We start from the raw sequence: 57,671 nt of genomic DNA on the forward strand, positions 1-57,671 counted from the left end.
GTCGATGACGACCAGACGGGCCTCGCGACCCGGCGGCAATCGTGCAACACTTGTTGCCAGATGTGAACGGGGTCACTCAACACGGGAGCGCCATGCGCGAGGACAAGGTCACCTACTGCCGGATCTGTGAGCCACTGTGCGGGATGATCGCGACTGTCGAGGACGATCGCCTGATCGCCCTGCGGCCGGACAAGGATCACCCGCTGTCGAAGGGGTTCGCCTGTCCGAAGGGCGTCGCGTTCACCGAGATCGTCAACGATCCGGATCGTGTGCTGTACCCGCTGCGCAGAAGCCGCGACGGAGAGTTCGAGCAGGTGTCGTGGGATACCGCGATGACGGAGATCGGCACGAAGCTGCGGGATGTCCAACGCCGCCATGGGAACTCGGGTATCGGGTGGTATCTCGGCAACCCGGCGACCTTCTCGACCGGCCACACCCTCTGGTCCGGTGCATTCATGAGCCTGCTCGGTACCCCGCACTCGTATTCGGCCGGGTCGCAGGACGTGAACAACAGATTCGTCGCCAGTCACTTCCTGTACGGCAATCCCACCGCGGTGCCCATCCCCGACATCAACCGCGTCGAGCTCCTGGTCATCGTCGGCGCCAATCCGGTTGTCTCCCATGGCAGTGTGATGAGCTCGCCGCGCATCCGCGAGGGGTTGAACGCGATCACCGATCGGGGTGGTCGCGTCGTCGTGGTGGACCCGCGACGCACCGAGACCGCGCGCGAGTTCGAATGGCTGCCCATCGTCCCGGACACCGATGCCCTGCTCCTGCTGGCGTTGCTGCATGTGATGTTCGATGAGGGTCTGGCCGATGCGGAACGCCTGGCGCGGCAGGCATCGGGCATGGACACCCTGCGGGGAGTCGTCGCGGAGTTCTCGCCCGAGGTGGTCGCGCGTCGCACCGATGTGGCGCCCGAGGTCATCCGGGAACTGGCGCGCGCGCTGGCCGGCACCGAGCGGGCGGCGGTCTACGGCCGGGTCGGCACGTCGCTGGGGCGGACCGGAACCCTCACCACCGCGCTCCTCGACATCGTCAATCTCGTGGCGGGCAACCTCGACGTCGTCGGCGGATCGATGTTCGGCGACCTCGGCGTCCCCGGGCAGAGGCTGGGAATGACCGCACTGCAGCATGTCTCGACGTTCACCTGGGCCGGCCGGCGGAGTCGGGTGGGCAATCTTCCGCAGGTGCTGGGTACGGCACCGGCGTCGGTGATGGCCAAGGAGATGCTCACGCCCGGGCCAGGGCAATTGCGCGCGTTGTTCGTGAGTGCGGGCAACCCCGTGTTGTCGGTACCCAACGGTGACGAACTGAGTGCTGCGCTCGACGGCCTCGATCTGCTGGTGTCACTCGACATCTATCGCAACGAGACCAATGCGCACGCCCACTACATCCTCCCCGCGACCACGATGTACGAACGTGGCGACTTCCTCCTCCCGTTCCAGATGCTGTTCACCACACCGTTCAAGCAGGCCACCGATCCGGTCATCACGCCTCGTGGCGAGGCGCGTGAGGAGTGGACGGTCATCAACGAACTGGTCGGTGTGCTCGCACGTCGTGCGCCGATGCTCGCCGCGCTGCATGCGATCAACACCGTGTCGTCGGTGCTCGGCCGGGTGCCGAGCCCGCGGATGTTGTCCGACCTCGTGGTGCGGATCGGCCAGGGTGGCAACCACTTCGGCTTCAGTCGAGGTGGCCTCACCTACCGGAAACTGGTCGAGGAGAAGCCACACGGAGTCGTCGTCGCCGACCACCTGACCCCGGGAGCGCTGCGGAAGGTGGTGACGCACCGGGGCCGGAAGGTCCGCGTCGACGACCCTGATCTGCTGGCCGAGATCGATCGGCTGCCCACCGACGATGATCCCCCGCTTCCCCTACGCCTCATCGGCATGCGGGAGATCCGCTCGGAGAACAGCTGGCAGCACAACGCGCCGATGTTGCTCCGCGGCGGTCGTCGGCACACGGCGCGGATGCATTCCGACGATGCCCGGGCGCGCGGGATCGGCGAAGGGGATCTGGTGGAGGTGCGCTCGATGCACGGCCGGATTCGGTTGGCGGTCAGTGTCATCGACGACATCAAGCCCGGCGTCGTGGCGATCCCGCACGGTTGGGGGCACAACGGCTCCGGCGGCTGGACGCGCGCGAACGCCGCCGCGGCCAACGATCTGGGCACCGGCGGCGCCAACGTGAACGCGCTGATCTCGTCGAATCCTGACGATCTGGAGCGACTGGCGGGTATGGCGAACATGACCGGGGTGCCCATCGAGGTGTCGCCGCTCGAGTCCGCCGCGCCGGACATTCCGGTGCGCGATGCGTCGACGAGTGCGAACGCCTCGATGAGCTGACCGGATCAGCTCCAGTCGATCTCCGGGCCGTCGTAGAGCGCGGCCATCGTCGTCTGGCCGTCGAGCGCCTCGCGGATGATGTCGGCGTGGCCGGCATGGTGGGCGGTCTCACGAAGCTTGTGCAGCATCATCTTCCGGATCGTCCACCACTCCCGCTCCGGCTGCCACGGCGCGGTCATCTGCGGGATGAGCTCATCGAGACTGTCGACGTTCGCGACGTACTCGTCGAGGGCGGCCGCGGTCTGGTCATATTCGGTGATCCAGTCGGCGAGCGTCTCGTCGTCGCGGAGGTTGTAGGCGTCCGCGACACCGCTGATGTCGAACTCGGCGTTCTCGTCCCGCTCGACCAGTTCCTCGAGCGTGGCCTTCTCGCCCTGGGCGAGGTGCTTCACCAGACCGCCCAGGGTCAGCTCGCTGACCGTGGTGCGTTGCCGGGCCTGCTCCTCGGTGATGCCCTTGAGGGTGACCCGGAACATCGCCCGCTGATCGGCGAGAAGCGTCAGCAGATCCTCCTTCTCGCCGCTGACGGTGAACGGTAGTGCGACGGGAGTGTAGGTGCCGGCCATGATGGTTCCCTCTCGTTGTCCTTGATGATCTGGACACAACGCTATTCGGGATTGCGGACAGTTCCGGTCCGCATTGAATCCGGTGGAGAGAATGCCGGTGAACGATCTTCGCCGAGCGGGCGCCTCACTCTTGCTTGCGGAGGATGAATCGCTGGATCTTGCCGCTCGGGGTCTTGGGCAACGAGTCGACGAAATGCACGGTGCGTGGATAGGCGTGGGCGGCGAAACCCGTCTTCACCAGTTGCTGGAGCTCGCGTTCGAGTTCGTCGCTGCCGACCACGCCGTCGGCGAGCACCACGAACGCCTCGAGTACCTCACCCCGCAGTTCGTCGGGGCGTCCGACGACCGCGACATCGACCACGGATGCGTGGGTGATCAGGACGCTCTCCACGTCGAACGGCCCGATGCGGTAGCCGGCCATGATGATCACGTCGTCGTCGCGGGCCGAGAAGAAGTAGCGGCCGTCCTCGTCGACGCGACCGGTGTCACCGGTCAGGTACCACTTCTTGTCATCGGTGAACCGGGCAGCGGTCTTGTCCGGGGCGTCGAGGTAACCGGTGAACCACATCAGCGGACTCTGCTCGACGTCGATGGCGATCTGACCGTCGACGATGCCGGCGGCGAATCCGGGCATCGGCTTGCCCATCGATCCCGGGACGAGCGGCTCGGCGACGTCGGGATGCCAGTGGTTGTTGATGAACATGCCGTGCTCGGTCTGACCGTAGTGATCCCGGACCTCGGTCTGCAGCGCGGACAGTGCCCAATCGATGACGTCGGGGGTCAGCGGCTCGCCCGCCGACGACGCCCGCCGCAGCGAGAAGCCGGTGAACGACGGGTCCTTGGAGAGTGTCCGGTAGACCGTCGGAGCCGCGGCGAAGTTGGTGACGCCGAGTTCCCGGATGATGCGGGCGGTCAGCTCGGCGGAGAAGCCGGCGTGCAGCAACAGGTTTCGACGCCCGAGCGCCAGCGGACCGAGGATGCCGTAGTAGAGGCCGTAGGCCCAGCCGGGGTCGGCGGCATTCCAGAAGACGTCGTCGGCGGAGACGTCGAGCCCGTAGTGCATGTAGCAACAGAACGACGCGAGGCCACGAACCGGGACAGGGACGCCTTTCGGTGCACCGGTCGTGCCACTGGTGAACAACAGGATGAGCGAGCCGTCGCCGCCCACCGAGACGGATTCGGCGACCGGATCGTTGCCGGTGACGAGCGCATCGAACTGATCGCCCGCGACGATGGTGGTGATCCCCCCGATGCCGTCGAGCTTGTCGGCCTGGCTGGGTTCGGTGATCACCACACGCGCGGCGCCAGCGGTCAGTCGCATCTCGATCGCCGGAGGCGCGAACGCGGTGAACAACGGGATGTACACCGCACCGAGGCGCGCGATGGCGAGCAGCGAGACCACGAGCTCGGAACGCTTGCCCATCAGGACTCCGACGGTGTCGCCCCGCCCGACACCGAGGTCGGCGAGAGCCGTGGCGAATCGCTTGGAGGCGTCTGCCAGGGCACCGTAGGTGAGATCGACGGTCGTCAGGCGATCACCGTCGATATCGATGGTGGTGAAGGCGACCGCCGACGGGTCGTGACGGTCGACGAGAAGCTCGGCGGCGTTCGCATCGGTGTCGCCGAAGGTGGTGAGCCAGGCGTCGAGCGTGTCCGCGACGGAGGCGTGGTCGGCGGGGACGGGGGCGGTCTGCGTCATCGTGAACCTCTGGGGATGCCGGGGAATGATTCGATCGGGCCAGGTCGAAACCGGTCCGGGTAAGCTGAGTCACATTCTGCGCGCCTGGCGGCGCCGGGAACACCCCCCGAAGAGGGGTCGGAAACTGGGCGGAGGTGACATGAGCGAGACATCCTTGGTGATGGATGCATTGCGGCGGATACGCCGATCGAGCGGCGTCTCGTTGGCCTTCGCCGGCATGGTCTCCTCCGCGGCGACGCCGAAGCGGCAGAGCCTGCGGCTCGAACACTTCGTCGGGAACACGGCGGGCGCGCTGGCCGGGGTCGCGGTGGATGCCGGTCACGGCCTCGGCGGCAAGGTCATCAGCGTGCAGCGCCCGGTCGCCGTCGACGACTATCTGCGTACGCCGAGCATCACCCATCGGTACAACACGATCATCGCCACCGAGGGGCTTCGTGCGATGGCGGCGGTTCCGGTGATCGTCGACCGTCGACCGGTCGCGGTGCTCTACGGGGCACTGCACACCGACGCCCCGATCGGTGCCCGCACCTTCGACGTCCTCTCCGGCGAGGCGCGCGCGCTGGAACAACAGATCGTCGCATCCCGGGTGATGGGACAGGGTGACGCGGTCACCGAGGCGGACGAGTTGCGTGACCGGCTGACCGAGGCCTACGGCAAGCTGCGCGTACTCGGCCGGTCCGTCGACGATGACGTGCTCGCCGCGGAGCTCCATCGCATCTCCGAGACCCTCGTCGACAGCGGGTCGGTTCCGGGCCCGAGTGTCTCGCTGACCCGGCGCGAAGAGGACGTCCTCGCGCTGGCCGCACTCGGGCACAGCAATGCCCGCATCGCCGAGGACCTCGGCATCGGCGTCCAGACGGCGAAGGGCTACATGAGGGACGCGATGGGCAAGCTCGGTGCGTCGACCCGCATCGAGGCTGTTGTCCTCGCGCGGCGCGCGGGGCTGCTACCCGGCTGAGCGACGCCGACGCTCCACCGCGATCAGTGGTTGCGGAGCTTCTCGATGAGCTCGTCCTTGTTCAGGTCCGAGTAACCCGAGAGATCGAGTTCCTTTGCGCGATCCTTCAGTTCGTCGACCGTCCAGTCCTCATACGACCCGGACTTGCCGCCCTTCTCTCCGACAAAGGATCGGGACTCGTTGTTCGCCGCATTCGCGATACGGGCCGACTTCTCCTTGGAGTTGCCCTCGTCGCGGAGCTTCTCGTACAGCTCGTCGTCCTTGACGGATGGGCCGGGCTCCTTCTGACCTGGCATGATCGCCCTCCTCCTTTGTGTCGCCCCGCGCTACGGGACTGCTCGTACGCCGACGCCGGCGCGATCGGCGAGGCGAGCGTTCCCGTTCGTTGCGGAATCGAAACGGACCAGCGGGTCGGCGCCCGATGTGCCGGATCCGTTCTAAGGTGGCGATAGCCACGACGACGAGGGGATGTCATGACCAAGAAGCGCAAGTTGATCGGTCGCCTCGAGACCGAGGTCGAGCGGTTGAAGCAGGAACTTGCCCGCGTCGACAAGGAAGCGAAGAAGCGGCTCAAGAAGGCCGAGCAGGACGCGTCAGCGTTGCGGACCGAGCTCCTCAAGCTGATCGGTCAGGGCAAGGGTGGCGGGTCGGATGACGAGAAGAGCGCGCCGGCGCCAGCGGTCGCCCCGAAACCTTCCACACCGCCGAAACCTCTGAAGCCGGCCGCTGACGCCGACCCGGCGGCCGCCAAGGTGCCCGGCCTTCCGGACGCGACAGCCACACCCGACCCCGCGCCCAAGCCCACGCCGAAACCGGCAGCCACAGTGAAGCCCCCGGCCGCGAAGGCGCCTGCCAAGAAGGCTCCGGCGTCCAAGGGTCCGACCGTGGCGCAATTGCGAGCCGAGGCAAAAGGCAAGGGCATCAAAGGCTATTCGACGATGACGAAGGCACAGTTGATCGACGCACTGGGCTGACTACTCACAGCCCGGTGATCGAGTATGCGCGGAGTTTGCGGTAGAGCGAGCTTCGCGACATACCCAGTGCGGCTGCGGCATGCATCCGATTGCCGCAGGCCTCCTCGAGAGCCCTGACGATGGCGTCGCGTTCGGTGGTTTCCAGCGGCGTCAGAGTTCGCGTGCCCGATGTCCGGCAGAAACCAGGGAGGTCTTCGGCCTGGATCTCGCCCACCGGCCGACGCTGCAACGACCAGTGCAACGCTTCCCGTAGTTGAGTGATGTTGCGCGGCCAGGAGAATGCGGTCACCACCCGAAGGGCCCTGGGACTGAGTCGAACCTGCCGCTGCGGGGCGAGATCATGCAGTGTTCGTGCGACGAGCGCGGGGACATCCACGGTGCGTAATCGCATTGGGGGAACCGTGACCGACTGTCCCAGCAGCGCGATGACCCGGCCGACGGTGTGTTCTCCAGCATGGGCGCCCCGCAATGTCGCTGCCACCGCGTGTCCGGAACTTTTTGCTAGCTCGATCGCTTCGAGGGCGACCTCTTCGTCGTCGGAGGTCATCATCTCGGCGTGCCGGATGATGAGGAGACCATCGGTCGATTTCCCGATGAAGGCGATATCGGTGGTGTTCAGGGACGCGCCGTCGAGGACGAAGACGGGCGTGTCACCGTGCAATTCGGCAAAGCATTCCGTCACCATGGTCACCTTGCCGGTGCCTGGCTCGCCGATCATCAGGAGCCCGGTCCCGCCGGCGAGAGCAGCAAGGGTGTCGCCCCGCGCGGCCAACCAGCCGGTGCTGCGCATCGGACCGACACCGTACCGGCGATGTGGGACGCTCGGCTCGAATGCCTGGGGGGCCGGACGAGCCGATGGCGTCCCCGCGTTGTTCACCTGCTCATCGAGGAGTGCGACGATCCCCACCACTTCGTCGCGGCAGATGATCTGTTTGCCGCGCAGGCGGATTCGGCGCCCAGAATCGAGGGTGACGATGTGCGCAACCCGATCGTCCATGGTGAGCAGGAACTCGGCGTGCTGTGCGATCATGCTCTGCTCATCCGGTGAGAGCAGTTGTCGGGCATGCTCGTTCACGATCACCGTGTCCCCCGAGGCCATCACCGCCTGGCGCGGTCGCGAATCGGCCCGGAGGTAATTTTCGAACAGTGCCCGTTTCGCCTGGCTGCGGTCGAGGAAGAGGTTGCGACTGATGTCGGCGGCAGCAGACCGTACGAGTGCGTGGATCAAGGAGCTCCAACTGTCGGCGAGCATGCTCACGTCGAGCACGCCGGCCACCCGCCCGGTCATCGGATCGAGGATCGGTGCGCCGGTGCAGGCGAATTGCACCAGTTTCTGGTTGAAATGCTCGGAACCCACCACGCTCACCGCGGCCCCGACCTCGAAGACGGTGCCGACACCGTTGGTCCCGACGCTGCTCTCCTCAAAGGAGAACCCGCGCTGGAAGTCGACGCGATCGAGCACGCGACCGACCGCCGTCGAGCAGTCGCGGCGATCGACGATACGGGCGTGCGCATCGGTGAGGGCGATGGTCAGGGGTACGTCGGCCATGTCGTCGGTGAGTCGTTCGATGACGGGCCGAGCGCAGCGCACCAGACGGGAATCGAAGTCGATGTCCTCGTGGAAGGGGACGGAATACAGGTCCGCGTCGACACCGGCCGACTTGCTGCGTTCCCATGATGCGGCGACGACGTCTGTCACCCCGACCGCGCCCGCCGGACCGTACTCCAGGAAATCGGCACGCGCGGCGGCGGTGCGCAGCAGTTTGTCGTTCTGGTCGATCAGCGTCGTCACCTCCTTCACCTGGACCGACGGTCATGGCTGTGACCGGCAGCACATTGATTATCCCCGGGTCGCCCCGCGGGAGCCACCACCGAAAGGACAGTTCGACTGTCCCAATTTGGGACGGCGGCGAGGTGTGGGACAGATCAAACAATGGCCACCGTAATGATCTGAATCACATGAAAGGTGTGCGACATGGCAGACAAGACTCTCGACGCCCTGGTGATCGGTGCCGGCGTAGCCGGCCTGTATCAGCTCCACATGCTGCGTGAACAAGGCCTCGACGTGCGTGCCTACGATGCCGCATCGGACGTCGGCGGCACCTGGTACTGGAACCGCTACCCGGGTGCGCGGTTCGACTCCGAGGCCTACATCTATCAGTACCTGTTCGACGAGGACCTGTACAAAGGCTGGAGTTGGAGCGAGCGCTTCCCCGGCCAGCCGGAGATAGAGCAGTGGATGCACTACGTCGCGGACTCGCTCGACCTACGCCGCGACATCGTGCTCAACACCCGGATCGAGCGGGCCGTATTCGACGAGGACACCAACCGCTGGACGGTGACCACCGATTCCGGCGAGACCATCGACACTCAGTTCCTGGTCACCTGCTGCGGCATGCTCTCGGCGCCCATGGCCGAACTCTTCCCCGGTCAGGGTGACTTCGCCGGCCAGATCTTCCACACTGCGCGATGGCCCAGGGAGGGTGCGGAACTCGCGGGCAAGCGCGTGGGAGTGATCGGCAACGGCGCGACCGGGATACAGGTGATCCAGACCATCGCCGATCAGGTCGATCAGCTGAAGGTGTTCATCCGGACCCCGCAGTACGCCCTGCCGATGAAGAATCCCGCGTACGGTCCCGACGACGTGGCCGGGTACAAGTCACGTTTCGACGAACTCCGGCAGAACCTGCCGCACACGTTCACCGGCTTCGAATACGACTTCACCGTCGCCTGGGCCGATCTCACCCCGGCGCAGCGGACCGTGCGGCTCGAGGAGATCTACGACAACGGCTCACTCAAGCTGTGGCTGGCGTCGTTTGCCGAGATCTTCTCCGACGAGCAGGTGAGCGAGGAGGTGTCGGAGTTCGTGCGCGCGAAGATGCGTGCCCGGCTGAAGGACCCGGAGCTGTGCGAACTGTTGATCCCGGAGGACTACGGATTCGGCACGCATCGTGTCCCGCTGGAGACCGGCTACCTCGAGATCTATCATCGCGACAACGTCGAACCTGTTGCCGTCAAGAACAATCCGATTGCGCGCATCGTGGAGAACGGCCTCATCCTCACCGACGGCACGCTTTACGAGCTCGACGTCATCGTCATGGCAACCGGCTTCGACGCCGGCACGGGAGCGCTCACCCGCATAGACATCCGTGGCCGCGGCGGTCGCTCGCTGAAGGAGGACTGGGGCCGCGACATCCGCACGACGATGGGCCTGATGGTGCGCGGCTACCCGAACATGCTGACCACCGCGGTGCCGCTTGCTCCGTCCGCGGCGCTGTGCAACATGACGACGTGCCTGCAGCAGCAGACCGAATGGATCAACGAGGCGATCCGGCATATGCGCGCGCACGGCAAGACCGTGATCGAGCCGACCGAGGCCGGCGAGGACGCCTGGGTGGCCCACCACGACGAGTTGGCCGACGCGAACCTCATCTCCAAGACGTCGTCGTGGTACGTGGGATCGAACGTTCCGGGCAAACCTCGGCGCGTCCTGTCCTACGTTGGCGGGGTGGGGGCATACCGGCAGGCGACCCAGGAGGCCGCGGCCGCGGGATACAAGGGCTTCGCACTCGGCTGAGCGCGGGTCTGACGCATCCCAACCACATCGATGAAAGGCAACAAGTCATGACCAGTGCAGTTCACGGACTCGACCGGGCGACCTTCCAACGTTCCGCCGACGGAATCCTGCAGTCAGCGGTCGACGCCGAGCAGCCCGTGCCGGGCGTCGTCGCGATGGTGACCGATCGCAACGGCAATGTCTACGAGGGGGCCGCGGGTGAACGTCGCTTCGGAGCTGATGTCGACATCACCACCGACGATGCGTTCGCCATCTTCTCCACCACGAAAGCGATCACCGCCACCGCGGTGCTGCAGCTCGTCGAGGAAGGCAAACTCGATCTCGACAAGCCGGCGAACGAATACGTGCCCGAACTCGGCACGCTGAAGCTGCTCGAGGGGTTCGACGGCGACGGCGAGCCGATCCTGCGCGATCCGCGTGCGTACCCGACGACACGTCAGTTGCTCACGCACACCGGCGGATTCGGCTACGACTTCTTTGACGAGAGTTACAACCGGCTGGCGCAGGAGAAGGGCCAACCGAGTGTCACCACCGCGACCAGGGCCGCGCTGACGACGCCGTTGCTGTTCGAGCCGGGGGAGCGCTGGCAGTACGGGAGCAACATCGACTGGGCCGGTCAGGTCGTCGAGCAACTCCGCGGCAAACGGCTGGGCGAGGTGTTCGCCGAGCACATCTTCGCGCCGCTCGGCATCGACGACATGACCTTCGCACTCAACGACGAGTTCCGGACGCGGCTGGCCGAGATCCACGCCCGAGGCGCCGACGGCTCGCTGACACCCATGGACTTCGAACTGCCGTCGCCCCCGAGGTGGACTTCGGCGGCCACGGGCTCTACGGGACCGTGGGTGAGTACATGAAGTTCATCCGCATGTGGCTCAATGACGGCCGGGGCGAGCACGGTCAGGTGCTGAAGCCCGCGACCGTCGAGATGGCGGTGCAGAATCACCTCGGCGACCTGCCCGTGACGATGTTGCCGGGAGTGATCCCGGCGCTGTCCAATGACGCGGAGTTCTTTCCCGGGCAGTCGAAGTCGTGGTCGCTGCCGTTCATGATCAACAACGAGGTGGCACCGACGGGTCGGCCCGCTGGTGCTCAGGCCTGGGCGGGGCTGGCCAACCTCTTCTATTGGATCGATCGGGAGAACGGATACGGCGGATTCTGGGCGACCCAGATCCTGCCCTTCGGCGACGCAACCTCCTTCACCAAGTATCTGGAGTTCGAGACGGCGTTCTACAACGCACTGGACTGACCCGCGGATATCGGTGCCCGGCCCGCTGACGTGGCCGGGCACCGACGCGACGGGAGACGCGATCCACAGGTTGGCCGGTCAGAGACAATGGGCACGTGACGACCGAACCGGAAACCTGGCGGCAGCTGCATGCCGTCCTCGACGGACCGCTGCCCGAGATCGCGCAACGATTCTCCAGGTTCCTGGCGTCGGACAGCCCGCACGAGGCGCTCGTCATCTTCACCCGTGAGTGCACCGGGCGTCCGCGGAAGGTTGCGGGCGCATCGGAGATCGTCGACCGAGTGTCCATCGACGAGCTCGACGCCATCAAGGAATCGGTGGCCCGTGGTGTCGTGGTGGACGCCGCAGGCGTGCTCGGCGGGACGTCGCGGAACCTCCGGATCCTCCGCGACGAGTCCGACACGCTGCTGGTCCTCGTGCCCCGGAAGTCATCGCGCGGGGGTCGCGCGGCAGCACCGGACTGTCTGTTGCGTGCGTGGTTCGCGATCGTGGCGACATCGATCCGGCAGCAGGTCGCGCAGGCCAGCCCGGACTATCTCGCCGAGTCGCGGGCGGCGTCGAGCGAACGGGCCCGAACCATCGCGCAGCTCACCGAAACCCACGAGGACACGCTCGGGTCGATCCTCGGCACCCTGCGGTCCCGCGACCTCGACGATCGGACGGCACGCGCGTCGGCCGCCGAGACGGCGTCGTCGGCGCTCATCGCGCTGCGGTCGGTCGGTGACACCGACCGCAAACTGGCGACCGAGGCGGTCGCGACCGCGTTCGCGCGGTTGCAGGCCGAACTCGAACCCGTCCTGCGCCACCTCGAAGCCGACGTCGAGTACGTGCAACCGGCGACGGACGGACGCTCCCTACCGGGCGAGATCGCCCACGCGGCACGCGCGATCGCCCGCGCGGTCGCGGTCGCCCTCGGCGCGCAGCCGGGAGTCACGCGGCTGCGGATCGCCTGGCAGTCTCGCGGCCACGATCTCGTGGTCGACATCCGGGACCAGTGCGCAGGGGGCCTCGACGCGGACGCGTTGGAGCGCCAGCTCTCCGGCCGGCTGCGGACCCTCGACGGGACACTCGAGGTGGAGACGATCGCGGGATGGGGGAATCGGGTGACCGCGACGATCCCGCTCGAGACACCTGCCGCCCGCCCCGACGAGGATCTCCTGTCGTCGCTCAATCCGCGCGAACTCGAGGTGCTCGGTCACCTCGCGCTGGGGCGCCGGAACAAGTCGGTTGCCGCCGCGCTCGGCGTCAGTGAGAGCACGGTGAAGTTCCATGTCACCGCGATCCTGCAGAAACTGCGGGTGTCCAACCGTGGCGAGGCGGGACTGCTCGGGGCCCGCGCCGGTATCGCCGCGGACTGAACAGGCCGTGCCGCAGACGCCCGGGCGGAGGCGCTGTACTTTCGTCTAGGTAGAACCATCCATTCGGATGGCTGCATGTATCGCCCGACCCCGTGAGACTGGGAGTCGTAGCGGACTGCCCCGGCTTCGTTCAGAGTCGGGCAGTCCGGAGTGGTCACCGAAAGGATCGAGAAACCGATATGTCGCAGACGGTCAAGGGAGTCATCTCACGGAGCAAAGGCGCGCCGACGGAGCTTGTCGACGTGGTGCTTCCCGATCCGGGTCCTCGCGATGTGATCGTGAAGATCCAGGCCTGCGGTGTCTGCCACACCGACCTCGCCTACAAACAGGGTGGGATCAACGACGAGTACCCCTTCCTCCTCGGTCACGAGGCGGCAGGCATCGTCGAGACCGTCGGCTCCGACGTCTCCCACGTCGAGGTCGGTGACTTCGTGGTACTGAACTGGCGAGCGGTGTGCGGAGAGTGCCGGGCGTGTAAGCGGGGACGTCCCTGGTACTGCTTCGACACCTTCAACGCCAGCGTGCCGATGTCGCTCACCGACGGCACCGAACTGACCCCCGCCCTGGGCATCGGGGCGTTCATCGAGAAGACGCTCATCCACGAATTGCAGTGCACCAAGGTCAATCCGGAGACCGATCCGGCGGTTGCGGGACTCCTGGGCTGCGGCGTGATGGCCGGTCTGGGTGCCGCGATGAACACCGGCAACGTTGGCCGTGGCGACTCGGTCGCGGTCATCGGGTGCGGTGGCGTCGGTGACGCCGCGATCGCCGGTGCACGACTCGCGGGTGCGACGACGATCATCGCGATCGACCGCGACCCGGCAAAACTGGAGTGGGCCAAGGACCTCGGGGCCACCCACACCATCAACGGTGCCGAGGTCGAGGACGTGATCACCGCGGTGCAGGAGCTGACCGACGGCAACGGCGTCGATGTGATCGTGGACGCGGTGGGCCGTCCGGAAACCTACCAGCAGGCCTTCTACGCGCGGGACCTCGCGGGGACCGTGGTCCTCGTCGGGGTGCCGACGCCGGACATGAAGCTGGAGTTGCCGCTCATCGACTTCTTCTCTCGCGGTGGCGCATTGAAGTCGTCTTGGTACGGCGATTGCCTTCCGGAACGGGACTTCCCGATGCTCATCGACCTCTACGAGCAGGGTCGACTGCCGCTGGACAAGTTCGTCACCGAGCGGGTCGGCCTGACCGACGTTGAGGCCGCCTTCGAGGCGATGGAGGCCGGCAAGGTGCTGCGTTCGGTCGTGGAGCTCAAGGCATGAGCGGCGACCTGCGTATCGACAACGTCGTCACCTCCGGCCAGTTCTCGCTCGACGGAGGCACCTGGGATGTGGACAACAACATCTGGCTCGTCGGCAACGACGACGAGGTGATCATCATCGATGCGGCCCACGCCGCGAAGCCGATCCTCGACGCTGTCGGTGACCGCACGGTCACGGCGATCGTGTTGACCCACGGCCACAACGACCACATCACGGTCGCGCCGGAACTGTCCGAGGCGACGGGCGCACCGATCTGGCTGCACCCGGGCGACGACATGCTGTGGAACGAGACGCATCCGGATGTGTCGCACCAGGATCTCGAGGACGGGCAGCGCATCGACGTCGCCGGGACGTCGTTGACGATCATCAACACCCCGGGCCACTCGCCGGGATCGTCGGTGGTCTACGCCCCCGAGGCCGCAGTGCTGTTCTCCGGCGACACCCTGTTCCAGGGTGGGCCCGGTGCCACCGGCCGCTCGTACTCGAGTTTCCCGACGATCATCGCCTCGATCCAGGAGAAGATCTTCACCCTCGACCCTGCGACGAAGGTGTACACGGGGCACGGCGACGGCACCACGGTCGGCGACGAGTCGCCCCATCTCGAGGAATGGATCAAGCGCGGGAGCTGAGCGTCCCCTGTGTGCGAACGGTCACATGCGTGCCGGTATCGCTGGACCCGAGACGGGCTTACTGCTTGGGTTAGGTAATGCTTACCTTCCTCGAGAGTAAATCGCAGTGGGCCATCGGCGCCTTCCGGATCGTCGTGGGGTTCATGTTCTTCTGTCACGGGGCATCGACGCTGTTGGCGTGGCCCGTCGCACCGCACGGAGGTGCGACCGCGGAGTTGGGCGCGTGGCCGTCCTGGTGGGCCGGGGCCATCCAGTTGATCGGTGGCTTCCTGGTGATGGTCGGCTTCCAGACCCGGTGGGCGGCGCTGATCGGATCGGGATCGATGGCGGTCGCGTACTTCTGGAAGCATCAGGCGGATGGCCTGCTCCCGATCCAGAACGACGGTGAATCGTCGGCGCTCTACTGCTGGGCGCTGTTCCTGATCGTGTTCGTCGGGGCCGGCAGGCTCGCCGTGGACAACGTGGTGTCGCGGCGGACCGCGGACCAGCGGACCGCCGAGGCGCGGGTCGCCGAACCAGAGCGCGTGTAGCCGAACCGGTTCGAGCACAACACAACCACCTGTCAGCGGGCGCTCGCGATGATTGTCGTCGCGGGCGCCCGCTGACCGCGTTTCGGCGGGTAACGTCGACGGCGATGAGGTTCTCCCGTGTCGTCGAGGCGTCGGGTGCGGTCGCCGCCACGCGTTCACGCACCCGCAAGACCGCCGAGCTCGGAGGGCTGCTCGACGACGCCACCGCCGAGGAGATCCCCACCGTGGTCGCGTGGCTGTCCGGTGTGATCCCGCAGGGACGACTCGGCGTGGGGTGGCGTTCACTCACCTCGCTGACCCCGACACCGTCGGAGTCGCCGAGCCTGACCGTGGCCGGCGTCGACGACCTGTTCGTGCGACTGGCCGCGGCCGGTGGGCCCGGTTCTGTGGCGCTCCGCCAGGGTCTGCTGACCGAATTGTTCGGCTCGGCAACCGAATCCGAGCAGGACTTTCTCCGCCGGTTGATGACCGGCGAACTCCGCCAGGGCGCGTTGGCCGGGGTGATGGTCGATGCGATCGCGAAGGCGTCGGGCCAGCCGCTCGACCTGGTGCGCCGCGCCCACATGCTGACCGGCTCGCTCCCGGAGACGGCGTCGCTCGCGGTGCATGGCGGTGCGCAGGCACTGGCCGGGGTCGGGCTGCAGGTCGGTCGGGCGGTGGCGCCGATGCTCGCGACGCCGGCGGACTCGCTCGCCGACGCCGTCGCGGCGCTCGGTCCGGATCTGGTGGTGGACTTCAAACTCGACGGCGCGCGCATCCAGGTGCATCGCCGCGACGACGAGATCGCGGTCTACACCCGGTCGCTGCGTGACATCACCGCAGCGGTGCCCGATCTCGTCGAGGTGGTCCGCGGGCTCCCGTGTCGCACGGTCATCCTCGACGGCGAGACACTCACCCTCGACGCCGACGGACGTCCGCGGCCGTTCCAGGACACGATGAGTCGGTTCGGATCGTCGGGTGAGCTCGCCGACGACCCGAACGGACTGCTGCGGCCGTTCTTCTTCGACTGTCTTCACCTCGACGGCATCGATCTCATCGACCGGCCGCTGTCCGAACGTCTGGCGGCGCTGACGACCGTTGCGCCCGGCATGCGCATCCCTTCGGTCACCAACCCCACGGTGGCGGAGGCCGAACGGCATTTCGACGCCGCTCTCGCCGCCGGCCACGAGGGTGTGATGGTGAAGTCGCTGGCCGGACCGTACGCGGCCGGCCGTCGTGGAAAGGCGTGGCAGAAGGTCAAACCCGTGCACACCATCGACCTCGTCGTGCTGGGTGCGGAATGGGGATCGGGACGTCGCACCGGATTCCTCTCCAACCTGCACCTCGGTGCGCGAGACCCCGACGGCGGCCCGCCGATCATGGTCGGCAAGACCTTCAAGGGACTGACCGACGCGCTGTTGCAGTGGCAGACCGACGAGTTCGGCCGCCACGAGACCCATCGGGATGGCCATACCGTGTACCTACGTCCGGAGATCGTCGTGGAGATCGAACTCGATGGTGTGCAACGTAGTTCGCGCTATCCCGGCGGGGTGGCCCTCCGGTTCGCCCGCGTGGTGCGCTATCGGCCGGACAAGACCGTCGACGAGGCCGACACGATCGACGCGATCCGCGCATTGCTGCCGTGACCCTTGCGGGCGTCTCGGCAGGTCAGCTCAACGGCAACTGCGCGACGAACGGGCCGGTCGGCTGCTGCGAGCCGCCGGGCGGCTCGACGGTGAACGCCAATGTGGTTGCGTCGCCGAGGTTCTTGAGAACCGCCGTCGTCGACGGCGCGACGTCCTTGTCGGTCATGGTGCCTGCCGACGTGTTGCCGTCCGGACCGACCAGCCACATCTGGTAGACGGTGCCCGAAGCGGGCGGCGGGACGTCGTTCATCACCAGCACCCCGGCGTCCGCGGACGGCGAGTAGGTGACGGTGGCGTGCCCGCTCGCGACGTCGCCGGATGACGTCCGGACATCCTTGGCGGCGAAGACCTGTTCGGCCGTCGGCGGTTGGGACGGTTCGGAAGTCGTCGACGAGCCGATCGCCCAGCCGACCGCGCCGATCGCGATCGCGGCGACAGCGGCTGCGGCGAGATACGTCGCCCGTCGCCGTCGTCGACGCAGCGGGGTGACGGTCGCGGGGGCGGGCTCGGGCGTTGCCGGGACCTCGACCACCGGCGGCAGAGCAGTGACCGACTCGGCCCGCGCGGCGCCGAGGATGCGCTCGCGCAAAGTGTCCGGCGGTGCGGTCGCGGTGGCACTGCTCACGTTCGCCATCGCCTCCCGCGTCGCGGCGACCTGCCGATCGAACTCGGCACGGACGGCGGGACCTGCGGCATCGAGCTCTCGATGCAGATCGTCGAGTTCGGCGCCGTGCACCGCATCGAGGCCGACGAGTGGGGCGAGATCCAGGATTTCGTCAGGCATCAGGATCTCCCAGACATTGCCGGAGGCGTTTCAGACCGTCGCGGATACGGGACTTCACCGTCGGTAGGGCCACGGTGAGGCGTTCGGCGACCTCCCGATAGGTGAGCCCGTGGTAGTAGGCGAGGTCGACCGATTGGCGCTGCACGTCGGTCAGCGTCTCCAGGCACCCGACCACCTCACGCGTGGTCTCCTGCGAGGTCACCGTCTCGGTCACCTCGTCGAAGGCCGAGCGGGTGTCCTCGAGACCGTAGGCGATGTCTCGGCGGGTGGACGCGGACTCCGAGCGGACCCGATCGACGGCCCGGCGGTGCGCCAGCGTGATCAGCCAGGACAGCGCCGACCCGGCGTTGCGGTCGAACGAACCGGCCGACCGCCACACCTGGAGGAACACCTCCTGGGTGGCCTCCTCGCTGTACCCGGGATCGCGCAGCACACGCAGCACCATCCCGTAGACGCGGTCGCACGTCAGGTCGTAGAAACGGGCGAACGCCTCGGAGTCGCCGGAGGCGATCCGATCGAGCAGGGCCGGCAGCGCGGCCACGTCGGATGCGGGGTCTGCTGTCACCGCGAACACTCGGTCGTCATCGACGATCAGCTTATCCGGCACTCGACCCGCCCTCAACGACATCAGGCTCCGTGACTCCCGGGACACGATGAGCGTCATGGGACCGACGAGCCGGTGCGGCGCGGCGGTCGCGGGAGAAAGTACGACGTCCGCTGTTGGTACTCGGGATAGCCGGGGCGCTTGCTCATCGACTGCTCGAGCAGCCGCGCTCCGGTGGCGAAGACGAGGAAGTAGGTCATCGCGACCGGCGAGAGCACGGTCAGCACGCCTGGCCAGCTGCTCGCCGCGATCAACCAGAGTCCCCACCACATGCTGGAATCGCCGAAGTAGTTGGGATGCCGGGTCCACGACCACAGGCCGCGGTCCATGATGGCGCCCTTGTTGGCGGGGTCGGCCTTGAACCGGCGCAGCTGGGCGTCGCCGACGGCCTCGAAGCCGAAGCCGAGCACCCACAGTGCGACACCCGCGACCAGCACGACGAACCAGACACCATGTGTCGGCCCGACCACCGCCGACACCTGGATCGGCAACGACACGAACCACTGCGAGATGCCCTGCGTCGCGAAGATCTTCCGGGCCACCAGGGCGAGGTCGTGGCCGCCCGCGGGGTCGCTCTCCCCGTCGCGACCCGCGCCCCGGCTCAACAGTTCCTCGTAGCGGGGGTCCTCACCCTTGCCGGCCGACTTGACGTACATGTGCCAGCTCAGCCGTAGGCCCCACACGGTGATCAGCACCGCGAGGAGCCATCGTCGCAGACCGTCGCCGGGACCGAGGATGAGCGCCAACCACGCGACACCGACGAACCCGAGTCCCCACGCGACGTCGACGACGTTGTAGCGCCCGATGCGATGACCGATCGCCATGGTGACGCCGTGCAGGATCGCGAGGAACAGCAGCGACGCGACGGCGATGATGCCGAACGCCGCCCAGCCGGACTGGCCGCTGATCATCGGTGGTCTCCGTCGGGTCGGGTGAAGACCAACTGGTGGACGTCGAGGTAGCCGGATCGGAAACCGGCCTCCGAGTAGGCGAGATAGAACTCCCACATACGCCGGAAGGTGTGGTCGAAGCCGAGCTCGGCGACCTTGTCGCGCCGGCCGGTGAACCGTTCGCGCCACAGTCGCAGGGTCTCGGCGTAGTGCCGGCCCATCGCGTGCGATTCGGTGAGCCGCAGCCCGGTGTGCCGGCGCGAGACCGCGTCCAGCGCCTTCAACGAGGTGAGCTGGCCGCCGGGGAAGATGTACTTGTGCACCCACGTGTAGGTGTTGCGGGTGGCGACCATCCGGTCATGCGGCATGGTGATGGCCTGGATGGCCGCTCGTCCGCCGGGCGCGAGGAGCCGCTCGATGGTCTCGAAGTAGACGGGCCAGTACTTCTGGCCGACCGCCTCGATCATCTCCACCGAGACCACGGCGTCGTAGACACCGTCGACCTGCCGGTAGTCGCAGAGGTCGATCTGCACCTTGTCGCTGTATCCGGCATCCGCCACCCGGCGTCGCGCGAGTTCCTGCTGCTCCGACGACAAGGTCACCGAGCGGACCGTCGCGCCACGGGCGGCCGCGCGCAGGCACAGTTCGCCCCAGCCGGTCCCGATCTCCAACAGCCGAGTGCCGGGTCCGACACCGGCGAGGTCCAGGAGCCGGTCGATCTTGCGGTGCTGCGCCTCGGCGAGGTCGGACCACGGCGGACGCGTGCCCCGGTCGAGGTCGGCGAACAACGCACTCGAATAGGTCATCGTGTCGTCGAGGAAGAGGGCGAACAGGTCATTCGACAGGTCGTAGTGGCGCGCGATGTTACGACGGGTGTTGGCCGTCGAGTTGTCTTCGGACGACGGCTGTTTCGGCAGGACCGCGGAACGCAACACCTGCAGCGGACGCGGGACGAGCCGGGCCATCCGGGTCGCGAACGGGGTGAGCACGCCGACGAGGTCGTCGGTGGTCCAGTCGCCGGCCATGAACGCCTCGCCGAAACCGATCAGGCCGTCGTTGCCGACGCGTCGTGCGAGCGCGTCGGGCCGGCGGACGATCATCCGGGGCAACACCCGATCGCAGTTGCGACCGGACATCTCGCCGTCGGGGTACTCGACGCGAACGTCGACATGCCGGGAGGCATGCCGGAAGAGCCAGGCCGCCGCACCACTGCGGATCGCGGCGATCGGACCGATGGGCAGCGCGGCGACGTCGGGCCAGCGGGCCGCCTCGTCGGGGGTGAAGTCGCCGGGGAGGTCACGAATCGGGGCGTTCATCGTTCTCCTTCTTCGGATGGGGTCGCGTCTGCGACGGTGATGGTCGAAGTGTGTGCGGGTCGGGTGACGACCGGGAGGCGCTTGAGCCACAGGCGGATTCCGTGCAGGCGAATCCGTGCTGCGACGACCAGCGGGGCGAGCGGGGTGGTGATCTGTGTGGCGAGCACGGTGCGTGTCGTCGCGGGGACGGCCGCCCCGGTGAGGGCGGCGACGAAAGCGCCCTGGCCCACGCGGTCGAGGGTCACCGACACCGCCACCCGGCCGTCGGGGTCGGGCGGTGGCACGTGCAGTCGGTACGTCCCGCTGACGTCGTGGAACGGCGACACATAGAACTCTTTGTCCACCCGCGCATTTCCGTGCTCATCCGGGTCGACGACATAGGTGTGGCGTTCGCCGTAGGTGTTGTGCACCTCGGCGACGACGCAGCCGAGGGAGCTGTCGGGGTGATGGCACCAGAACACGCTGAGTGGGTTGAAGACGTAGCCTGCCACCCGCGGTGAGAGCAGTGCGATGACCTGACCCGCCGGGAGTGCCACACCCGCGGATGCGGCGTGGGTCTCGAGTCGACTGCGCAGGGTGTCATCGGGGCCGGCGGGTTGGGGGAAGTGATCGGCCGGGGTGAATCGCGCGAAGGCCCGCAAGGGGGCGGGAAGCTCTGGCGGACGGTCGATGTCGATCAGCCACGATGCGCTGCGATACGTGAAGGCGTGGTGCACCGGTGATCGGCGGGTGTGGGTGATCCGCGTCCGGACGACGGCGGGTGTGGTCGCGGTCGGCTCGGTCGCCCCGTGGGCGGGCGCGGGATTCCCGTGCGAAGGTGCGGTGTCGCGGCCGGCACGCGCGCGTCGACGATCCTCGATCGCCCGGCCGACGGAGGTCTGTGCACGATCGACGACGACCTCCGCCCGGCGGGCGAGGTTCTTCGCACGATGGGTGAGAACGCGCGTCCGGTCGGTGCGGGAGCGGTCTGTGGTGGGACGAGTCGCGCGGGTCATGTCGTCACCTCGGCGATCTCCGGCCGGCGCTCGAGACGTGCGGCCGCGTGGGCGCCGGACAGCGCACCGTCCTCGTGGAAGCCCCACCCGTGATAGGCGCCGGCGAACACCGTTGTGTCGGTGGCGATGTCGGGGAGGAGAGCCTGCGCGGCAACCGATTCCGTGGTGTACAGGGGGTGCTCGTAGTCCATCTCCGCCAGCACTGTCGCCGGGTCGACCAGGTCGGTGCGACCCATCGTGACCAACATGCGCGGCTGGGTGGTGGGCAGGCGCATCAGTCGCGTCAGGTCGTAGGTCACCGCCACGTCGGAACCGTCGGAACGGATCTGATAGTTCCACGACGCCCACGCCCGCCGGGCTTTCGGCAGGAGTGAGACATCGCTGTGCAGAACAGCATGTTTGGCGGAGTACGGAATTGCCGACAGCACACGTTGTTGCAATGCGGTCGGACGACTGAGCATGCTCAGGGCCTGATGCGGATGGGTGGCGATGACCACCGCATCGAAGTCCAGCGCGCCGGCGCCGTCCGGGACGATTCGGACGCCGCGACCGTCGTCGTCGGGATCGATGGCCGCAACGCGGGTCCCGCGATGGACGTTCCCGCCCGATGCGGTGATGCGTGCGTCGATCTTCTCGACATAGCGGGCCGAACCGCCGACCACTGTCCGCCAGGTCGGGGACCCGAACACCGACAGCATGCCGTGGTGGTCGAGGAAGGTGAACAGGTATCGAGCGGGGTAGTCGGCGGCGACGTCGGCGTCGCAGGACCAGACTGCGGCCACGAGCGGCAACAGGAAGTTGTCGACGAAGTACGGCGAGAATCCCTCACGGGCGACGAACGCGGACAGCGGCTCGTCCGAGTCCGGGCTGTCGAGTACGCGGCGCGCGCTCTGGTGGAAGCGCGTCACCTCTCGCAGCATCAGCAGATACCGGCCACGGGTCAGCGAGCGCAGCGTCGGGAAGAGGCCGCTCAACCCGCGGGCGCCCGCGTACTCCAATCCGTTGATCTCCGACCGGATCGACATCGACATGTCGGTGTCCTGGGTGGCCACCCCGAGATCGTCGAACATCTGCAGCAGGGTCGGGTAGGTGCGGTCGTTGTGCACGATGAAGCCGGTGTCGACCGACAGCACCTCGCCGTCGGGCATGGTCACGGCGTGGGTGTGGGCGTGGCCGCCGAGGCGGTCGTCGGCCTCGAACAGGGTCACCCGATGCTGATCCGACAGCAGGTGCGCTGCGGTCAGACCGGCGACACCGCTACCGACGATCGCGATCGACCGGGACGATGAAACGTTCATGTCGGTTGTTCGGAACCGGGGGGCCCGCGGATGGGTTTCTGCTCAGGTCACAGCACCCGCCGTGGCGTCGATCACGCCGGTCAGTAGGCGGCGCGCTGCGCGGGCGGCGGCCCGCCAGGCATGTACTCGTCGGCGGACACGATCGTCGCCCCGAGCGGCAGGAGTGAGATCGGCACCATCTTGAAGCTGGCGATGCCCAACGGGATGCCGATGATGGTCAGGCACATGGCGATCCCCGTCACCACGTGGCCGATGGCCAACCAGATCCCGGCGACCACGAACCAGATGATGTTGCCGATCAGCGACATCGCGCCCGCAGTCGGCTTGCGCACGACGGTCCGACCGAACGGCCACAGCGCGTAGTTGGCCATGCGGAAGGACGCGATGCCGAACGGGATGGTGATGATCAGGATGAAGCAGACGATGCCTGCGACGGCGTAGCCGATGGCCATCCAGAATCCGCACAACACGAGCCAGATCACGTTCAGAACGGTTCTCATGACGCCATTGTCCGCTACCGTGCCGACGCGCGTCGAGAAAACAGCGCGTGGACGAAACAGTTGGGGCGGCGCCGCGGAGCCGGGTGATGTCGTCGGCTGCCGGTTACCCTGGCGCCATGGCCGATCGGGGACGGGAAGCGGTGCTGGCGGTGATCACCACCGTGGTGCTGGTGGTGCGTTTGCTCGCCACCATCGCCCTGGTGCTGCTGGCCATCGGCTGGGCGGTGGCATCGGTGCGGGGGTCGTTGCTCAACGAGTTCCTGTGGCCCGCGGTGATCACCGCCGCGGTGCTGCTGATCAGCACCTACCTGTACAGCTTCTTGCGCGTACGGCATCCGCGACGCAACGGCTGGATTCCATAGGGCCCGTCCCGGTGACATTTCCCGTCGCTCCGCTCGCCCCGGTGATATTTCCCGTCGCCCCGCTCGCCCCGGTGACACTTCCCGTCGCTCCGCTCGCCCCGGTGATATTTCCCGTCGCTCCGCTCGCCCCGGCTACATTTCCCGCCCGAGCTTGGCGAGTAGTCGGGCCTGACGATCGGCGCCCGCCGGTGCCTCGACACCCGATTTACAGACTCCCTCGCCGTAGAGGGCCGGTCCGAATCCGTCCGCGGCCGTTTCCATCAGGTCGAGTTCGTCGTCGGTGAAGCGCAACTCCTGATCGGTCGCGGCGGCGACATCCCAGCGGTGCGCCACCATGTCGAACCCGTAGAAGCGCAGCAGGGTCTCGCCGACGGTCGTCGGACCGAAATGCCCGTCGAAGGCCTTGGACCCGACGGCCGGATCGTCGAGTCTCTCGGCGACGGCGGTGCGATGGATCTGCCAGGCCGCGGCGGGATCGTCGAGTGACGGCCGGGTACCGAGGTCGATCTCGTGGCCGGAGAAGAAGTCGCGCTGGGTGTCGATGAGGTGGCCGACGACCTCGCGTGCGGTCCAGTCCTCGCAGGGCGACGGTGCCGACCATCGCTGTTCCGGAACTGCGTCGAGAACTGTGCCGAAGCCGTCGGCGAGATGGCGATATCGGCTGCTCAGATCGGTGTCGGCGTCGTGGGTGGATGTGATGTCGGATGAAGTGGTCATGATGGAAAGGTAACGAGACCGACCAGAGTGGGGATTGATGAAATCCGACAGATCAGGTGATCGGGCCGGCACCCGGGTCGATGATGTGGAGCGCGCGCATCTCGTCGACCCCGCCGACACGTCGTTCACCATCGGCCGGTGGGCACCGAGCCCCGATCTGACCGACCTGATCCGACGTTTCTGGGTGCCGACCTGGTCGGTTCCGCCGGGCGGGTCGGCCCCGCAGCGTGTGCTGCAGTATCCGGTGTGCCTGGTGGTGGTGACCGCCGACTATGCGCGGTTCTACGGGGTGAACACGGGATTGTCGGAAACCGAGCTGACCGGCGACGGCTGGGCCATCGGCACGATGCTCGCCCCGGCCGCGGGTGCACTCATCACCGGCGGATCCGTGGCCACCTGGTCGGATCGGTTCGACGACCTGTCCGAGGTGGCCGGTGCGGCCGGCCGCACGCTCACCACCGACATCCGTGCCGTGATGGCCGGTGACCCGCACGATGTCGGACGCCAGCACGAGGCGACCGATCTCGTCGAGGCGTGGATGCGCCCCCTGCTGCCCGCCGACCGGGACGGACTCCTGATCAACGCGATCGTCGAGTTCGTCGAGAACGACTCGTCCGTGACGTCGGTGACCCAGATCTGCGACCGTTTCCATCTCACCGAGCGCACCCTGCAGCGGTTGACGAACAGATTGCTGGGTCTCACCCCGAAATGGCTGATCCAGCGGCGTCGCCTGCACGAGGCGGCCGAGCGACTGCGTGGACCGGAGACCACGCTCGCGATGGTCGCGGCCGAACTCGGGTACGCCGACGAGGCCCACCTGGTCCGCGACTTCCGCACCGTCACAGGTATGACGCCAGGACAGTTCGCCGCCCGGTTCGATGACCGCTGAGACCGCGATCGGCACGACCGGCGTGTGATTCTCCTCGGATGCGGCGATGATGTGCCTGCTCAGCCACCGATCCGCGGCCGACGTGTCGTCTGCCCGGCGGACGCCACGCGCTAGTCTTGCTCTGAGGGATCGTGTTGCTCTCATCACAGGTGGGGCGACGCGATCGGAGCAGACGAGGCGAGTGACGGAGGACGGATGAGCGATTCTGTCTCGGCGTCCTCGCGCGTCCGCCGGGCCTACGAGGACTTCCTCTCCGGCATCACGCCGCAGGCGGACTCCGTCCGGTCGATCGTGCAGGATTCGTGGGCGCGGTCGGTCAAGAAGGGCGTCAACCCTGGCGAGGCCGTCCCGGAATCCGACACGACGTCGATGACGGCGTCCGAGTTCGCCGAGTACCGCGACGCCCACCCGATCACCGCGGTGCGCCCGCTGGTGCAGTCGTTGATGCTCGATGACATCGCCGACTCGGGGGTGGTGGTGGCGTTGACCGACCAGGCCGGCCGCCTGCTGTGGGTCGAGGGTGCGAGCGAGGCGCGCGACAAGGCGGCCCACATCAACTTCGTCGAGGGCTCGCTGTGGAGCGAAGAGGTCGTCGGGACCAACGCCCCCGGACTCGCGCTGGCCGTCGATCGCAGTGTGCAGATCGTCGGCCCCGAACACTTCGCGGGACCCGTGCAGGAGTGGAGTTGTGTCGCCGCACCCGTGCACGATCCGAGCACCGGGCACGTCATCGGCGTCATCGACGTCACCGGCGGCCGCGAGGTCGCCGCACCCTTCGCGATGGCCGCCGTGCGGTCGGTCGTCGCGGCAGTCGAACGCGAACTACAGTCGCGGGCAGTCGATCTCGCCGACCCCGCCACCTTCGCGGCTCCGGGTGGAGCGCGTCTCACCGTGCTCGGCGGCACCTATCGATGGCGACGTGACGGAGATGCGGGCGAACGCACCCTGTCGCGACGACACGCGGAGATCCTCCTGCTGCTGCAGGCCTATCCGGAGGGCCTCAACACCGAGCAACTGGCGATTCTGCTCGCCGAGGACGGCGTCGACCCGGTGACCGTCCGTGCCGAGATCTCCCGACTGCGTAGGGATCTGGGGACCGACGTGGTGGAGTCGCGCCCGTACCGGCTGACCGTCGACCTCGTCTCGGATGTCTCCGAGATCCGCGAGCGTGTGGCCGGCGGGGGTGATCTGAGCGCGGTGATCGACGTGCTGGGCCGTGGTGGACTGTTGGTCGAGTCCTCGGCGCCCGGGTGACCGAGATGTTCGAGGAAATCCGGGAAGACCTGCGGTCCCGCGTGATAGCCGACGGGGACGTCGGGTCCCTCCGGAAGTGGACGACGTCGGCGCACGGTCGCGACGATCTGCCCGCGTGGCGTCGACTCGAACACCGCCTGCCGCCGGGTCATCCCGACCGCGCCGTCGTCGGTGGTCGAATCCGGTTGCTGGACAAGCGGTACGGGATCTAGCCCGACCGTTCGGGTCAGGCGTCGGGCCGCGTGTCCGATCGGTCCTCGACGTCGCCGCCGTCGGCGGGATTGTCGAACGTCACGGCGATGTCCTGGAAGCCCTTGCTGCGCTGGGCCTGTGCCTGCGCCGAGTAGGCCGCCTCGTCCCCCGCGGTGAGGTGGACATTGTCGGTGAACGGCGTCAACAGCGAGCGGGGGAAGAGTTTGTTCACGCGAACCGCGTTGAACTCCAGGCACATCACGATCATGATCGCCGCGATGTAGAGGAAGGCCAACAGGCCCAGCACGACCGCGAACACGCCGTTGGTTGCGCTGGCATTGCCGATCACATGCTGCACGTAGACGCTGCCGAAAGTCTGCAGTACCTGCCACCCGACGGCGGCGGCGAGGGCACCCGGCAGGACCTCTCGGATCGTCACCGCACGCGCCGTCCCGATCCGGAATGCGATCACGAACACTGCCGTGTTCAGGACAACCGAGCCGACCAGGGCCAGCAGGCGGCCGTCGGTGCCGAGGTCGATCGCGGCGGCGAAACCGTTGATGACCGTCAGGCCGATGACCGCGGTGCCGACCGTGGACAGCAGCAGGAGACCACGTCCGCGCGCACGGATCGGGTCCGGGCGTTCGTTGCGCGGGACCGCCCAGACCGTGTTCATCGCGTTCTGCGCGGCAACGGCCACGCCCAGACCGCCGTACAGCGAACCGAGCACGCCGATCGTGATCGCCGTGGCGCCACCACTGAGCTGATCCGGTTCGCCCAGTTGATCGCCGATCACCGGGATCTGACTGAGTGCCGAGTCGATGATCCGTTCCTGCAGGTCCGGGTTGTCGGCGAGCACGATGCCGAGCACGGTGGAGAACAGCAGGAGCAGGGGGAAGAGGGAGATGAAGGCGTAGTACGCCATCAGCGCGGCGAGATACGCACCCTGATCGTCGACGAACTTGTAGACCACGGCGAGGGGGAACCCGGTTGCCGGATGCTTGCGCTGGAAGGAATCTATCCGCTCGGCAACCGACATCAGCGTGCCTCCCGTTGTCGGTGTGCCTGCTCCCACCCGAGGTCTGGTGCGTGGGCCCCGACCGCTGTGTGGGTGCTGATTCTATCCCGGCATGGGTCGAACGGTCAGGAGGCGGAGCGCTGCGCGTGCACGACGACGTCGTGCGTATGTGCACCACCGCCGGCGGCCACCCCGCGCTCGCGTGTCTCGTCGGTGATCACCGTCCACGAGTCGTCGAGCACGGCCACGACGTCCCCGGGCTGGAAGTAGTCGTCGGGGTTACGCCCGTGGGCGCGAATACCTTCCGCCTCGTGCGAGACGACAAGCAGATGCCCGCCAGGACCCACGGAGTCGAGGATCCGGTGCAGGGTGGCGTCGTCGGAGCGCGCGATCGGGAAGTACTGCAGTGAGACGAGGCCGAAGTCGCGACCGGGCACCTCGTCCTCGGAGAGGTCGGCCCGCAGCCATGAGATGGCCTCGCGGGTGTCGGTCTCGCGGGCGCGGTCGATGGCGACCTGGGAGATGTCGACGGCCGTCACCTGCCACCCCTGGTCCGCGAGCCAGCGGGCGTCCGCACCCTCGCCGGACCCGACGTCGAGGGCCGTGCCCGGTGTGAGATCGGCGGCCTCGGCGACCAGGGCGGGATTGACGTCGGCGGTCCAGAGGCGGTCGGCGCTGCGGTAACGCTCGTCCCATTCGGCGGCACCGTCGAAATCGCCGCCGCTCGCTCCGCTCCCTGGTGTGTGGTCGCTCATGAAACCGACGCTACCTGTCGTACCTCCGTGCGAACATATGTTCTATGCGAATCGAGCGGAAGGAGCGGCCGGCGGCGACGATTCTGCATGCCGACCTGGACTCCTTCTATGCCTCGGTCGAGCAGCGGGACAACCCCGAACTGCGCGGCCGACCGGTCATCGTCGGCGGTGGCGTGGTGCTGGCCGCCAGTTACGAGGCCAAGGCGTTCGGTGTACGCACGCCGATGCCGGGGCGCGAGGCGCGGGCATTGTGTCCGGGCGCGATCGAGGTGCCGGCACGCTTCGACGCCTACATGGACGCCAGTCGCGCGGTGTTCGAGATCTTCCACGACATCACGCCGGCGGTGGAGGGCATCTCCGTCGACGAGGCGTTCCTCGACGTCGGCGGGTTGCGGCGGATCAGCGGTTCGCCGGTCGAGGTCGCGACGATGCTGCGTGAGCGGGTGGCGACCGAGGTCGGTCTGCCGATCTCGGTCGGCATCGCGCGCACCAAGTTCCTCGCGAAGGTCGCCAGCGCGGTCGGCAAACCCGACGGTCTGCTGGAGGTCCCGCCCGGCACCGAACTGGACTTCCTCCATCCCCTGCCGGTGCGGCGGCTCTGGGGTGTCGGGGCGGTCACCGAGGCGAAACTGGCCGACGCGGGCATCGCAACGGTGGGTGACCTCGCCTCCTTCGGCGAACACGGACTCTCGAACCTGCTGGGCCGTGGGTCGGGCCGGCACCTCTACGCGTTGTCGATGGCGCGGGATCCGCGACGGGTGGAAACCGGTCGTCGACGCCGGTCGATCGGGTCGCAGCGGGCGCTCGGTCGACGTGTGAAGAGCGAGGCCGATCTGGAGGCGACGGTGGTGGCCATCGTCGAGCGGCTCGGCAAACGACTCCGTGGAGCCGAACGTATCTGTCGCACAGTGATTCTGCGGCTCCGATTCGACGACTTCACGCGCGCGACGCGCTCACGGTCCTTTCTCGAGTCCACCGATCGCACCGACATCATCATGGCCGTCGCGCGTGGTCTGCTCGACGACGCGATGCCGTTGATCCGCGATCGGGGCTGCACTCTGATCGGGTTGTCGCTGACCAACCTCGACGACCACGACAACGTCCAGCTCGCTCTCCCCTTCGAAGCCGATCGCGGCGCCGAACTCGACATCGCGATGGATCAGCTGCGCAACCGCTTCGGCCGGGACGCGGTCACGCGCGCGGTTCTGGTCGGGCGGCACCACGGTGACGATGCGCCGATGCTCCCGGACTGATGCATCGACCCGCCGCGCGCCCGTGCCCCCTCGGGTGGGTCGGTCGCGGGTTGTGCGCGTGAGTAAAACGTGCAAAAGACGACTAATGAGCACAAGCGTGACTGTGACCTGCATTACCCGAAGACTGCGTCTGTAACGGCCACTACGCCCTGACGGGGCGATGCCCACGGTCGTTCCCCACACGCAGAAAAGAGCACGCCAATGTTGGTAGCACTCGGCCTCGGGATGGTGGCCACCTTCATGTTCCTGATCATCACGAAACGGGCGACCCCGGTGGTCGCCCTGATCCTGGTGCCGGTGGCGTTCGGTCTGTTCGCCGGGGCCGGCCTCGACATCAGCGACATGATCACCGACGGCATCAAGGAACTCGCCCCCACGGCGGCGATGCTGTTCTTCGCGATCATCTTCTTCGGCATCATGATCGACGTCGGGCTCTTCGACCCGATCGTCCGCTTCGTCGTGCGGATGGTCGGCAACGACCCGGCGCGACTGGTTGTCGGCACCGCGGTGCTGGCGATGATCGTCTCCCTCGACGGTGACGGCTCGACGACCTTCATCATCACGACCGCCGCGCTGCTCCCGCTGTATCTGAAGCTGGGGGTGAGCCCGGTCGTCCTGACCGTGGCCGCCGGTCTGGCGAACGGGACCATGAACATCGTGCCGTGGGGCGGGCCGACCGCCCGCGCCGCCAGCGCCCTGAAGATCGACACCAACGCCGTGTTCCTGCCGATGGTCCCCGCCCTGATCGCCGGACTCGTCGTGGTGCTCGTGTTCAGCTTCCATCTGGGCGTCCTGGAGCGCCGCCGCATCGGCCGTATCGAGATCAAGGAATCCCTGCTCATGCCGCGCGAAGAGGTGCTGGTGGCCGCCGGTGGCGGTGGGGGCACCGGTACTCCGCCGAAGTCGCGTCGATTCGGGCGTGGGTCGAGCGGAACCGGTTCGGCCGCCACCGGTTCGGCCGGCTCGGATTCTGACGATGACACCTCGACCCGGGACTTCCCGGTCGGCGACTACGACCCGAACGAACTCAACGAGGAGGGCGAGACCACCTTCACCGGTGTGCTGGACCCGAACCGATCGACCTTGCGTCCCAAGCTGTTCTGGGTCAACGCAGGCCTGACCGTCGGACTGCTCGCGCTGCTCGGCCTGAACGTCCTCGCCATCCCGGTGCTGTTCATGATTGCCGCCGGAATCGCGCTGGCCATCAATTTCCCGCACATCAAGGAGCAGCAGGAGGCGATCACCCGACACTCGTCGAGCATCGTGTCGGTGGTCGCCATGGTGCTCGCCGCGGCCGTCCTCACCGGAGTGTTCAGCGGGACCGGCATGGTCGACGCGATCGCGCATTGGCTCTCGTCCGGCATCCCGGACTGGATGGGTCCGCACATGGCGGTGGTGATCGGTGTCCTGTCCATCCCGCTGACCTTCCTGATGAGCAACGACGCCTTCTACTACGGCGTGCTGCCGGTGCTGTCGGAGACCGCGACCCGCTACGGTATCGATCCCGCCGAGATGGCCCGCGCCTCGATCACCGGCCAGCCGTTCCACATGCAGAGCCCCCTCGTGCCGGCGATCCTGCTGCTCGTCGCACTGGCCGGGGTGAGCCTGGCGGATCATCACAAGAAGGTGCTGTGGCGAGCGGCCGCGGTCTCGATCGTGATGCTGGTCGTCGGCTGCCTCGTCGGTGCGATCCCGTTCTGACCTGAGCACCCGACGCCCGGCATAGGCTGACCGCATGCGATTGCGAACGCAGGTTCTCCTCCTGCAACTCGCCGTCATCGCGGTCAGCCTCGCCGTCGGTTTCGGGCTGGTGATCTCCGGCGCCGACGATCGCGTCCGCGACGAATACGCACAGCGGGCGCTCGCCATCGCGCAGTCGGTCGCCGCCGACAGCCAGGTCCAGACCGAGGTCGCGCTGCACCAGGGCGACGACCTCGACGCCGCGGAACTCGCCGGCGGGCCGCTCCAGGCGGAGGCCACCGCCGTGCAGCGACGCACCGGTGCGTTGTTCGTGGTCATCGGCAACGCGCTCGGCCGGCGGCTGGCCCATCCCGAACCGGCCGAGCTCGCCAAGGTGGTCTCCACCGATCCGTCGAATGCGTTGGCCGGCAACGAGGAAGTGACCACCGACCGCGGCACCCTGGGCGAGTCGGTGCGTGCCAAGGTCCCGGTGCTCGACGGCGCGCGTGTCGTCGGTTTCGTCAGCGTCGGCGTCTCGACGGAGCGTCTGGCCTCCGAGACGCGCCGGGACACCCTCACCACCATCCTGATCGCGCTCGCCGCACTCGGCGTCGGCGCCGTCGGGTCGGCATTGCTGGCGCGGCGATGGCGGCGCCTCACCCTGGGTCTCGAGCCGGACGAACTCACCGAACTCGTGCGGGAACAGGGCGCGGTGCTGCACTCCATGGCCGACGGCGTCCTCGCCGTGGACAGCACCGGGATCGTCCGCGTCGCCAACGACACCGCGCTCCGCCTGCTCGACATCGCCGACCCGGTGGGCCGGACCGTCGACGACCTCGATCTCACCCCACGCATCCGCAGCGTGCTCGATCGGCCGGTCGCCGAGCCCATCGCCGCCACCGTCGGTGACCGGGTGGTGCTGGTGAGTTCGCATACCGTGGAGGCCGATGGTCGTGATCTGGGCATGGTGATGTCGGTGATCGACCGCACCGATGTCGAACGTCTCACCCGGGAGGTGGATTCGATCCGGGCGATGAGTACCGCACTGCGCGCGCACCGGCACGAGAACGCGAACCGGATGCACGTGCTCGCCGGCCTGCTGCGACACGGTCACTCCGACGAGGCGATCGCCTATCTCGACGAACTGACCGGCTCCGGCCCCAGCAACTTTCGGCTCGAGGGCCTCGACAACGTCGGGGAGCCGCACCTGCAGGCCTTTCTCGACGCGAAGGCCGCACACGCCCGCGAGCGGGGCGTGACGTTGCGGCTCGGCGATCAGACGTGGGTGCAGGGCGCCCTGCGCGATCCGGTCGTGGTGACCACGGTGCTCGGCAACCTCGTCGACAACGCGATCGACGCGAGCGCCCCGGAGTCCCCGGAGGCCGGTCACGACCAGCCCTCAGTCGAGGTCGAGCTGCTCACCGACGGCGACGACATGTTCCTCACGGTCACCGATTCCGGTCCCGGTATCGCATTCGCCGACCCCGGGCGGGTCTTCGACGAAGGGGTGACCACCAAGGTCGATCCGGGGGTGCCCGGCGGCCGGGGCATGGGGCTGTCGCTGTCGCGGCAGATCGCCCGGCGCATCGGCGGAGACATCTGGGTCGCCGATGCGCGCGGGCCGGCCGGGGCGGTCCTCGTCGCGCGCCTGCCGTCGGTGTTGCAGGCCGAGACGCCGACGCCCGCCGGAGGTGACGCCCCGTGACCGACGACCTCGGTGTCCTCATCGTCGACGACGACTTCCGGGTCGCGGCCCTGCACGCCACCATCGTCGACGCGGTCCGCGGGTTCCGGGTGATCGCGCGGGCGGGCAGCATCGCGGCCGCCCGGAGCGCCGTCGGCGATCATCCCGGCATCGACCTCGCGCTCCTCGACGTCTACCTGCCGGACGGTTCGGGAATCGACCTCGTTGCCGAATTGCCCTGCGACGCATTCATCGTCGGCGCCGAGACGGACGCCTCGGCGGTGCGCAGGGCGATGCGCGCGGGAGCTCTGGCGTATCTGATCAAGCCGTTCGACGACACCGAACTCGCGCGCCGCCTCGCCGGTTACGCCCAGTATCGGCGAGTCCTCGCCGCCGACAACGTCGATCAGCACGCCGTCGACTCGGCCCTGTCGGCGCTGCGATTCGGCACCCGCGGATCGGACCGGCCGGACGCCGGCTCGCACACCGAACAACGCATCCTCGAGCTCTTCACCTCCAGTGACGGACCTCTGTTCGCCGACCAGGTCTCCGAGGCCGTCGGCGTCTCGGCGGCGACTGCGCGACGTCACCTCGCGCACCTGGTGTCGTCTGGTCGGCTGCGGATGTCGCTGCAATACGGGACGACCGGCCGGCCGAGGCAGGAGTACCGGTTGCCGGGCTGACCACGACGTCGTGCTGGTGCAGTCGGTCGCGTAGGAGGTCGCCGAGTTCGGCATCACCGTCAACGTATGGGCGCATCCGATCGGCCGAACGCGGCGCGGAGTCCGGGCCGGGCACGGTAGAACTGAACAGGAGGAAGTGTCCGACGAATCGGAGTGTGCCGAAGGAGTCGAGATGACCGACGTCCGATCAACGACAACAGGGGCGAGCGAAGCGACGGGAAAGACAACAGGGGTTAGCGAAGCGACGGGGAAGGTCACCGGAGCCGCCTACGCCGCCCACGAGCTCGACGCGGACCTGAGATGGTGGGCCGCGGCGAACTACCTCACTGTGGCGCAGATCTACCTGCAGGACAACGTGTTACTGCGCGAGCCGCTCACCGCCGAGCACATCAAGCCGCGCCTGCTCGGCCACTGGGGCACCAGCCCGGGATTGTCCGCGATCTATTCCGTGCTCAATCGCGTGATCCGCGAGACCGATTCGCGATGGCTCTATGTCACCGGGCCCGGTCACGGCGGGCCGGCGCTGGTGGCCAACGTCTATCTCGAGGGCACCTACACCGAGATCTATCCGCATGTCTCACGTGATGCGCGCGGGGTGGCGAAGCTGTGCCGTCAGTTCTCCACTCCCGGTGGTATTCCCAGCCATGTGAGCGTCCAGACGCCGGGCAGTATCCACGAGGGTGGCGAACTCGGCTACGCCCTGGTGCATGCGGCAGGTGCGGCCTTTGATCACCCGGAGCTCGTCGTCGCATGTGTCGTCGGCGACGGTGAGGCGGAGACCGGTCCGCTGTCCGCATCGTGGAAGATCCCGGCCTTCCTCAATGCCGCCCGGGACGGCGCCGTGTTGCCGATCCTGCATCTGAACGGGGCCAAGATCGCGGGTCCGACGGTGCTCGGTCGCAGCACCGACACCGAGGTCGCGGACTACCTCGGCGGGCAGGGTTGGGCGCCGATCTTTGTCGAGGGCGACGACCCGCGGGCGGTGTTCGCCGATCTGAAGTCGGCGATCGATCAGTCGTACAACAGGATTCGCGATCTCCAGACCGCCGCGCGGGACACCGGCCCGACGGTCAACACCCGGTGGCCGGCGATCGTCCTGCGTACTCCGAAGGGCTGGACCGGACCGCATGAGGTCGATGGGCAGCTCATCGAGGGCACGCACTGGGCGCATCAGGTACCGCTGTCCGGCGTGCGGGAGAACCCCGATCACCTCCGCATCCTGGAGGAGTGGCTGCGCTCGTACCGGCCGGACGAGATCTTCGACGACGCCGGCGCGGTGGTCGCGGGCATCACCGCGCTCGCCCCCGAGGGTGACCGCCGGTTGGGTGCGACACCGTACGCGAACGGTGGCCGCCTGTTGACGCCGCTGAAGCTACCGCCGATCGCGCGATACGCCCTCGACATCGACAACCCCGGCGCCACGGTGCATGAGACCACGAGGGTCCTCGGCGAGTACATGCGCGACATCTACACCGACAACAGCGCACCCGCAGGCGAGGATGCCCATGGGGGCGGGTCGTTCCGATTGTTCAGTCCGGACGAGACGTCGAGCAACCGCCTCGGTGCGGTGTTCGAGGTGACCGACAGATGTTGGCAGCTGCCGACAACCGAGTTCGACGACAATCTCTCGCAGTCCGGGCGGGTCATGGAGGTGCTGAGCGAGCATCTCTGTCAAGGCTGGCTGGAGGGCTATCTCCTCAGTGGACGACACGGACTGTTCGCCACCTACGAGGCGTTCGCGATGGTCAGTGCGTCGATGGTCATCCAGCACACCAAGTGGCTGCAGCACGCGACGACGCTGGATTGGCGCGAGCCGGTCGCCTCCCTGAACATCCTGCTGACCTCCACGTGCTGGCGCAACGATCACAACGGATTCTCGCACCAGGGGCCAGGACTGATCGACTGCGTGCTGCCGCTGGCCCCCGACGTCGTCCGGATCTGGCTGCCGCCGGACTCGAACTCGCTGTTGTCCATCGCCGAGCACTGCTTCCGCAGTCGCAATCACGTGAACCTGCTCGTCGTCGACAAGCAGCCGCACCTCCAGTACCTGACGTTGGCGGAGGCCAACGACCAGGCGGCGGCCGGTGCGTCGATCTGGGCGTGGGCGGGCACCGAAGGCGACAGTGTCGACGATCCCGACGTCGTGTTGGTCGGCGCCGGTGACGTACCGACCCAGGAGATCCTCGCGGCGGCACAGATCCTGCGCGAGTGGGTGCCGTATCTCCGGGTACGGGTGGTCAACGTCATGGACCTGATGGCGTTGCTGCCGCAGGCCGATCATCCGCACGGGATGACCGACGACGACTTCGCGGACCTCTTCACCGAGACCGGGCATGTCATCTTCGCGTTTCACGGCTACCCCGAGCGGTGCACCAGTTGCTGCACGGGCGGCCCGACGCCGATCGGTTCCACGTGCGGGGATTCTCCGAGCAGGGCACCACCACGACACCGTTCGACATGGTGGTACTCAACAAGATGAGTCGCTATCACCTGGTGCTGGAGGCGCTCCGACGAGCGCGACGGGTACCGGAGCGCAGCGACGAACTCGTCGAGTACTGCCAGCGGCAGCTCGCCCGTCACCACGACCACGTCCGCGAACACTTCGAAGACCTTCCGGAGATCCGGGACTGGACCTGGGCGTAGCCCCGCGGCGTCCCCGGCATCCCCGGCCGGGAATGCTGCGACCCCCGGGATTGTCGTTCATCATCGAACCCGGCCGCCGACAACGGCGATGCCGGCGCGGAGGGGGTGTCGCTCGGTGGTGGTGAATGCGCGAAGGTTGAGCGAATGGCTCCGCACCGAATCCGGTAGCGCCGCACTGCTCGTGGCCGTCACGATCGTGGCGCTCCTCTGGGCGAACTCGGCGATCGGCGACTCCTACACGGAGTTGTGGCACACCGAGCTGGGCATCGTGTTCGGCGAACACGACTTCGAGATGTCGCTGCACCACTGGATCAACGACGGCCTGATGGTGGTGTTCTTCTTCGTCATCGGTCTCGAGGTCCGGCAGGAGTTCGCGGTCGGTTCCCTGCGTGACCGTCGGCGGGCCATGGTCCCCCTGGTCGCCGGGGTGATCGGGGTGATCGTGCCCGCCGCGATCTACCTGGCCATCGCCGGTCGCGACGCCGTCGACGGGTGGGGCGTGGTGGTCGGCACCGACACCGCATTCCTCCTGGGCGCGCTGGCGATCGTCGGCCCGCGGATGTCGAACCAGCTGCGCATATTCCTGTTGACGCTCACGGTCGTCGACGATTTCCTCGCCGTCTCCATCATCGGCGTCGTCTACACCGAGGATCTGCAGATCGTCCCGCTGCTCATCGCGGTGGCCGGTCTGGTCGGCCTCTGGCTGCTGTCGCGCACGTCGGAGTGGCGCAGTGCGCCCTATGTCATCCTCGTCATCGTCGTGTGGGCGGCCACGCTCGCGTCCGGGGTGCACCCGTCGCTGGCCGGGATGGCCGCGGGTCTGCTGGTGCCGGCGCGCCCGACCGAGCGAGGGCATGTCGAATCGGCGAAGACCCTCTTCCGCGACTACTGGCAGTCGCCGCAGGCCACCGTCGCGCGGACCGCGCGGCGCGGGCTGGCCCGATCGATCTCGGTCAACCAGCGCCTGCACGACGTGCTGCGTGCGCCGGTATCGCTGTTCGTCGTGCCGGTGTTCGCGCTCGCCAATGCCGGCATCTACCTGGGCGGCGGTGTCCTCGGCGAGGCGTTCACCTCGACCATCACCTGGGGTGTCATCGTCGGTCTCGTCATCGGGAAGTTCGCGGGCATCGGACTCGGCACCTGGTTGGCCATCCGCGCCGGCCTCGGTCGGCTGCCCGACGGGGTCGGGCCGGGCAGTGTGCTCGGCGGTGCCGCACTGTCGGGGATCGGGTTCACCGTGTCCCTGCTGATCATCGGTCTCGCCTTCACCGACGGTGACGACGCCGCGAAGGCGACCGTCGGTGTGCTCGCCGCGATGGTGCTGGCGACTGCGCTGGGCTGGACGATCTTCTCCCGGGCCCGGGTGAAGTGGGGCGAGACGTCGGCGGATCTGCCGGTCACCCTCGACCCGCCGGTCGATGTGACGTCCGATCACATCCGCGGCCCGGCCGATGCACCGCTGACCGTGGTCGAGTTCATGGATTTCGAATGCCCGTTCTGTGCCCGGACCACCGGCATGTGGAAGGACGTGCACGCACACTTCGGCGACCGGGTCCGCTACATCGTGCGACACCTGCCGATCCACGAATATCACCCGCACGCCTTCCTGGCGGCGACCGCGGCGGAGGCCGCGGCGCGGCAGGGCAAGTTCTGGGAGATGCACGACATCCTCTTCGCGAACCAGGCCGAGTTGGAGGCCGAACACCTGCTGGCCTACGCCGAACAGCTCGAGCTGGACATGAACCGGTTCGTCATCGATCTGGAGAGCGAAGAGGTGGCGACCCTCATCGTGGCGAACGAGGAGAGTGCCAACGTGAGCGGTGCGCGTGGCACACCCACGTTCTTCCTGAACGGCCGGCGTCACCGTGGCCCACACGACGCGCGCACATTGATCGCGGCGCTGGAAGCGGGTTCGGAGACGGAGTCGGCTGCGCGTCGGCGGTCGTGACCGATCGGAGCATCGTGGACCAGGGGAGATCGCTATTGTGTCTGCCATGACGATGAACGTGGACGCCACCAATCCGGATCTGGTGACCGTCGGAGTGCCGACCCACTGGTACAACCTCGCGGCCGAGCTCGACGTGCCGATCCCGCCGCACCTGCACCCGGGTACCAAGGAGCCCGTCGGGCCGGAGGACCTCGTCGCGCTGTTCCCGGCCGGTCTGATCGCCCAGGAGGTGTCCACCGAGCCGTACATCGAGATCCCTGATCCGGTGCGCGAGATCTACCGGATGTGGCGGCCGTCCCCGCTGATCCGTGCCCGCCGCTTCGAGGAGGCGCTGAACACCAAGGCGCGGATCTACGTCAAGTACGAGGGTGTCAGCCCGGTCGGCAGTCACAAGACCAACTCGGCGGTGGCGCAGGCCTACTACAACAGCATCGACGGTGTGCGGAAGCTGACCACGGAAACCGGCGCCGGGCAATGGGGTAGCGCGTTGGCGTTCGCGGGCGCACAGTTCGGCATCGACATCGAGGTCTGGCAGGTGCGGGCCTCCTACGACTCGAAGCCCTACCGCGGACATCTGATCCGCACCTATGGGGGCACCCTGCACCCGTCGCCGTCGGACCTCACCGAGTCCGGCCGGGCGATGCTCGCGAAGAACCCCGACACCACCGGCAGCCTGGGCATGGCCGTCAGTGAGGCCGTCGAGGTCGCCGCGGGTGATCCGGACACGAGGTATGCGCTCGGCAGCGTGCTCAATCACGTTGTGTTGCATCAGAGTGTGATCGGTGTGGAGGCCGTCGATCAGCTCAACGCCGTCGAGCCCGGCGGCGCCGACGTCGTGTTCGGCTGCGCCGGTGGCGGTTCCAATCTCGCGGGGCTCTCGTTCCCGTTCCTGCGGGAGAAGATCCACGGCCGGTCGAACCCGCGGGTCGTCGCGGCCGAACCGGCGGCGTGCCCGTCGATCACCGAGGGCGAGTACCGCTACGACCACGGTGACGTCGCCGGCCTGACGCCGCTGCTCAAGATGCACACGCTCGGTATGGATTTCGTGCCCGACCCCATCCACGCCGGCGGGTTGCGCTACCACGGCATGGCGCCGGCGCTGAGCCACACGGTGGAACTCGGGCTCGTGCAGGGTGTCGCGATCAGCCAGCACGACGCGTTCTCGGCGGGCGTGCAGTTCGCGCGCACCCAGGGCATCGTGCCGGCGCCGGAGTCCACCCACGCCATCGCTGCCTGCGCAGCCCATGTGGCCGACAGCGACAAGGAGGAGGTCGTGGTGATCGGCTTGTCCGGACACGGACAGCTCGACCTACCGGCATATGCGGAGTTCCTCGACGGGAAGTTCTGAGCGTCAGCAGGATTCGGTGGAGCGGTGAACCGGTGATGCGGACAGCAGGCGTCGACCTGGCCGCGTCGCCGCGGCTGACCGCCGTCGCGGTGATCGAGTGGTCGGATCGTGCCGCGCGCCTGGTCGAGCTGGCGATACCCGCCGACGATGCGCGGATCGCGGAACTGGTCGTCGATGCGGAGAAGGTCGGCATCGACGCTCCGTTCGGCTGGCCGGATGCGTTCGTGGATTTCGTCGTCGCACAGCATCGGGGGGAGCTCGGGACCGGACGGTCGCTCGACGACATCGAGCAGCGCCGTCCACTGGCGTACCGCCGGACCGACCGGGTCGTCGTGGAGAACGGGTGGGGTCGTCCGCTCAGTGTGTCCGCCGACCAGATCGCCCACGTCGCGTTCCGGGCGGCCGGGCTGATCGCGGATCTGGGGGTCGTCGATCGCGTCACCGGCTGGACGGTGGAAGCGTATCCGGCTGCGGCACTGAAGAAATGGGGGCTGACGTCACGCGGATACAAGGGTGTTGCGCGACGTGCGGTGCTGGCGGCGTCGTATGACGCACTGGTCCGGCGCGCACCATGGCTCGACCTCACCGGGCATCGCGAGCTGCTCGTCGCCGATGACAACGCGTTCGACGCTGTCATCACCGCCCTCATCGCTCGTGCAGCCGTCTTGGGGAAGACCGCGCTGCCCGGTCGCGCCGACCGGTCCGTCGCCGCGCGTGAGGGATGGATTCACGTGCCCGACTGCGCACTCGACGAGCTGGTGACTAGCTGAGGTCGAGCCGCATCAGCACGCGTGGGAAGCCGTTGAGCACCGACGTCGTGTCGGCCGCTTTGCTGAATCCGGCCGCTTCGAACAACTTTCGCGTGCCCACGTAGGCCATGGTCAGGTCGACTTTCTCGCCCTGGTTGTCCACCGGGTAGCCCTCCACAGCGGGTGCGCCGTTGTCGCGGGCGAAGTCGACCGCGCCCGCCAGCAACGGATGCGAGATCCCCTGTTTTCGATGGCCCGGGCGGATGCGGATGCACCACACCGACCACACATCGAGATCGTCGACGTGCGGGATCCTGCGGTTGCCGGCGAACGTGGTGTCCGCGCGCGGGGCGACGGCCGCCCAGCCGACAACCTCGTCCCCGTCGTAGGCCAGAACACCCGGCGGCGGCTTCCGCCGACACAGCTTCTTCACGAACTCCCCGCGCTCCTCGCGAGCGAGTTGCTGGTTCAGCTTGTTCGGGATGCGATAGCTCAGACACCAGCAGACGTTGGCGTCGGGACGTTTCGGCCCGACCATGGTGCGGACATCGGCGAACCGCGTCGCCGGGCGGACCTCGATCGCCATGTGATCAACCATGGCCGACGGGCACCGGATCGGCAAGGCCGTCGACACCCGTCGGCCGCGGCGTCACGAGCGGAAGAACTCGAGAAGATCCGCGTTGATCGTTGCCGCCTCGGTGGTCGGCATGCCGTGGGGGAAGCCCGGGTAGGTCTTGAGTGTGCTGTTGGGCAGCAACTCCGCCGACCGCAAACCGGTGTTCTGGTACGGGACCACCTGGTCGTCCTCGCCGTGCAACACGAGCGTCGGGATGGTGATCTTCTGCAGGTCGTCGGTGAAGTCGGTCTGGGAGAACGCGACGACGCCGTCGTAGTGGGCCTTGGCGCCACCCATCATCCCCTGCCGCCACCAGTTGGCGATGATGCCCTCGGACGGCTCGGCGCCGTCGCGGTTGTAGCCGTAGAAGGGGCCCTCGGCGAAGGTGCGGAAGAAGTCGGCTCGGCCGCTCGCGACCTGTGCCTGGATGCCGTCGAAGACCTCCTTGGGAAGCCCGCCCGGATTGGCGTCGGTCTGGACCATCAACGGGGGAACCGAGCTGATGAGTACCGCCTTGGCCGCGCGATCCTGGCCGTGCTGTGCGAGGTAGTGGGCCACCTCGCCGCCGCCGGTCGAATGGCCGACATGGATGGCGTCCGACAGGTCGAGATGCTCGACCACGGCAGCGAGATCGGCAGCGTAATGGTCCATGTCGTGACCGTCGGCCACCTGTGCCGAGCGCCCGTGTCCGCGACGATCGTGGGCGACCACCCGGTAGCCCTCGCCGAGGAAGAACATCATCTGCGTGTCCCAGTCGTCGGACGAGAGCGGCCACCCGTGACTGAAGACGATGGGCTGCCCGCTGCCCCAGTCCTTGTAGAAGATCTCGACGCCGTCGGAGGTGGTGATTGTGGGCATGGGCGGTGCTCCTTAGATAGGTTTCGCCAGTGATCGGACGGTCGGCTGCCGCGCGTGGTGTACCAGGTCGCAACCGGCCACTTCAGTCTGCCGCGTGCGGTGCCGGTCCGGTCCCACTTCGCGCGCCAGGAATACCCCGATTTGCGACACCCGGCGAGGCGCGATGCGGGTGGGGGGTCAGACCGCGATCGGTCCGGTGGTGGTGAAGCGCTGCTGGTATTTCCGGGGCGAGATCCCGATCCGGGCGACGAACGCCCGGCGCATCACCTCGGCGCTGCTGTAACCGGCGGCCTGCGCGGCCTGGGCGACGCCGAATCCGGTGTTCAGGCGGTCGCAAGCCACCTCGAAACGCGTGGTCGCGACGTAGCCGGCCGGTGTGGTGGCGAGTTCGTCCCGGAACAGACGCGTCAGGTGTCGGGCGCTGACGTTCGCATGCTCCGCGAGGCTGCTGACCGTGTGCGGCAACCGTGGGTTGCCGCGGATGTGATCGGTGACCTTGCGTACCACGCTGCTCCGGGCGATCGGTCCCTGCAACGACGCCGAGAACTGGGACTGGCCGCCGCCGCGCTGCATGTAGACGAGTAGACCCTGTGCGGTGCGCCGCGCGACCTCGGCACCGTGGTCCTCCTCCACCAGGGCCAGACTCAGGTCGATGCCCGCGACCACCCCGGCCGAGCTGTAGACATCGCCGTCGCGGACGAAGATGGCGTCGTCGTCGACCGTTATCGTGGGGTAGCGGTGCGCCAGGTCGGCGGTGAACTTCCAATGCGTGGTCGCGACGCGACCGTCGAGGAGTCCCGCCTCGGCGAGGACGAACGAGCCGGTGCACACCGACGCCAGTCGGCGTGTGCGCGTGGACAGGTCGAGGACCGCCTCGATGAGTTCGGCGGTCAGGAACTTCGGCGGCGCGAGCTCGCTGCCCGCGACCAGGACGGTGTCGAAGCGGCCGGAACCCGCCACAGGCTCGGTACCCAATCGTGCGTGGACCGACGTCATCACATCGCCGCCACCGGGGGACAGCACCACGACCTCGTAGTCGCCGGCGTGCTGGTTGGCTTCCACGAAGACCTCTGCGGGGCCGGAGAAGTCGAGCAATTTCACTCCGTCGAACACCACGATGCCGATGCGCCGCAGTGACGGCACCGCAGAGAGACCAGCAGGCTTCATTCCGCTCAATCTAATCTGCGGTGAGCGTGTCTGCCGTGATCGGGATGCGACGTCGATCGGTAGGGTGTCGACATGAGCGCGGGCGATCCGACACAACCGCAGGTCACCATCGTCGAGGTGGCGCCTCGTGACGGTCTGCAGAACGAGAAGGTGGCACTGTCCACCGCGCAGAAACTCGAACTGGTGGAGCGCGCGGTTCGCTTCGGTGCCCAGCACATCGAGGTCACGAGCTTCGTACATCCCAAGAAGGTGCCGGCCATGGCCGACGCCGAGGACCTGGTCGGTCTGCTGCCGGCTGACGACGGGGTGGCCTACAGCGCGCTGGTGCTCAACGAACGCGGACTCGACCGTGCGCTCGCGGCGGGCGTGACCGAGATCAACGCCGTCGTGCACTGCACCGATACCTTCAGCGGCCGTAACCAGGGCACCGACGTCGACGGGGGTGTGGCCATCTGGCATCGCATCGCCCGCACCGCGCGCGAAGCCGGCGTCACGGCGAATCTGACGATCGCCGTGGCGTTCGGCTGTCCGTTCGAGGGAGAGGTCCCGGTCGATCGACTGCGCACCGTTCTCGACCGGGTACTCGAGGAGCCGCCGACCGAGCTGTCGCTGGCCGACACCATCGGCGTCGCGGTACCGAAGGACGTGCGCGCGCGCTTCGCCCTGGCGGCCGAGCGGACCCCGGATGGCACGGCATTGCGCGCCCATTTTCACGACACCCGCAGCTGCGGGATCGGCAACGCGCTCGCCGCGGTCGAATCAGGCGTCACCATCCTCGACGCGAGCCTCGGCGGTATCGGCGGCTGCCCCTTCGCGCCGAACGCCACCGGCAACATCGCCACCGAGGACCTCGCCTATGCGCTGGACCGCACCGGGATCTCACACGGCCTGGACGCGGCCGCGTTGCAGGCGTCCGGGGAGTGGCTCGAGGGCATCTTCGGGCGTCGACTGCCTGCCATGGTCCTGCATGCGGGTGGGTTTCCGGCGACGCAGTCGGTGGCGTAACGGAACCGATTCCGCCGCGAGACGTGTTGCCACCAGGACATTCAGGACCGACCAGGTGGCGTAACACAAAGTAAAACGCCAAGGGGTCATCTGCTTGGCACGATGGCGACATGTTGCTGATGACGCCGCAGGCGCCCGCCGCACGCAAGGGCATGACCTGGATTCCCGGTGGCACCTACTGGATGGGCTCGGACGACTTCTATCCCGAAGAGCGACCCGTCCACCAGGTGGCCGTCGACGGCTTCTGGATCGACACGCACCCGGTGACGGTCGCGCAGTTCCGCCGCTTCGTGAAGGACACCGGCTACGTCACGACCGCGGAGCGGCAGCCCTCCGCCGCCGACTTTCCCGATGCCGATCCCGATCTGCTCGTCGCCGGCTCGATGGTGTTCACACCGCCGAACGTCCCGGTCCCGCTCGACGACTACCGCCGATGGTGGTCATATGTGCCGCAGGCGGATTGGCGGCATCCCGAAGGCCAGGGCAGCAACGTCGGCGAACGCAATCATCATCCGGTGACCCATGTCTCCTACCTCGACGCGTGCGCCTACGCCGACTGGGCAGGCAAAGTCATCCCGACCGAGGCGGAGTGGGAGTTCGCGGCGCGCGGTGGACTGGACCGCAAGCGCTACGTCTGGGGCGATCACGACGAGCCCAACGGTCGGCCGGGTGGCAACGTGTGGCAAGGTCAATTCCCTTGGGAGAACCTCGAAGAGGACGGTTACGCGAGGACTTCTCCGGTCGGGCGGTTTCGGCCCAATGGCTATGGGTTGTTCGACATGGCCGGGAATGTATGGGAATGGACCTGCGACAATCACACCGCCAGCCACGCCGACAGCGACAAGAACATCGCACCGGCGAGCAGTTGCTGCATACCACGTAATCCTGTGCAGCAGAGCGCTTCTGCGGACGATGAGGTCGATGCGCGGCGTGTCGTCAAGGGCGGCTCGCATCTGTGCGCGCCGAACTACTGCAATCGATACCGCCCGGCGGCCCGGCAGGGCCATGCCGACGACGCATCCACCGGTCACATCGGATTCCGCTGCATCGTCCGAGAAGGCGATGCACGATGACCATGACGGACGATACCGAGATCGCATACGGCGCAGACTCGATAACAGTTCTCGAAGGTCTGGATGTCGTCCGCAAACGACCGGGGATGTACATCGGGTCCACCAGTAGCCGTGGGCTGCACCACATGTTGTGGGAGGTCATCGACAACGGTGTTGACGAGGCGATGGCCGGGCACGCGACGACGGTGGCGGTGCGGCTGCTCGCCGACGGCGGCGCCGAGGTCTCGGACAATGGTCGTGGAATCCCGGTGGCCATGCACGCCAGCGGAATACCCACGATCGACGTCGTCATGACGCAACTCCACGCCGGCGGGAAGTTCGATGCCGAGGGCGGCGCGTACGCGGTGTCCGGGGGCCTGCATGGCGTGGGCGTCTCCGTGGTGAACGCGTTGTCGACGCGGCTCGAGGTCGACGTTACGCGGGACGGATACCGCTGGTTCCAGCGATACGATCGGTCGATCCCGGGTGTGCTGCAGCGTGGCGAGCCGGCAGAAGACACCGGCACGACAGTCCGATTCTGGCCGGACGCCGAGATCTTCGAGACGACCGACCTCGATGTCGAGAAGGTCGCGCGTCGCCTCCGCGAGATGGCCTTCCTCAACAACGGACTGGAGATCACTCTCGTCGATGATCGGATCGACGCCGACGCTCAGCGCTTCCACTACCCCGGTGGCCTGAACGACTATGTTGCGCACATCAACCGGACCAAGGAGGCGCTTCATACGACGGTGATCGGATTCTCAGGCCACGGAGCGGGTTACGAGGTCGAGATCGCCCTGCAGTGGAGCACCGGCTACGCCGAGTCGGTACACACCTTCGCCAACACCATCAACACACCTGAGGGTGGGGTGCACGAGGAGGGCTTCCGCGCCGCCCTCACTGCGGTGGTCAACCGCTATGCGCGATCCCTGAAAGTGCTGAAGGAGAAGGACACCAATCTGTCCGGCGACGACATCCGCGAGGGACTCGCGGCGGTGGTCTCGGTCAAAGTGGCCGACCCGCAGTTCGAAGGCCAGACCAAGACCAGACTGGGCAACAGTGAGATCCGGTCGTTCGTCCAGCGCGTGTGTCACCAGCATCTGGCCGAGTGGTTCGACGCCAACCCCGCGCAAGGCAAGGCCATCGTCAGCAAGGCCGCGTCGTCCGCGCAGGCGCGGATCGCGGCGCGGAGGGCACGTGAACTGGTTCGACGCAAGACTGCCGGCAGTCTCGGCGGCCTTCCCGGGAAGCTCGCCGATTGTCGGAGCAGCGATCCCGAGAAGGGCGAGATCTTCATAGTCGAGGGCGATTCCGCCGGGGGCAGTGCCAAATCCGGCCGCGATTCGATGTATCAGGCGATCCTGCCCATCCGCGGGAAGATCATCAACGTAGAGAAGGCGCGCATCGACCGCGTGCTGAAGAACACCGAGGTCCAGTCGATCATCACCGCGTTCGGCACCGGGATTCGTGACGAGTTCGATCTCGCCAAGCTGCGCTACCACAAGATCGTGTTGATGGCCGACGCCGACGTCGACGGTCAGCACATCTCCACCCTGCTGCTGACCCTGCTGTTCCGGTACATGCGTCCGCTCATCGAGCACGGTCACGTCTATCTCGCCCAGCCGCCGCTGTACAAGATCAAATGGCAGAGGGGAGAGCCGGAGTACGCCTATTCCGACCGCGACCGCGATCGATTGCTCGCCGCCGGACGGGCCGCCGGCCGTCGGGTGGACGTGGACAGTGGAATCCAGCGATACAAAGGCCTGGGCGAGATGAGTGCGACCGAGCTGTGGGAGACGACCATGGATCCGGACGCGCGGGTACTGCGGCGATTGACGCTGACCGATGCCGCCATCGCCGACGAGCTGTTCTCGATCCTCATGGGCGAGGACGTCGAGGCGAGGCGCAGCTTCATCACCCGCAACGCCGGTGACGAGCGGTTCCTCGACGTGTGATGCGCCCGGCGCCCTGCAGGCTGGTCGAGTAGCGAGGCGCCTTCCCCTCCGGTGGTCGAGTAGCTTGCGAGACGCCAGCTTACCGCTGGTCGAGTAGGTCGCGAGGCGCTGGCCGAGGGCGTATCGAGGCCACACCCGCCTCCGCTGGTCGAGTAGGTCGCGAGGTGAAGTACCCCAGGTTTAGTTCCGTCATCTGTAGGAGGATGGAGCCATGCCACGTCAGTATCCGCCGGAGTTCCGGCAGAAGTCTGTGCGCATGTTGGAGACGGCGTTGGAGGCCGACGCCGAGCTCTCGGAATTCGAGGCAATCCGTCAAGTTGCGGCCAAGCAGCAGGTGGCCGAGGAAACGCTGCGCCGGTGGCGCCGTAAAGCCCAGATCGACGCCGGGCAGCGGGCCGGCACCAGCAGCGAGGAGCACGCCGAGATCCGGCGGCTGAAGAAGGAAGTCGCCGAACTGCGGCGGACCAACGAGTTACTCAAGTCGGCGAGCGCGTTTTTCGCCTCGGAGCTCGACCGGACCACGACGAGATGATCGCGTTCATCGACAAGTTTCGCGATCAGTTCGGGGTCGAGTTCATCTGCCGCACCCTGCGCGCGGCAGGCGTGGTGTTCCTCACCTCGCGAGGATATCGGGCAGCGAAATCCCGCGCCGCGTCGGCACGTTCGATTCGCGATACCGAACTCGTGGCGGTGGTCAAGCAGGTCCACAGCGACAACTATGCGGTGTACGGGGTCAAGAAGGTGCACGCCGAACTGCGCCGCAAGGGTCATGTGGTCGGCCGTGAGCAGACCCGCCGACTGATGCGGTGCGCCGGGGTGCGCGGGGTGCAGCGTTCGAAGAAAGTGTTCACCACCCGCGCGGACCCAGCCGCTGCGGTTCCGGAGGATCGGGTCAAGCGCACTTTTGTTGCCACACAACCGAATCAGCTGTGGGTCGTGGACATCACCTATGTGCGGACCTGGCAGGGATTCGCCTATGTCGCGTTCGTCACCGACGTCTGTACCCGCAAGATCATGGGCTGGCACGTCGCCTCGTCGATGCGGACTGAGGACCTTCCCCTTCCGGCGTTCGATCACGCTGTGTGGCAGGCGAATACCAATCTATCCGGGTTGACCCATCATTCCGACCACGGGTCGCAATACCTATCGCTGGCCTATACCGACCGACTGATCGAGTTGGGAATCACACCGTCAGTAGGGACCGTCGGGGACTCCTACGACAACGCGCTGGCCGAAAGCGTGAACTCGGCCTACAAGACCGAGCTGATCCGCCAGCGTGGTCCCTGGCGCACCGTGGAGCAGGTCGAGTTGGCCACTCTCGAATACGTGTGGTGGTACAACAACCAACGCCTGCACGAAGCCCTCGGCTACGTTCCCCCAGCCGAGTACGAGGCCACCTTGACCGGGGCCTCACACCCCAGCGAGCCAGCCGACCCGGCCCTCGCAACCACATAGGAACTAAACCTGGGGTACTTCAACCGGACACGGCGGATACGGCCATCCACCACCGGGAGCACTGACCTACGCCCCATCGCAGCGGTTACGCCGATACATCCTGTACACGGATCTGACCTGTCGATACCCGTGGTGCAGCAGACCCTCCCACGACTGCGAGTTGGATCATCTCGTCAAGTTCCACCACGCCGACCCCCGGGCCGGTGGGTGGACCGTGCACGCCAACCTGGCACCGATCTGCACACCCGATCACCACCGCAAACACCTCGGAATCTGGCTACCCACCATGCACACCGACCGCACCATCACCTGGCACCACCCGACCACCGGACAGGAAGTGATCACCCACCCACGATGATAGGTGGCGTTTCACCCCACCTTGCGCCATCCCATAGCCGCTGGCCAGCCGTTTGAGCCTGTACACGGTGGCGTAACAGATCGATAATTCCCAGGAAAATCAGCGGGAATGTCGAGTTGGGAGCGTAGAGCCATGACATCGAGGCCACGGATTCCACCCAAGGACTTCCCGCGCCCACCGGCCCGCAAATACGCCGGCACCCGGGAGGACGCCGCCCGGTGGGTGCGCGATGTCCTTCGGACCCAGATCCTCGATGGCGCATTCGGTGGACTCGCCGCGCCGCGGCCGATGCTGCCTCCGGAGAACGAACTGGCAAAGGAATGGGGTGTCAGCCGTAATGCGATACGCGAAGCGCTTGACCTGCTTCGTGCCGAAGGTCTGATCACCCGCGTGCAAGGTGCAGGCACCTTTGTGACCGGTGCCAAACTCCGGCAGCGTATCGATCGGCTCGAGGGGTTGGCCGAATCGCTGGCCGGACACCAACTCTCGGTGCAGAACGAGGTGCTGTCGGCGCGCGAATCGACGGCGACCCCGTCGGTCGCCGACAAACTGGACATCCCTGAGGGGAGCCCGATCCTGTTCATCGAACGGCTGCGGTCGGTCGCCAATGTCCCGCTGTCGCTGGACACCACATCCCTGCGCCCCGAGGCCATCGACGCCCTGGACGGCGCAAATCTCGCCGAGGAGGACGTGTTCCGACTTCTGGAGGACAAGCTCGGCGTCCGCCTGGGCCAGGCTGAGAACACTGTCGAGGCCGTCGCGGCCGACAAGGGCACCGCCAGGCATCTCGGCGTGCGTGTCGGATCGCCTGTCCTGCTGCTACACCGACTCTCGTATCTCGAGGATGGGACACCGTTCGACCTGGAATCCGTCCGCTACCGCGGAGACCGCTTGTCGCTGGTCTCCGTCAATCCCCGGGTCAGGGGTTCGGACACCGAAACGTCTGACTGACCACTCGACCCGCGTTCGTCACATTGTCACCAACAGAAAGGAAGTGAGGCATAACCATGTCCACACCCAGTAAACAACCCAACATCGTGTACTTCCACGTCGACAATCTGGGGCTCGGCGAGCTCGGCTGCTACGGGGGCGGAATCCTGCGCGGCGCCGACACCAAGAACATCGACAGCTTCGCCGGCGAGAGCCTGAAGCTCTCCCACTTCGTGGTCGAACCGCAGTGCACACCAACGCGTTCCGCGCTCATGACAGGTCGGTATCCGATCCGATCGGGTAACCACACGATCGCGCTCGGCGGCAACGCCGGCGGCCTGGTCGCCTGGGAACGCACCATGGGTGACATCCTGTCCGACGCCGGCTACGCCACTGCCTGCTACGGCAAGTGGCACATCGGCGCCGAAGACGGACGCTGGCCCACCGATCACGGCTTCGACGAGTGGTACGGCCCGGCCCGAACCTACGACGAGTGCCTATGGCCTGACGACCCCTGGTACAAGGGTGAACGTGACGGCTGGTCCTACATGTACGACGGCACCAAGGAAGGCGGCGTCCGCACCACCGACGAGCAGTTGACCGTCGAACTCAAGGGGCGGATGGACGCCGAGTACGACCGTCGTGCCCACGCATTCATGGAACGCAGTGTGGCTGAGGACAAGCCGTTCTTCCTGTATCACAACCACTCGTTGCTGCACTTCCCGATCGAGGTGCGGGAGGAGTTCCGCGGCAAGAGCAGCAACGGGGACTGGGGCGACGCCCTCCTGATGCTCGACCACGACTTCCAAAGCATCCTCGACAAGCTCGACGAGCTCGGTATCGCCGATGACACCATCGTGGTGTTCGCTGGCGACAACGGACCCGAGGACCACCTGGCCGGTCGGGGCACCGCAGGCTTCTTCGACGGCTCCTACTTCAGCTCGGCCGAGGGCGGTATTCGAACCCCGGCACTGATCCGCTGGCCCGGGCACGTCAAGCCACGCGAGAGCAACGAGATGATGCACGTGACCGACATGTTCACCACGCTGGTCCGCCTCGCCGGATGCGAGGTCCCCCTCGACCGGGAGATCGACGGGCTCGACCAGCGCGAATTCTTCGCCGGTGCAGAGGAATCGGCGCGCGAAGGGTGCATGGTGTGGCTCAACGAGGAACTGCACGCCGTGAAGTGGTCGCAGTTCAAGATCAGTTTCGTGCGACAGCAACATTTCCATGACCCGGAGATCCCGCTCGGGTTCGCGCGCATCATCAACCTGCTCGAGGACCCCAAGGAACGCGAGGCGGTCAACCAGACCTTCGTCCGGTGGTGGGTCATGCAGCATGCCCACCGCATCATCCGCGAACACGATGAGTCAGTCGAGCGGGAGGAACTGATCCCGCCCGGCGCGCCAATCGATTTCGTGCCTCAGCGACAAGAAGTCCTGGCAGCAGCCCAGGCCTGAGCGAGGGGTGTATCGGCGGGGGATCACCATGATCCTCCGCCGGTGCTGTTCTCGCGCGCGGTATGCGACCGACGACAACGATGGAGATCCCTGGTGAGCATTGACTCATTGCGACGTCCCGCTGTGCGCACGCACGTGGCCAACACGCTGTCGCGAACAGCCGTCGGCGTGCGGAGGTCGTCGACGCTTGCTGCCCTGCGGAATCCTCGGCAGCTCCGAACAGAGTTCTTCGCCGGCCTCGTGACCGCGCTCGCGCTCATCCCGGAGACGATCTCGTTCTCGCTGATCGCCGGTGTCGGGCCTGCGGTAGGCCTGTTCACTTCGTTCATCTTCGCGATGACCATCGCGTTCGTCGGTGGACGACCAGCGATGATCTCGGCGGCCGCCGGATCGGTGGCACTGGTCGTGGCGCCGGTGGTCCGGGAGTACGGCGTCGACCACCTCATCGCCACGATCCTCCTCGCCGGAATCCTTCAGGTGGTGATGGCGTGGTTGGGAGTGGCCAAGCTGATGCGGTTCATCCCGCACAGCGTCATGACCGGATTCGTGAACGCGCTGGCCATCCTCATCTTCACCGCACAATTGCCGCACCTGATCGGGGTCCCGTGGCTGGTCTACCCGATGACCGCGGCGGGACTGCTGATGATGGTGTTCCTACCCAAGGTCAGCACGGTGGTCCCCGCCCCGTTGGTCGCCACCGCAGTGCTCACCGTCATCGCCGTGGTGTTCGCCGTCGGCGTGCCGCGCGTCGGCGATGAAGGGCCGATGTCATCGGAGCTGCCGAGTCTCGGCATCCCCGGTGTGCCGTTCACCCTCGAGACGTTGCGGATCATCTTCCCGTACGCCCTCGCCGTCGCCATGGTGGGTCTGCTCGAATCGCTCATCACCGCCAAGCTCGTCGACGAGCTGACCGACACTTCGTCAGACGCCAAACGAGAGAGCTGGGGCCAGGGTGTCGGAAACCTCGTCACCGGGTTCTTCGGCGGAATGGGCGGCTGCGCCATGATCGGCCAGACCATGATGAACGTGAAGAGTGGTGGCCGGACCAGGATCTCGACGTTCGTCGCCGGTGCGGCCCTGCTGTGCCTGGTGCTCTTCTTCAGTCCGGCACTCGCGGCGATCCCCATGGCAGCACTTGTCGCGGTGATGGTGGTGGTCTCGTTCGCGACCATGGACTGGCATTCGATCTCGCCGAAAACCCTGCGTCGCATGCCGATCGGGGAGACGGTCACCATGCTGATGACGGTGGCGGTCACCGTCGTCACCCACAATCTCGCGTATGGGGTGATCGTCGGTGTGCTGTGTGCGATGGTTGCGTTCGTCAGACGGGTGGCCGGGCACGCGTCGATCGAGGAGCACTACCTCGTCGTCGATGACGACCCCGAGCACTCGGGGCCGGTGCAGACCTATCGGATCACCGGCGATCTCTTCTTCGCGTCCAGCCATGGTCTCGTCGACCGCTTCGACTACGCCGGCGATCCGATGCGCGTCATCATCGATTTCTCGGCGGCGCACGTCTGGGATGCCACGTCGGTCGCGACGCTCGAGGGGATTCGCGGCAAGTATCACGCCGTCGGCAAGTCTGTGAGTTTTGTGGGCCTCGACGATGCGTCGGAGGCCTTGCACGCCCGACTGGCCGGCGCGTTCCGCGCAACCTGAAGGCGCGTTGCGGACCGCAGCCCCGGGTATCGATCATCCGATCGGTACCCGGGGCTGCGGTGCTGTGTACGGCACCGCGGATCAGAGTGCGGCTGTGGCTAGCAGTGCCACCCCAAGCAGGGTGATCGTGAGACCCGTGAACGTCATCAGGTGACGTGCGGCGACCGGCCGCGACAGCGGGCGACGGGCGAGGTCGTGCGCCCGCCGGCGACCGGCGAGGTAAATGGCCAGGGCGAGTGTGACGGCGGCTGCGGCAACCGCCCATCGGACGCAGCTCCACTCGTCGGGATGACTCACCAGGTCTCGACCGGCCACGAGAATCCCGTTGGCGCCGAGGGCGATCGAGGTACGGGACCACGACAGGATCGTTCGCTCGGCCTGCAGGCCCCGGTCGCTCGTGGCCGGAGTGGTCTCCGCGGTCGTCATCGGACGCCGAGCACCGGCGCGAGCGCGAGAATGATTGCGATCACGCCGACCACGGCGAGCACCGACGCCACATAGGCGATCAGACGGGGCCGCGGCAACGGCTGATCACGGCGGATCGCGTCGTCGTTCCCGCGCCACCTCGCGAGCCCACCCACAGAGGTGGCGACGGACAGCGCGCCCAGCAGACCCCCTACCCCGTACCGGACTGCCGGATGAGTGTCCTCCGGCAGGAACTGCAGCACCGCCACCGCCGCCGCGAGCAGGCCGAGCGAGGTGCGCTGCCACGCGAGGAATGTCCGTTCGTTCGCGAGGGTGAACCGGTAATCGGGTTCGCTGATCTCCATGACCACCAGGCTTCCGTACCCGCCGATGGAACGCCAACGAATCATGGTGGCGGTATGCAACTTTCGGCTGAATGTCGTGATCCCGGAGATGGCTCACGTCGCCGAGAGCTATTCGAGAAGTGTTCTCATGCAACGTATTACGTCGCAATCCTTGAGTGCTCGGCGCAGCCTTCCTGGACGCGCACCGCGCTGACCTGGTGGCTTAACCGTGCTGCAACGGTGGTTCGTTCAGATGTAACAGTTGGCTCCGAGTCTTGTGTCATGACCGAGAACACCATCCAGCGCTTCCCCCGCCGGCCCTCGGCGGCGCGCATCAGCCGCCGCGGCCGGGCCGCGCTGGCCGTCGGCACCGCGACCCTCGCGCTGAGTTCAGCGCTGACCGGCTGCGGCATGTTCGACTCCGAATCCGTCGTCGTCAACGTCGGATATCAGTCCAAGACGATCAACACGGTCAACGCGGGCACCTTGATGCGTGATCGCGGGGCATTCGAGGCCGCGCTCGATGAAGCCGGCGAGAAGTCCGGCAAGAAGTACCGCGTGGTGTGGCAGGACTTCTCGTCGGGAGCCCCGCTCACCGCGGCGATGATCGCCTCGCACGTCGACATCGGATCGATGGGCGACTACCCGTTGCTGACCAACGGGTCGAAGACCAAGAAGTACGACGACGCGCAGACCGACTTCATCGCGACGACCGGATACAACCTGCGTGGTTCGCTGAATCAGGTCGTCGTCCCGACCGGGTCCACGGCCACCGGCCTGGACGACCTACGCGGCAAGGACGTCTCCACCAGCCTCGGCTCGGCCGGTGACGGAATGCTGTCGACCGCGCTCGAACGCGTCGGCATCACCAAGGATGACGTCCACATCGCCAACCAGGACCCGTCCATCGGCGCGGCCGCCGTCGAGGGTAAGCAGGTGGACGCATTCGCCCAGTTCGTTCCCTGGCCGCAGTTGGTGATCTTCCGCAACCAGGGCCGGCTCGTCTACGACGGCGGCGACAACGAGGTGCCCACGTTCCACGGTGTGGTGGCCCGGCATCAGTTCTCTGAACAGCATCCCGAGGTGATGGCGGCCTTCATGCAGGCGTTGAGGGAAACCACCGACCACATCACGGCGCAGCCCATGCAGGCGGCACTGCGGGTCAGCGAGATCACCGGCATCGAGCCGGAGGTGGTCTATCTCTACAACGGGCCGAACGGTCTGGTGTCCTTCGACCCGACGATCAAGAAGCAGTTCGGCCCGGCGCTCGAGAAGGTGAAGGCCTACCTCGTCAAGCGTGGCTCCGTTTCCGAGGACTTCGACATCGCGTCGTTCACCGACACCCGTCACCTCGAGAAGCTGTACGGCTCCGACTACGCGACGAAGACCGCCGACATCGGCAACCCGAGCCGGCTGACCGGCACCGACGAGGTCTGCGGCCTGCCGGTGGCGGACCCCGCAACCGCATCCGAGGTCTGGTTCGCCGGACAGCAGTCGACGTCGGTGGCCGCTACCCCGAGCTGCGCGCTACGACGGATCGCCGACACCGGCACGCCGGTTCGTGCTGCGTACGTTCCCGACGCGGTCACCGCGACCAAACTCTTCGCCGACCACGCCACCTGGCTGACCGACCCGGCCGCACCCGCATCCCGACGCTATCTGGCCTTCGCAACCCAGGACGGCGCCGCGACGTACCGGCGATCTCACCCGACCCTGACCGAGGTCTCCTACGAGACAGCTCTGTCGCAGTCGCGATCCACCACCTGACCGGCCGACCTCACCATCCACGTTCCTCCCGACCCGCGTTCGACCCCTGAACCCGACCTCTGACCCCTGACCTCTGACCCCTGACCTCCGTGAAAGGAGAATGCACATGGCGCACATGGCCCCGACCCAGGATCGCCCGCTCGCACCAGGCGAGCCCGCCGCCGACCCGACCGAGGCAGCAGCACCGCCGATGTCCGGTCATTCCACGCCGACGAGTTCTGACGGGAGCTCGGCAAGTACCTCGACCAAGCTCCGCCGGATCGCGTTGACCATCGTGCTCCCGCTGATCCCCATCGCCGCGTTCGTGGTGATCTGGCATCTCCTGACGACCAACCAGGTGGTGGCGTGGCTGCGCTTCAATCGGATGCCCACCCCCGGTGCCGTGTTCGACGGGTTCGTCGAACGGCTGAGCTCGGGCGGCTACTACGCCGACCTCTTCGCGAGCCTCCAGCGAATCCTCCTCGGCTTCGGACTCGCCGCCATCATCGGAATCACGCTCGGCATGGTGATCGGTAGATCCGACATCGCGCGAAAGACGTTGCGGCCATTCATCGAGATGATCCGTCCCATCCCGGCGATCGCACTGGTGCCACTGACCATCCTGCTCTTCCCGTCCAGCGAGCAGGGCATAGTCTTCATCACCTTCTTCGCCGCCTTCTTCCCCGTCCTGGTCAGCACCATCCATGCGATGGACTCACTGCCGAAGGTGTGGGAGGAAGCCGCGCTGACGATGGGCGCGAGCCGATGGACCATTCTGCGCTGCGTCGTCCTGCCCGGCGCGATGCCCGGCATCTTCGCGGGTCTCTCGGTCGCCATGGGCGTCGCGTGGATCTGTGTGGTGAGCGCGGAGATGATCTCCGGACAGTTCGGCATCGGCTACTACACGTGGCAGTCGTACGGACTGCTCGACTACGCCGGTGTGGTCGTGGGCATGCTCTCGATCGGCGCGCTCGGCCTGATCACCGCCTGGATCGTCGAGCTCATCGGACGACGAGTCAATCACTGGCTGCCCAGGGCGTCGCGATGACGACCGCAGACATCACCAACCGGCCGCACACCACGACGAGGACTGACACCATGACAACCACCGATTCCGGCGTCGTCACCGACGTCAAAGCCACATCCGACATCCCCGTGTACAGCACCGGCGCCGGCGCGGGCGTGATCCTCGATCATCTCCAGCTGGGGTTTGACGGCAAGATCGCCGCGAACGTCACGCTGGACATCGAACCCGGTGAGGTCGTCGTGTTCCTGGGGCCGTCGGGCTGCGGCAAGTCGACCATCCTGCGAGCTCTTGCCGGTCTGCTCGCACCGATGGGTGGTGCGGCCACGGTGAACGGACAGGCCATCACCGGGAACGACGCACACTGCGCCATGGTGTTCCAGGAGGACGCCCTCTTCCCGTGGCGAACGGCCCTCAAGAACGTGCAGTTCCCGCTCGCGCTGCGCGGTGTCCGGGGACGGGAATCGAAGCGCGTGGCAACCGAGTACCTGGAGCAGGTCGGCCTCGGCGGCTACCTCGACCACCTGCCCAGCCACCTGTCCGGTGGCATGCGCCAGCGCGTGCAATTGGCCCGCACCCTCGCCTGCGAACCGAAGGTCATGCTCATGGACGAGCCGTTCGGCGCACTCGACGCGCAGACCCGCCTGGACATGCAGCAGCTGCTGATCTCGGTCTGGGAGCAGACCAAGATGACGATCCTGTTCGTCACGCACGACGTCGACGAGGCCCTGCTGCTCGCCGATCGCGTCGTCCTCCTGACCCACCGGCCGGCCACTGTCGCCGACGTCATCACCATCGATCGACCTCGCGATCCGCAGGCGCCGTTCGATGACGCCTACCAGCATCGCCGGCAGTCGATCCTGGAGTTCCTCGGGCACTCACCCGTGGGCGCGCACTGACCGAAACCAATGAGACCGCAGCGGGCCGTCGGCAACTCAGCCGGCGGCCCGCCGGTGTGTCCGCATCGGTGGCGTCCGGGGAGCGCGGCGGGTCCCGGTAACCTCGACCCATCATGGATGGAGTCGATGTCATCGTGTCGCACTGGGCCGTCGCACGTCCCGAGCTCGACGTTTCGGCGCTCAAGGTCTTCGGACGTCTGCACCGCAGCTTCCTCGTCTACCGCGCGCGCATCGCGTCGACCTTCGAGGAACACAACATCACCGAATCCGGATTCGATGTACTGGCGTGTCTGCGTCGTGCGGTGCCGGATCACCGGCTGACCGCCGGTCAGCTCGCCGAACAGACACTGGTGACCACCGGCGGATTGTCGTTGAGGGTCAAGCGCCTC

General features: G+C 67.1%; 50 protein-coding genes, 3 pseudogenes and 1 other annotated feature (2 of these 54 running past the window's edge). Of the genes and pseudogenes, 34 read left to right on the top strand and 19 right to left on the bottom strand.

What is annotated here, in order from left to right; all coding sequences use genetic code 11:
* Positions 1-8: the 3' portion of a TetR/AcrR family transcriptional regulator gene (locus D7316_RS19060; RefSeq protein WP_232016980.1), read on the top strand. Its footprint begins 562 nt before the window's first position; 8 of the gene's 570 nt are visible here — the last part of the coding sequence; its start codon lies off the left edge, out of view; it ends in the stop codon at positions 6-8.
* Between the two features lie 84 nt (positions 9-92).
* On the top strand, positions 93-2,348 hold the full coding sequence (locus D7316_RS19065; protein ID WP_124709662.1) for a molybdopterin-containing oxidoreductase family protein: 2,256 nt from the start codon (positions 93-95) through the stop codon (positions 2,346-2,348).
* A gap of 5 nt (positions 2,349-2,353) precedes the next feature.
* Here the strand turns inward: D7316_RS19065 and D7316_RS19070 are convergent, their stop codons facing one another.
* Positions 2,354-2,914: a DinB family protein gene (locus tag D7316_RS19070; RefSeq protein WP_124709663.1), complete on the bottom strand. Its 561-nt coding sequence runs from the start codon at positions 2,912-2,914 to the stop codon at positions 2,354-2,356.
* Positions 2,915-3,038: 124 nt separating this feature from the next.
* Positions 3,039-4,613 carry an AMP-binding protein gene (locus tag D7316_RS19075; protein ID WP_124709664.1) on the bottom strand — a complete coding sequence of 525 codons (1,575 nt, stop codon included), beginning with the start codon at positions 4,611-4,613 and terminating at the stop codon, positions 3,039-3,041.
* 139 nt (positions 4,614-4,752) lie between these two features.
* Between D7316_RS19075 and D7316_RS19080 the strand changes: the two genes are divergently transcribed.
* On the top strand, positions 4,753-5,571 hold the full coding sequence (locus D7316_RS19080; protein WP_124709665.1) for a helix-turn-helix transcriptional regulator: 819 nt from the start codon (positions 4,753-4,755) through the stop codon (positions 5,569-5,571).
* A gap of 23 nt (positions 5,572-5,594) precedes the next feature.
* Here the strand turns inward: D7316_RS19080 and D7316_RS19085 are convergent, their stop codons facing one another.
* Positions 5,595-5,867 (bottom strand): SAP domain-containing protein, encoded by a 273-nt coding sequence (locus D7316_RS19085; protein WP_164473820.1) that lies wholly within the window; start codon positions 5,865-5,867, stop codon positions 5,595-5,597.
* A gap of 177 nt (positions 5,868-6,044) precedes the next feature.
* On the opposite strand from D7316_RS19085, the gene D7316_RS19090 reads away from it, so the two are divergent.
* The gene (locus tag D7316_RS19090; protein ID WP_124709667.1) at positions 6,045-6,545 is read left to right on the top strand and encodes a Rho termination factor N-terminal domain-containing protein; all 501 of its coding nucleotides are present in this window, start codon (positions 6,045-6,047) and stop codon (positions 6,543-6,545) included.
* A 4-nt stretch (positions 6,546-6,549) separates the two neighbouring features.
* On the opposite strand, the gene D7316_RS19095 is transcribed toward D7316_RS19090, so the two are convergent.
* Positions 6,550-8,337, bottom strand: a complete 1,788-nt coding sequence (locus D7316_RS19095) for a sigma-54-dependent Fis family transcriptional regulator (RefSeq protein WP_331852575.1) — start codon at positions 8,335-8,337, stop codon at positions 6,550-6,552.
* A gap of 183 nt (positions 8,338-8,520) precedes the next feature.
* On the opposite strand from D7316_RS19095, the gene D7316_RS19100 reads away from it, so the two are divergent.
* The 7 genes and pseudogenes from D7316_RS19100 (at position 8,521) to D7316_RS19130 (ending at position 16,787) form a co-directional block, all read left to right on the top strand.
* The gene (locus D7316_RS19100; RefSeq protein ID WP_124709668.1) at positions 8,521-10,122 is read left to right on the top strand and encodes a flavin-containing monooxygenase; all 1,602 of its coding nucleotides are present in this window, start codon (positions 8,521-8,523) and stop codon (positions 10,120-10,122) included.
* A 47-nt stretch (positions 10,123-10,169) separates the two neighbouring features.
* A pseudogene (locus tag D7316_RS19105) lies at positions 10,170-11,371 on the top strand (serine hydrolase domain-containing protein).
* A gap of 95 nt (positions 11,372-11,466) precedes the next feature.
* Positions 11,467-12,729 carry a helix-turn-helix transcriptional regulator gene (locus D7316_RS19110; protein WP_124709669.1) on the top strand — a complete coding sequence of 421 codons (1,263 nt, stop codon included), beginning with the start codon at positions 11,467-11,469 and terminating at the stop codon, positions 12,727-12,729.
* Between the two features lie 179 nt (positions 12,730-12,908).
* Positions 12,909-14,003: an S-(hydroxymethyl)mycothiol dehydrogenase gene (locus D7316_RS19115; RefSeq protein WP_124709670.1), complete on the top strand. Its 1,095-nt coding sequence runs from the start codon at positions 12,909-12,911 to the stop codon at positions 14,001-14,003.
* The gene (locus D7316_RS19120; protein WP_124709671.1) at positions 14,000-14,632 is read left to right on the top strand and encodes an MBL fold metallo-hydrolase; all 633 of its coding nucleotides are present in this window, start codon (positions 14,000-14,002) and stop codon (positions 14,630-14,632) included. Before D7316_RS19115 ends, D7316_RS19120 begins: the two co-directional genes overlap by 4 nt.
* A 77-nt stretch (positions 14,633-14,709) precedes the next feature.
* On the top strand, positions 14,710-15,162 hold the full coding sequence (locus D7316_RS19125) for a DoxX family protein (RefSeq protein WP_124709672.1): 453 nt from the start codon (positions 14,710-14,712) through the stop codon (positions 15,160-15,162).
* Between the two features lie 104 nt (positions 15,163-15,266).
* Entirely contained in the window at positions 15,267-16,787 is a 1,521-nt protein-coding gene (locus tag D7316_RS19130) for an ATP-dependent DNA ligase (protein WP_124709673.1), read from the top strand.
* Between the two features lie 22 nt (positions 16,788-16,809).
* On the opposite strand, the gene D7316_RS19135 is transcribed toward D7316_RS19130, so the two are convergent.
* From D7316_RS19135 to D7316_RS19165, 7 genes are all read right to left on the bottom strand, one after another.
* Positions 16,810-17,571 carry an anti-sigma factor gene (locus tag D7316_RS19135; protein ID WP_197718265.1) on the bottom strand — a complete coding sequence of 254 codons (762 nt, stop codon included), beginning with the start codon at positions 17,569-17,571 and terminating at the stop codon, positions 16,810-16,812.
* Positions 17,564-18,136 (bottom strand): ECF RNA polymerase sigma factor SigK, encoded by a 573-nt coding sequence (gene sigK, locus D7316_RS19140; RefSeq protein ID WP_232017203.1) that lies wholly within the window; start codon positions 18,134-18,136, stop codon positions 17,564-17,566. Before sigK ends, D7316_RS19135 begins: the two co-directional genes overlap by 8 nt.
* A gap of 95 nt (positions 18,137-18,231) precedes the next feature.
* Positions 18,232-19,086, bottom strand: coding sequence for a DUF1295 domain-containing protein (locus D7316_RS19145; protein ID WP_124709676.1), 855 nt, complete (start codon positions 19,084-19,086; stop codon positions 18,232-18,234).
* A complete protein-coding gene (locus D7316_RS19150; RefSeq protein ID WP_124709677.1) occupies positions 19,083-20,381 on the bottom strand; it encodes a class I SAM-dependent methyltransferase in 1,299 nt (432 codons plus the stop codon). Before D7316_RS19150 ends, D7316_RS19145 begins: the two co-directional genes overlap by 4 nt.
* Entirely contained in the window at positions 20,378-21,121 is a 744-nt protein-coding gene (locus D7316_RS19155) for a DUF1365 domain-containing protein (protein ID WP_232017204.1), read from the bottom strand. Before D7316_RS19155 ends, D7316_RS19150 begins: the two co-directional genes overlap by 4 nt.
* 251 nt (positions 21,122-21,372) lie before the next feature.
* On the bottom strand, positions 21,373-22,674 hold the full coding sequence (locus D7316_RS19160; RefSeq protein WP_197718266.1) for an NAD(P)/FAD-dependent oxidoreductase: 1,302 nt from the start codon (positions 22,672-22,674) through the stop codon (positions 21,373-21,375).
* Positions 22,675-22,754: 80 nt separating this feature from the next.
* Positions 22,755-23,174, bottom strand: a complete 420-nt coding sequence (locus tag D7316_RS19165) for a YccF domain-containing protein (protein WP_124709679.1) — start codon at positions 23,172-23,174, stop codon at positions 22,755-22,757.
* A gap of 116 nt (positions 23,175-23,290) precedes the next feature.
* Between D7316_RS19165 and D7316_RS19170 the strand changes: the two genes are divergently transcribed.
* Positions 23,291-23,536, top strand: a complete 246-nt coding sequence (locus D7316_RS19170; protein WP_124709680.1) for a hypothetical protein — start codon at positions 23,291-23,293, stop codon at positions 23,534-23,536.
* A 132-nt stretch (positions 23,537-23,668) separates the two neighbouring features.
* Here the strand turns inward: D7316_RS19170 and D7316_RS19180 are convergent, their stop codons facing one another.
* A complete protein-coding gene (locus D7316_RS19180; protein ID WP_124709681.1) occupies positions 23,669-24,253 on the bottom strand; it encodes a TIGR03086 family metal-binding protein in 585 nt (194 codons plus the stop codon).
* Positions 24,254-24,290: 37 nt separating this feature from the next.
* Here D7316_RS19180 and D7316_RS19185 point away from each other — a divergent pair, with 37 nt between their 5' ends.
* Together D7316_RS19185 and D7316_RS19190 are read left to right on the top strand one after the other, a co-directional pair.
* Entirely contained in the window at positions 24,291-25,142 is an 852-nt protein-coding gene (locus tag D7316_RS19185) for a helix-turn-helix domain-containing protein (RefSeq protein ID WP_124709682.1), read from the top strand.
* Between the two features lie 195 nt (positions 25,143-25,337).
* Positions 25,338-26,608: pseudogene (locus tag D7316_RS19190) on the top strand (GAF domain-containing protein).
* Positions 26,609-26,622: 14 nt separating this feature from the next.
* Here the strand turns inward: D7316_RS19190 and D7316_RS19195 are convergent.
* Positions 26,623-27,627 (bottom strand): YihY/virulence factor BrkB family protein, encoded by a 1,005-nt coding sequence (locus D7316_RS19195; RefSeq protein ID WP_124709683.1) that lies wholly within the window; start codon positions 27,625-27,627, stop codon positions 26,623-26,625.
* 104 nt (positions 27,628-27,731) lie between these two features.
* Positions 27,732-28,361, bottom strand: a complete 630-nt coding sequence (locus D7316_RS19200) for a class I SAM-dependent methyltransferase (RefSeq protein WP_124709684.1) — start codon at positions 28,359-28,361, stop codon at positions 27,732-27,734.
* Between the two features lie 44 nt (positions 28,362-28,405).
* On the opposite strand from D7316_RS19200, the gene dinB reads away from it, so the two are divergent.
* From dinB to D7316_RS19240, 8 genes and pseudogenes are all read left to right on the top strand, one after another.
* Entirely contained in the window at positions 28,406-29,614 is a 1,209-nt protein-coding gene (gene dinB / locus D7316_RS19205) for a DNA polymerase IV (RefSeq protein WP_124709685.1), read from the top strand.
* A 201-nt stretch (positions 29,615-29,815) separates the two neighbouring features.
* Positions 29,816-31,315, top strand: coding sequence for a CitMHS family transporter (locus D7316_RS19210; protein WP_124709686.1), 1,500 nt, complete (start codon positions 29,816-29,818; stop codon positions 31,313-31,315).
* 34 nt (positions 31,316-31,349) lie between these two features.
* Positions 31,350-32,999, top strand: coding sequence for a sensor histidine kinase (locus tag D7316_RS19215; protein WP_124709687.1), 1,650 nt, complete (start codon positions 31,350-31,352; stop codon positions 32,997-32,999).
* Positions 32,996-33,661, top strand: a complete 666-nt coding sequence (locus D7316_RS19220; RefSeq protein ID WP_124709688.1) for a response regulator — start codon at positions 32,996-32,998, stop codon at positions 33,659-33,661. Before D7316_RS19215 ends, D7316_RS19220 begins: the two co-directional genes overlap by 4 nt.
* 295 nt (positions 33,662-33,956) lie before the next feature.
* A pseudogene (locus D7316_RS19225) lies at positions 33,957-36,304 on the top strand (phosphoketolase family protein).
* Between the two features lie 136 nt (positions 36,305-36,440).
* Complete coding sequence (gene nhaA, locus D7316_RS19230) at positions 36,441-38,252, top strand: Na+/H+ antiporter NhaA (protein WP_232016981.1); 1,812 nt, start codon at positions 36,441-36,443, stop codon at positions 38,250-38,252.
* Positions 38,253-38,298: 46 nt separating this feature from the next.
* A complete protein-coding gene (locus tag D7316_RS19235; protein WP_124709690.1) occupies positions 38,299-39,600 on the top strand; it encodes a TrpB-like pyridoxal phosphate-dependent enzyme in 1,302 nt (433 codons plus the stop codon).
* A gap of 35 nt (positions 39,601-39,635) precedes the next feature.
* Positions 39,636-40,370 carry a DUF429 domain-containing protein gene (locus D7316_RS19240; RefSeq protein ID WP_197718378.1) on the top strand — a complete coding sequence of 245 codons (735 nt, stop codon included), beginning with the start codon at positions 39,636-39,638 and terminating at the stop codon, positions 40,368-40,370.
* On the opposite strand, the gene D7316_RS19245 is transcribed toward D7316_RS19240, so the two are convergent.
* From D7316_RS19245 to D7316_RS19255, 3 genes are all read right to left on the bottom strand, one after another.
* A complete protein-coding gene (locus D7316_RS19245) occupies positions 40,363-40,935 on the bottom strand; it encodes a GNAT family N-acetyltransferase (RefSeq protein ID WP_124709692.1) in 573 nt (190 codons plus the stop codon). The two genes, D7316_RS19240 and D7316_RS19245, sit on opposite strands and share 8 nt — an antisense overlap.
* Positions 40,936-40,998: 63 nt before the next feature.
* A complete protein-coding gene (locus tag D7316_RS19250) occupies positions 40,999-41,823 on the bottom strand; it encodes an alpha/beta fold hydrolase (RefSeq protein ID WP_124709693.1) in 825 nt (274 codons plus the stop codon).
* Between the two features lie 177 nt (positions 41,824-42,000).
* Positions 42,001-42,990: a GlxA family transcriptional regulator gene (locus D7316_RS19255; protein WP_197718267.1), complete on the bottom strand. Its 990-nt coding sequence runs from the start codon at positions 42,988-42,990 to the stop codon at positions 42,001-42,003.
* 72 nt (positions 42,991-43,062) lie between these two features.
* Here D7316_RS19255 and D7316_RS19260 point away from each other — a divergent pair, with 72 nt between their 5' ends.
* From D7316_RS19260 to D7316_RS19295, 8 genes are all read left to right on the top strand, one after another.
* Complete coding sequence (locus tag D7316_RS19260) at positions 43,063-43,995, top strand: hydroxymethylglutaryl-CoA lyase (RefSeq protein WP_124709694.1); 933 nt, start codon at positions 43,063-43,065, stop codon at positions 43,993-43,995.
* A gap of 110 nt (positions 43,996-44,105) precedes the next feature.
* Positions 44,106-45,068, top strand: coding sequence for a formylglycine-generating enzyme family protein (locus D7316_RS19265; RefSeq protein WP_408610025.1), 963 nt, complete (start codon positions 44,106-44,108; stop codon positions 45,066-45,068).
* A complete protein-coding gene (gene gyrB, locus D7316_RS19270) occupies positions 45,065-47,002 on the top strand; it encodes a DNA topoisomerase (ATP-hydrolyzing) subunit B (protein WP_124709695.1) in 1,938 nt (645 codons plus the stop codon). Before D7316_RS19265 ends, gyrB begins: the two co-directional genes overlap by 4 nt.
* Positions 47,003-47,213: 211 nt before the next feature.
* Positions 47,214-48,457, top strand: a protein-coding gene (locus tag D7316_RS19275; protein ID WP_408609970.1) for an IS3 family transposase whose coding sequence is annotated in 2 segments (ribosomal slippage) — positions 47,214-47,499 and positions 47,499-48,457 — 1,245 coding nt in all. Because the reading frame shifts where the segments join, the coding sequence is not laid out codon by codon here.
* Positions 47,492-47,593 (top strand) — a sequence feature (AL1L pseudoknot). Its footprint overlaps the gene before it by 102 nt.
* Before the next feature lie 160 nt (positions 48,458-48,617).
* Complete coding sequence (locus tag D7316_RS27275; RefSeq protein WP_197718268.1) at positions 48,618-48,815, top strand: hypothetical protein; 198 nt, start codon at positions 48,618-48,620, stop codon at positions 48,813-48,815.
* A gap of 132 nt (positions 48,816-48,947) precedes the next feature.
* Complete coding sequence (locus D7316_RS19285; protein ID WP_124709696.1) at positions 48,948-49,766, top strand: GntR family transcriptional regulator; 819 nt, start codon at positions 48,948-48,950, stop codon at positions 49,764-49,766.
* A 56-nt stretch (positions 49,767-49,822) separates the two neighbouring features.
* On the top strand, positions 49,823-51,205 hold the full coding sequence (locus D7316_RS19290) for an arylsulfatase (RefSeq protein WP_124709697.1): 1,383 nt from the start codon (positions 49,823-49,825) through the stop codon (positions 51,203-51,205).
* A gap of 135 nt (positions 51,206-51,340) precedes the next feature.
* Positions 51,341-52,864 carry a SulP family inorganic anion transporter gene (locus D7316_RS19295; RefSeq protein ID WP_232017205.1) on the top strand — a complete coding sequence of 508 codons (1,524 nt, stop codon included), beginning with the start codon at positions 51,341-51,343 and terminating at the stop codon, positions 52,862-52,864.
* Positions 52,865-52,945: 81 nt separating this feature from the next.
* On the opposite strand, the gene D7316_RS19300 is transcribed toward D7316_RS19295, so the two are convergent.
* Together D7316_RS19300 and D7316_RS19305 are read right to left on the bottom strand one after the other, a co-directional pair.
* Positions 52,946-53,290, bottom strand: coding sequence for a DUF202 domain-containing protein (locus D7316_RS19300; RefSeq protein ID WP_124709698.1), 345 nt, complete (start codon positions 53,288-53,290; stop codon positions 52,946-52,948).
* Entirely contained in the window at positions 53,287-53,679 is a 393-nt protein-coding gene (locus tag D7316_RS19305; protein ID WP_232016982.1) for a YidH family protein, read from the bottom strand. Before D7316_RS19305 ends, D7316_RS19300 begins: the two co-directional genes overlap by 4 nt.
* A 216-nt stretch (positions 53,680-53,895) precedes the next feature.
* On the opposite strand from D7316_RS19305, the gene D7316_RS19310 reads away from it, so the two are divergent.
* The 4 genes from D7316_RS19310 to D7316_RS19325 all read left to right on the top strand — a co-directional run.
* Positions 53,896-55,380 (top strand): ABC transporter substrate-binding protein, encoded by a 1,485-nt coding sequence (locus D7316_RS19310; RefSeq protein WP_124709699.1) that lies wholly within the window; start codon positions 53,896-53,898, stop codon positions 55,378-55,380.
* A gap of 106 nt (positions 55,381-55,486) precedes the next feature.
* Positions 55,487-56,407 carry an ABC transporter permease gene (locus D7316_RS19315; protein WP_232016983.1) on the top strand — a complete coding sequence of 307 codons (921 nt, stop codon included), beginning with the start codon at positions 55,487-55,489 and terminating at the stop codon, positions 56,405-56,407.
* 50 nt (positions 56,408-56,457) lie between these two features.
* On the top strand, positions 56,458-57,282 hold the full coding sequence (locus D7316_RS19320) for an ABC transporter ATP-binding protein (RefSeq protein WP_124709700.1): 825 nt from the start codon (positions 56,458-56,460) through the stop codon (positions 57,280-57,282).
* A gap of 113 nt (positions 57,283-57,395) precedes the next feature.
* Positions 57,396-57,671, top strand: partial view of a MarR family winged helix-turn-helix transcriptional regulator gene (locus D7316_RS19325; protein ID WP_124709701.1) — the 5' portion only. It continues 267 nt past the right edge of the window; 276 of the gene's 543 nt are visible here — the first part of the coding sequence; it begins with the start codon at positions 57,396-57,398; its stop codon lies beyond the right edge, outside the window.

Origin of the sequence: Gordonia insulae, from assembly GCF_003855095.1 — a bacterium.
Taxonomy (GTDB): domain Bacteria; phylum Actinomycetota; class Actinomycetes; order Mycobacteriales; family Mycobacteriaceae; genus Gordonia; species Gordonia insulae.

Coding starts and splice junctions, on each gene's coding strand:
- D7316_RS19065 (WP_124709662.1), top strand. CDS start 93: ATGCGCGAGGACAAGGTCACCTACTGCCGGATCTGTGAGCCACTGTGC.
- D7316_RS19070 (WP_124709663.1), bottom strand. CDS start 2,914: ATGGCCGGCACCTACACTCCCGTCGCACTACCGTTCACCGTCAGCGGC.
- D7316_RS19075 (WP_124709664.1), bottom strand. CDS start 4,613: ATGACGCAGACCGCCCCCGTCCCCGCCGACCACGCCTCCGTCGCGGAC.
- D7316_RS19080 (WP_124709665.1), top strand. CDS start 4,753: ATGAGCGAGACATCCTTGGTGATGGATGCATTGCGGCGGATACGCCGA.
- D7316_RS19085 (WP_164473820.1), bottom strand. CDS start 5,867: ATGCCAGGTCAGAAGGAGCCCGGCCCATCCGTCAAGGACGACGAGCTG.
- D7316_RS19090 (WP_124709667.1), top strand. CDS start 6,045: ATGACCAAGAAGCGCAAGTTGATCGGTCGCCTCGAGACCGAGGTCGAG.
- D7316_RS19100 (WP_124709668.1), top strand. CDS start 8,521: ATGGCAGACAAGACTCTCGACGCCCTGGTGATCGGTGCCGGCGTAGCC.
- D7316_RS19115 (WP_124709670.1), top strand. CDS start 12,909: ATGTCGCAGACGGTCAAGGGAGTCATCTCACGGAGCAAAGGCGCGCCG.
- D7316_RS19120 (WP_124709671.1), top strand. CDS start 14,000: ATGAGCGGCGACCTGCGTATCGACAACGTCGTCACCTCCGGCCAGTTC.
- D7316_RS19125 (WP_124709672.1), top strand. CDS start 14,710: ATGCTTACCTTCCTCGAGAGTAAATCGCAGTGGGCCATCGGCGCCTTC.
- D7316_RS19130 (WP_124709673.1), top strand. CDS start 15,267: ATGAGGTTCTCCCGTGTCGTCGAGGCGTCGGGTGCGGTCGCCGCCACG.
- D7316_RS19135 (WP_197718265.1), bottom strand. CDS start 17,571: ATGCCTGACGAAATCCTGGATCTCGCCCCACTCGTCGGCCTCGATGCG.
- D7316_RS19145 (WP_124709676.1), bottom strand. CDS start 19,086: ATGATCAGCGGCCAGTCCGGCTGGGCGGCGTTCGGCATCATCGCCGTC.
- D7316_RS19150 (WP_124709677.1), bottom strand. CDS start 20,381: ATGAACGCCCCGATTCGTGACCTCCCCGGCGACTTCACCCCCGACGAG.
- D7316_RS19160 (WP_197718266.1), bottom strand. CDS start 22,674: ATGAACGTTTCATCGTCCCGGTCGATCGCGATCGTCGGTAGCGGTGTC.
- D7316_RS19165 (WP_124709679.1), bottom strand. CDS start 23,174: ATGAGAACCGTTCTGAACGTGATCTGGCTCGTGTTGTGCGGATTCTGG.
- D7316_RS19170 (WP_124709680.1), top strand. CDS start 23,291: ATGGCCGATCGGGGACGGGAAGCGGTGCTGGCGGTGATCACCACCGTG.
- D7316_RS19180 (WP_124709681.1), bottom strand. CDS start 24,253: ATGACCACTTCATCCGACATCACATCCACCCACGACGCCGACACCGAT.
- D7316_RS19185 (WP_124709682.1), top strand. CDS start 24,291: ATGAAATCCGACAGATCAGGTGATCGGGCCGGCACCCGGGTCGATGAT.
- D7316_RS19195 (WP_124709683.1), bottom strand. CDS start 27,627: ATGTCGGTTGCCGAGCGGATAGATTCCTTCCAGCGCAAGCATCCGGCA.
- D7316_RS19200 (WP_124709684.1), bottom strand. CDS start 28,361: ATGAGCGACCACACACCAGGGAGCGGAGCGAGCGGCGGCGATTTCGAC.
- dinB (WP_124709685.1), top strand. CDS start 28,406: ATGCGAATCGAGCGGAAGGAGCGGCCGGCGGCGACGATTCTGCATGCC.
- D7316_RS19210 (WP_124709686.1), top strand. CDS start 29,816: ATGTTGGTAGCACTCGGCCTCGGGATGGTGGCCACCTTCATGTTCCTG.
- D7316_RS19215 (WP_124709687.1), top strand. CDS start 31,350: ATGCGATTGCGAACGCAGGTTCTCCTCCTGCAACTCGCCGTCATCGCG.
- D7316_RS19235 (WP_124709690.1), top strand. CDS start 38,299: ATGACGATGAACGTGGACGCCACCAATCCGGATCTGGTGACCGTCGGA.
- D7316_RS19240 (WP_197718378.1), top strand. CDS start 39,636: ATGCGGACAGCAGGCGTCGACCTGGCCGCGTCGCCGCGGCTGACCGCC.
- D7316_RS19245 (WP_124709692.1), bottom strand. CDS start 40,935: ATGGCGATCGAGGTCCGCCCGGCGACGCGGTTCGCCGATGTCCGCACC.
- D7316_RS19250 (WP_124709693.1), bottom strand. CDS start 41,823: ATGCCCACAATCACCACCTCCGACGGCGTCGAGATCTTCTACAAGGAC.
- D7316_RS19255 (WP_197718267.1), bottom strand. CDS start 42,990: ATGAAGCCTGCTGGTCTCTCTGCGGTGCCGTCACTGCGGCGCATCGGC.
- D7316_RS19260 (WP_124709694.1), top strand. CDS start 43,063: ATGAGCGCGGGCGATCCGACACAACCGCAGGTCACCATCGTCGAGGTG.
- D7316_RS19265 (WP_408610025.1), top strand. CDS start 44,106: ATGTTGCTGATGACGCCGCAGGCGCCCGCCGCACGCAAGGGCATGACC.
- gyrB (WP_124709695.1), top strand. CDS start 45,065: ATGACCATGACGGACGATACCGAGATCGCATACGGCGCAGACTCGATA.
- D7316_RS19285 (WP_124709696.1), top strand. CDS start 48,948: ATGACATCGAGGCCACGGATTCCACCCAAGGACTTCCCGCGCCCACCG.
- D7316_RS19290 (WP_124709697.1), top strand. CDS start 49,823: ATGTCCACACCCAGTAAACAACCCAACATCGTGTACTTCCACGTCGAC.
- D7316_RS19300 (WP_124709698.1), bottom strand. CDS start 53,290: ATGACGACCGCGGAGACCACTCCGGCCACGAGCGACCGGGGCCTGCAG.
- D7316_RS19305 (WP_232016982.1), bottom strand. CDS start 53,679: ATGATTCGTTGGCGTTCCATCGGCGGGTACGGAAGCCTGGTGGTCATG.
- D7316_RS19310 (WP_124709699.1), top strand. CDS start 53,896: ATGACCGAGAACACCATCCAGCGCTTCCCCCGCCGGCCCTCGGCGGCG.
- D7316_RS19315 (WP_232016983.1), top strand. CDS start 55,487: ATGGCGCACATGGCCCCGACCCAGGATCGCCCGCTCGCACCAGGCGAG.
- D7316_RS19320 (WP_124709700.1), top strand. CDS start 56,458: ATGACAACCACCGATTCCGGCGTCGTCACCGACGTCAAAGCCACATCC.